The organism is Stackebrandtia soli (assembly GCF_965137155.1).
In the GTDB taxonomy this organism is placed as follows: Bacteria; Actinomycetota; Actinomycetes; order Mycobacteriales; family Micromonosporaceae; genus Stackebrandtia; species Stackebrandtia soli.
Window position 1 is genome coordinate 1 of record NZ_CBCRZX010000018.1, and the last position, 46,872, is coordinate 46,872.

51 protein-coding genes and 3 pseudogenes are annotated in these 46,872 nt (G+C 68.1%); 19 read left to right on the plus strand and 35 right to left on the minus strand.

Features of this window, described 5'->3' with window-relative positions; all coding sequences use genetic code 11:
• Positions 1 to 495: 495 nt before the first annotated feature.
• From ACM9NP_RS12305 to ACM9NP_RS12370, 14 genes are all read right to left on the minus strand, one after another.
• Positions 496 to 885 (minus strand): RusA family crossover junction endodeoxyribonuclease, encoded by a 390-nt coding sequence (locus ACM9NP_RS12305; RefSeq protein WP_415646793.1) that lies wholly within the window; start codon positions 883 to 885, stop codon positions 496 to 498.
• Positions 878 to 1,237, minus strand: coding sequence for a hypothetical protein (locus tag ACM9NP_RS12310; RefSeq protein WP_415646794.1), 360 nt, complete (start codon positions 1,235 to 1,237; stop codon positions 878 to 880). The genes ACM9NP_RS12305 and ACM9NP_RS12310 overlap by 8 nt, the downstream gene beginning before the upstream one ends.
• Positions 1,234 to 1,419 carry a hypothetical protein gene (locus ACM9NP_RS12315; RefSeq protein ID WP_415646795.1) on the minus strand — a complete coding sequence of 62 codons (186 nt, stop codon included), beginning with the start codon at positions 1,417 to 1,419 and terminating at the stop codon, positions 1,234 to 1,236. The genes ACM9NP_RS12310 and ACM9NP_RS12315 overlap by 4 nt, the downstream gene beginning before the upstream one ends.
• The gene (locus ACM9NP_RS12320; RefSeq protein ID WP_415646796.1) at positions 1,416 to 1,604 is read right to left on the minus strand and encodes a hypothetical protein; all 189 of its coding nucleotides are present in this window, start codon (positions 1,602 to 1,604) and stop codon (positions 1,416 to 1,418) included. Before ACM9NP_RS12320 ends, ACM9NP_RS12315 begins: the two co-directional genes overlap by 4 nt.
• Entirely contained in the window at positions 1,601 to 1,912 is a 312-nt protein-coding gene (locus tag ACM9NP_RS12325; protein WP_415646797.1) for a hypothetical protein, read from the minus strand. Before ACM9NP_RS12325 ends, ACM9NP_RS12320 begins: the two co-directional genes overlap by 4 nt.
• Positions 1,905 to 2,273 carry an HNH endonuclease gene (locus ACM9NP_RS12330; protein WP_415646798.1) on the minus strand — a complete coding sequence of 123 codons (369 nt, stop codon included), beginning with the start codon at positions 2,271 to 2,273 and terminating at the stop codon, positions 1,905 to 1,907. Before ACM9NP_RS12330 ends, ACM9NP_RS12325 begins: the two co-directional genes overlap by 8 nt.
• Positions 2,270 to 2,629, minus strand: a complete 360-nt coding sequence (locus ACM9NP_RS12335; protein ID WP_415646799.1) for a hypothetical protein — start codon at positions 2,627 to 2,629, stop codon at positions 2,270 to 2,272. The genes ACM9NP_RS12330 and ACM9NP_RS12335 overlap by 4 nt, the downstream gene beginning before the upstream one ends.
• Positions 2,622 to 3,092 carry a hypothetical protein gene (locus ACM9NP_RS12340; protein ID WP_415646800.1) on the minus strand — a complete coding sequence of 157 codons (471 nt, stop codon included), beginning with the start codon at positions 3,090 to 3,092 and terminating at the stop codon, positions 2,622 to 2,624. The genes ACM9NP_RS12335 and ACM9NP_RS12340 overlap by 8 nt, the downstream gene beginning before the upstream one ends.
• Positions 3,089 to 3,577, minus strand: a complete 489-nt coding sequence (locus ACM9NP_RS12345; RefSeq protein WP_415646801.1) for a Rad52/Rad22 family DNA repair protein — start codon at positions 3,575 to 3,577, stop codon at positions 3,089 to 3,091. The genes ACM9NP_RS12340 and ACM9NP_RS12345 overlap by 4 nt, the downstream gene beginning before the upstream one ends.
• Before the next feature lie 203 nt (positions 3,578 to 3,780).
• Positions 3,781 to 4,158 (minus strand): hypothetical protein, encoded by a 378-nt coding sequence (locus tag ACM9NP_RS12350; RefSeq protein WP_415646802.1) that lies wholly within the window; start codon positions 4,156 to 4,158, stop codon positions 3,781 to 3,783.
• Complete coding sequence (locus ACM9NP_RS12355) at positions 4,155 to 4,565, minus strand: hypothetical protein (RefSeq protein ID WP_415646803.1); 411 nt, start codon at positions 4,563 to 4,565, stop codon at positions 4,155 to 4,157. Before ACM9NP_RS12355 ends, ACM9NP_RS12350 begins: the two co-directional genes overlap by 4 nt.
• A complete protein-coding gene (locus ACM9NP_RS12360) occupies positions 4,562 to 4,762 on the minus strand; it encodes a hypothetical protein (RefSeq protein ID WP_415646804.1) in 201 nt (66 codons plus the stop codon). Before ACM9NP_RS12360 ends, ACM9NP_RS12355 begins: the two co-directional genes overlap by 4 nt.
• 2 nt (positions 4,763 to 4,764) lie before the next feature.
• Positions 4,765 to 5,058: a hypothetical protein gene (locus tag ACM9NP_RS12365; protein ID WP_415646805.1), complete on the minus strand. Its 294-nt coding sequence runs from the start codon at positions 5,056 to 5,058 to the stop codon at positions 4,765 to 4,767.
• A 395-nt stretch (positions 5,059 to 5,453) separates the two neighbouring features.
• Complete coding sequence (locus ACM9NP_RS12370; protein ID WP_415646806.1) at positions 5,454 to 5,675, minus strand: MerR family transcriptional regulator; 222 nt, start codon at positions 5,673 to 5,675, stop codon at positions 5,454 to 5,456.
• Positions 5,676 to 5,891: 216 nt separating this feature from the next.
• Here ACM9NP_RS12370 and ACM9NP_RS12375 point away from each other — a divergent pair, with 216 nt between their 5' ends.
• From ACM9NP_RS12375 to mycP, 6 genes are all read left to right on the plus strand, one after another.
• Positions 5,892 to 6,323 carry a helix-turn-helix domain-containing protein gene (locus ACM9NP_RS12375; protein ID WP_415646807.1) on the plus strand — a complete coding sequence of 144 codons (432 nt, stop codon included), beginning with the start codon at positions 5,892 to 5,894 and terminating at the stop codon, positions 6,321 to 6,323.
• A gap of 97 nt (positions 6,324 to 6,420) precedes the next feature.
• The gene (locus ACM9NP_RS12380; protein ID WP_415646808.1) at positions 6,421 to 6,777 is read left to right on the plus strand and encodes a hypothetical protein; all 357 of its coding nucleotides are present in this window, start codon (positions 6,421 to 6,423) and stop codon (positions 6,775 to 6,777) included.
• A gap of 90 nt (positions 6,778 to 6,867) precedes the next feature.
• Entirely contained in the window at positions 6,868 to 7,530 is a 663-nt protein-coding gene (locus ACM9NP_RS12385) for a DUF981 family protein (RefSeq protein WP_415646809.1), read from the plus strand.
• 318 nt (positions 7,531 to 7,848) lie between these two features.
• Positions 7,849 to 8,154: a hypothetical protein gene (locus tag ACM9NP_RS12390; RefSeq protein WP_415646810.1), complete on the plus strand. Its 306-nt coding sequence runs from the start codon at positions 7,849 to 7,851 to the stop codon at positions 8,152 to 8,154.
• Positions 8,155 to 8,157: 3 nt separating this feature from the next.
• Positions 8,158 to 9,795 carry an alpha/beta hydrolase gene (locus tag ACM9NP_RS12395; protein ID WP_415646811.1) on the plus strand — a complete coding sequence of 546 codons (1,638 nt, stop codon included), beginning with the start codon at positions 8,158 to 8,160 and terminating at the stop codon, positions 9,793 to 9,795.
• 293 nt (positions 9,796 to 10,088) lie between these two features.
• Complete coding sequence (gene mycP, locus ACM9NP_RS12400) at positions 10,089 to 11,252, plus strand: type VII secretion-associated serine protease mycosin (protein WP_415646812.1); 1,164 nt, start codon at positions 10,089 to 10,091, stop codon at positions 11,250 to 11,252.
• Positions 11,253 to 11,257: 5 nt separating this feature from the next.
• Here mycP and ACM9NP_RS12405 read toward each other — a convergent pair whose 3' ends face one another.
• The 3 genes and pseudogenes from ACM9NP_RS12405 to ACM9NP_RS12415 all read right to left on the minus strand — a co-directional run.
• Positions 11,258 to 11,671: a hypothetical protein gene (locus ACM9NP_RS12405; RefSeq protein WP_415646813.1), complete on the minus strand. Its 414-nt coding sequence runs from the start codon at positions 11,669 to 11,671 to the stop codon at positions 11,258 to 11,260.
• A pseudogene (locus tag ACM9NP_RS12410) lies at positions 11,659 to 12,287 on the minus strand (ADP-ribosyltransferase). Before ACM9NP_RS12410 ends, ACM9NP_RS12405 begins: the two are co-directional and overlap by 13 nt.
• Positions 12,288 to 12,502: 215 nt before the next feature.
• Positions 12,503 to 12,754 (minus strand): annotated as a pseudogene (locus tag ACM9NP_RS12415) (ABC transporter ATP-binding protein); the annotation flags it as partial.
• Between the two features lie 520 nt (positions 12,755 to 13,274).
• Between ACM9NP_RS12415 and ACM9NP_RS12420 the strand changes: the two are divergent.
• Positions 13,275 to 15,383 (plus strand): MMPL family transporter, encoded by a 2,109-nt coding sequence (locus ACM9NP_RS12420; protein ID WP_415646814.1) that lies wholly within the window; start codon positions 13,275 to 13,277, stop codon positions 15,381 to 15,383.
• Positions 15,384 to 15,493: 110 nt separating this feature from the next.
• Here ACM9NP_RS12420 and ACM9NP_RS12425 read toward each other — a convergent pair whose 3' ends face one another.
• Positions 15,494 to 16,885 carry an amidase gene (locus ACM9NP_RS12425; protein WP_415646815.1) on the minus strand — a complete coding sequence of 464 codons (1,392 nt, stop codon included), beginning with the start codon at positions 16,883 to 16,885 and terminating at the stop codon, positions 15,494 to 15,496.
• Positions 16,886 to 16,892: 7 nt separating this feature from the next.
• Positions 16,893 to 18,050 carry a cystathionine gamma-synthase gene (locus ACM9NP_RS12430; protein ID WP_415646816.1) on the minus strand — a complete coding sequence of 386 codons (1,158 nt, stop codon included), beginning with the start codon at positions 18,048 to 18,050 and terminating at the stop codon, positions 16,893 to 16,895.
• Positions 18,051 to 18,231: 181 nt separating this feature from the next.
• Here ACM9NP_RS12430 and ACM9NP_RS12435 point away from each other — a divergent pair, with 181 nt between their 5' ends.
• Positions 18,232 to 18,564 carry a hypothetical protein gene (locus ACM9NP_RS12435; protein WP_415646817.1) on the plus strand — a complete coding sequence of 111 codons (333 nt, stop codon included), beginning with the start codon at positions 18,232 to 18,234 and terminating at the stop codon, positions 18,562 to 18,564.
• A 137-nt stretch (positions 18,565 to 18,701) separates the two neighbouring features.
• On the plus strand, positions 18,702 to 19,088 hold the full coding sequence (locus ACM9NP_RS12440) for a DUF6980 family protein (RefSeq protein ID WP_415646818.1): 387 nt from the start codon (positions 18,702 to 18,704) through the stop codon (positions 19,086 to 19,088).
• Positions 19,089 to 19,154: 66 nt separating this feature from the next.
• On the opposite strand, the gene ACM9NP_RS12445 is transcribed toward ACM9NP_RS12440, so the two are convergent.
• From ACM9NP_RS12445 to ACM9NP_RS12455, 3 genes are read right to left on the minus strand one after another with little or no spacing between them, the layout of a single operon-like run.
• On the minus strand, positions 19,155 to 19,454 hold the full coding sequence (locus ACM9NP_RS12445) for a hypothetical protein (RefSeq protein ID WP_415646819.1): 300 nt from the start codon (positions 19,452 to 19,454) through the stop codon (positions 19,155 to 19,157).
• Complete coding sequence (locus tag ACM9NP_RS12450) at positions 19,454 to 20,293, minus strand: sulfite exporter TauE/SafE family protein (protein WP_415646820.1); 840 nt, start codon at positions 20,291 to 20,293, stop codon at positions 19,454 to 19,456. Before ACM9NP_RS12450 ends, ACM9NP_RS12445 begins: the two co-directional genes overlap by 1 nt.
• The gene (locus ACM9NP_RS12455) at positions 20,290 to 21,021 is read right to left on the minus strand and encodes a GntR family transcriptional regulator (RefSeq protein ID WP_415646821.1); all 732 of its coding nucleotides are present in this window, start codon (positions 21,019 to 21,021) and stop codon (positions 20,290 to 20,292) included. Before ACM9NP_RS12455 ends, ACM9NP_RS12450 begins: the two co-directional genes overlap by 4 nt.
• A gap of 131 nt (positions 21,022 to 21,152) precedes the next feature.
• Between ACM9NP_RS12455 and msrA the strand changes: the two genes are divergently transcribed.
• Both msrA and ACM9NP_RS12465 read left to right on the plus strand, forming a co-directional pair.
• Complete coding sequence (msrA, locus tag ACM9NP_RS12460) at positions 21,153 to 21,767, plus strand: peptide-methionine (S)-S-oxide reductase MsrA (protein ID WP_415646822.1); 615 nt, start codon at positions 21,153 to 21,155, stop codon at positions 21,765 to 21,767.
• 113 nt (positions 21,768 to 21,880) lie between these two features.
• Positions 21,881 to 22,390, plus strand: coding sequence for a DUF4395 domain-containing protein (locus ACM9NP_RS12465; RefSeq protein WP_415646823.1), 510 nt, complete (start codon positions 21,881 to 21,883; stop codon positions 22,388 to 22,390).
• 107 nt (positions 22,391 to 22,497) lie between these two features.
• Here the strand turns inward: ACM9NP_RS12465 and rplL are convergent, their stop codons facing one another.
• From rplL to ACM9NP_RS12505, 8 genes are all read right to left on the minus strand, one after another.
• Positions 22,498 to 22,881: a 50S ribosomal protein L7/L12 gene (gene rplL / locus ACM9NP_RS12470; protein WP_415646824.1), complete on the minus strand. Its 384-nt coding sequence runs from the start codon at positions 22,879 to 22,881 to the stop codon at positions 22,498 to 22,500.
• Positions 22,882 to 22,929: 48 nt separating this feature from the next.
• On the minus strand, positions 22,930 to 23,466 hold the full coding sequence (rplJ, locus tag ACM9NP_RS12475; RefSeq protein WP_415646825.1) for a 50S ribosomal protein L10: 537 nt from the start codon (positions 23,464 to 23,466) through the stop codon (positions 22,930 to 22,932).
• Positions 23,467 to 23,686: 220 nt separating this feature from the next.
• Complete coding sequence (locus ACM9NP_RS12480; RefSeq protein ID WP_415646826.1) at positions 23,687 to 24,892, minus strand: S8 family serine peptidase; 1,206 nt, start codon at positions 24,890 to 24,892, stop codon at positions 23,687 to 23,689.
• Between the two features lie 192 nt (positions 24,893 to 25,084).
• On the minus strand, positions 25,085 to 25,789 hold the full coding sequence (rplA, locus tag ACM9NP_RS12485) for a 50S ribosomal protein L1 (protein WP_415646827.1): 705 nt from the start codon (positions 25,787 to 25,789) through the stop codon (positions 25,085 to 25,087).
• 207 nt (positions 25,790 to 25,996) lie between these two features.
• Entirely contained in the window at positions 25,997 to 26,428 is a 432-nt protein-coding gene (gene rplK / locus ACM9NP_RS12490) for a 50S ribosomal protein L11 (RefSeq protein WP_415646828.1), read from the minus strand.
• Positions 26,429 to 26,568: 140 nt separating this feature from the next.
• Positions 26,569 to 27,264: a transcription termination/antitermination protein NusG gene (nusG, locus tag ACM9NP_RS12495; protein ID WP_415646870.1), complete on the minus strand. Its 696-nt coding sequence runs from the start codon at positions 27,262 to 27,264 to the stop codon at positions 26,569 to 26,571.
• 205 nt (positions 27,265 to 27,469) lie between these two features.
• Positions 27,470 to 27,880 carry a preprotein translocase subunit SecE gene (gene secE / locus ACM9NP_RS12500; RefSeq protein WP_415646829.1) on the minus strand — a complete coding sequence of 137 codons (411 nt, stop codon included), beginning with the start codon at positions 27,878 to 27,880 and terminating at the stop codon, positions 27,470 to 27,472.
• A gap of 133 nt (positions 27,881 to 28,013) precedes the next feature.
• Complete coding sequence (locus tag ACM9NP_RS12505; protein ID WP_415646830.1) at positions 28,014 to 28,772, minus strand: SDR family NAD(P)-dependent oxidoreductase; 759 nt, start codon at positions 28,770 to 28,772, stop codon at positions 28,014 to 28,016.
• A gap of 218 nt (positions 28,773 to 28,990) precedes the next feature.
• Between ACM9NP_RS12505 and mshA the strand changes: the two genes are divergently transcribed.
• Together mshA and ACM9NP_RS12515 are read left to right on the plus strand one after the other, a co-directional pair.
• A complete protein-coding gene (gene mshA, locus ACM9NP_RS12510; RefSeq protein ID WP_415646831.1) occupies positions 28,991 to 30,406 on the plus strand; it encodes a D-inositol-3-phosphate glycosyltransferase in 1,416 nt (471 codons plus the stop codon).
• Positions 30,340 to 30,801 (plus strand): type III secretion system chaperone family protein, encoded by a 462-nt coding sequence (locus ACM9NP_RS12515; RefSeq protein WP_415646832.1) that lies wholly within the window; start codon positions 30,340 to 30,342, stop codon positions 30,799 to 30,801. The genes mshA and ACM9NP_RS12515 overlap by 67 nt, the downstream gene beginning before the upstream one ends.
• Before the next feature lie 280 nt (positions 30,802 to 31,081).
• Here ACM9NP_RS12515 and ACM9NP_RS12520 read toward each other — a convergent pair whose 3' ends face one another.
• The gene (locus tag ACM9NP_RS12520; RefSeq protein ID WP_415646833.1) at positions 31,082 to 32,284 is read right to left on the minus strand and encodes an amino acid deaminase/aldolase; all 1,203 of its coding nucleotides are present in this window, start codon (positions 32,282 to 32,284) and stop codon (positions 31,082 to 31,084) included.
• 336 nt (positions 32,285 to 32,620) lie between these two features.
• On the opposite strand from ACM9NP_RS12520, the pseudogene tmk reads away from it, so the two are divergent.
• Both tmk and ACM9NP_RS12530 read left to right on the plus strand, forming a co-directional pair.
• A pseudogene (gene tmk, locus ACM9NP_RS12525) lies at positions 32,621 to 34,747 on the plus strand (dTMP kinase); the annotation flags it as partial.
• 338 nt (positions 34,748 to 35,085) lie between these two features.
• The gene (locus tag ACM9NP_RS12530; RefSeq protein ID WP_415646834.1) at positions 35,086 to 36,255 is read left to right on the plus strand and encodes a DNA polymerase III subunit delta'; all 1,170 of its coding nucleotides are present in this window, start codon (positions 35,086 to 35,088) and stop codon (positions 36,253 to 36,255) included.
• A gap of 16 nt (positions 36,256 to 36,271) precedes the next feature.
• Here ACM9NP_RS12530 and ACM9NP_RS12535 read toward each other — a convergent pair whose 3' ends face one another.
• Together ACM9NP_RS12535 and ACM9NP_RS12540 are read right to left on the minus strand one after the other, a co-directional pair.
• A complete protein-coding gene (locus ACM9NP_RS12535) occupies positions 36,272 to 38,245 on the minus strand; it encodes an ABC1 kinase family protein (RefSeq protein ID WP_415646835.1) in 1,974 nt (657 codons plus the stop codon).
• A gap of 325 nt (positions 38,246 to 38,570) precedes the next feature.
• Positions 38,571 to 39,962: a class II fumarate hydratase gene (locus ACM9NP_RS12540; protein WP_415646836.1), complete on the minus strand. Its 1,392-nt coding sequence runs from the start codon at positions 39,960 to 39,962 to the stop codon at positions 38,571 to 38,573.
• Positions 39,963 to 40,203: 241 nt separating this feature from the next.
• Between ACM9NP_RS12540 and ACM9NP_RS12545 the strand changes: the two genes are divergently transcribed.
• The 3 genes from ACM9NP_RS12545 (at position 40,204) to ACM9NP_RS12555 (ending at position 43,206) form a co-directional block, all read left to right on the plus strand.
• Positions 40,204 to 41,796, plus strand: coding sequence for a peptide chain release factor 3 (locus ACM9NP_RS12545; protein WP_415646837.1), 1,593 nt, complete (start codon positions 40,204 to 40,206; stop codon positions 41,794 to 41,796).
• A gap of 116 nt (positions 41,797 to 41,912) precedes the next feature.
• On the plus strand, positions 41,913 to 42,503 hold the full coding sequence (locus ACM9NP_RS12550; protein ID WP_415646838.1) for a hypothetical protein: 591 nt from the start codon (positions 41,913 to 41,915) through the stop codon (positions 42,501 to 42,503).
• Between the two features lie 337 nt (positions 42,504 to 42,840).
• The gene (locus ACM9NP_RS12555) at positions 42,841 to 43,206 is read left to right on the plus strand and encodes an MmcQ/YjbR family DNA-binding protein (protein ID WP_415646839.1); all 366 of its coding nucleotides are present in this window, start codon (positions 42,841 to 42,843) and stop codon (positions 43,204 to 43,206) included.
• A gap of 77 nt (positions 43,207 to 43,283) precedes the next feature.
• Here ACM9NP_RS12555 and folE read toward each other — a convergent pair whose 3' ends face one another.
• Together folE and ftsH are read right to left on the minus strand one after the other, a co-directional pair.
• On the minus strand, positions 43,284 to 43,919 hold the full coding sequence (gene folE / locus ACM9NP_RS12560; RefSeq protein ID WP_415646871.1) for a GTP cyclohydrolase I FolE: 636 nt from the start codon (positions 43,917 to 43,919) through the stop codon (positions 43,284 to 43,286).
• A 121-nt stretch (positions 43,920 to 44,040) separates the two neighbouring features.
• The gene (gene ftsH, locus ACM9NP_RS12565) at positions 44,041 to 45,987 is read right to left on the minus strand and encodes an ATP-dependent zinc metalloprotease FtsH (protein WP_415646840.1); all 1,947 of its coding nucleotides are present in this window, start codon (positions 45,985 to 45,987) and stop codon (positions 44,041 to 44,043) included.
• A gap of 249 nt (positions 45,988 to 46,236) precedes the next feature.
• Between ftsH and hpt the strand changes: the two genes are divergently transcribed.
• Positions 46,237 to 46,818: a hypoxanthine phosphoribosyltransferase gene (gene hpt, locus ACM9NP_RS12570; RefSeq protein WP_415646841.1), complete on the plus strand. Its 582-nt coding sequence runs from the start codon at positions 46,237 to 46,239 to the stop codon at positions 46,816 to 46,818.
• The last annotated feature ends 54 nt before the right edge of the window (positions 46,819 to 46,872 follow it).

Here is a 46,872-nt window from a genome sequence, read left to right on the forward strand (position 1 = left end):
GTGGGGGGATAGTGTCCACCTCCTGGACNAGNNCTNGTCCAGGAGGTGGACTAGCCTGGTCCACCTCCTGGACTAGCTCTGGTCCATGTCCTGGACTAGTGCTACCGGTATCTGGTCCATGTCCTGGACTAGCGGACTGGTCCATGTCCTGGACTAGTCCACCTCCTGGACTAGCCTTCCGAGGCGTCTTCTCCTTCGGCTCCGGGGCGGCCCCGGCGGCCAATGTGTACTTCGTGCGCTCCTTCTTCGCCCGCGCGGCGGCGACGGTCGGGCGCGAACGCTTCACCCATCCCAGGGCCTCCAAGAGGTTCAACTGTTGCGCGACCGACGCACGAGACAGCCCCGTCCAGCCCGCGAGTTGCGTCAGGCTCGGCGTCCACTCGTCAGGGATGCGGGACGTGTCCGCGTCGGCGGCGTCGAGCAGCATCACCATCACCAGCCGAGCCGGAGGCGGCAGCGCCGAGCCCTTCACCGCCGCGAACACGTCCCACTTCGTCACTCGGTCACCTCCCGGATGGTCAGGACGAGGCGTCCGCCGACCGTGGTGGTGGTCGGGCCAGCGACCATCTTCAGCGACGTCACGTACCGGTCGGAGTCGTCGACGAGCACCCCGGCGTCAACGAGGCCGTCCACGACCGCCTTAACGGTCGGGTACCTGTTCGCGGCGTCGGAACGGCCGCGCGCGGTGTCGCGGCGGACGGCGGCGACGATCTCGACGGGGCCGGTGATCCGCGCGAGGTCGCCGCGTCGGAGCGCAGCGAGCGCCCATGTCTGGCCAGCGTGGCGCCACGTCCGCGTCAGGCGGTGGCGCGGCTGCCACTTCATCCGGTCGTTGGAGTTCAGCCACGTGTCGGGTGCGGGCATGTCCAGGGTGTACTCAGCCATCGGTGCCTACTTCCTGCGCGCTGCGCAGGGTCTGGGCGATCCGCTGGAGCTGGCCGTGGAGCACGCCCGGAACGATCGGCCGCCCGTGCCGTTCGGCGGTGTCGACGCGGGTCGCCGCGACGTCCACTCGCGAGGCGGCGTATGCCACGGTGGCGGAGCGCTCGGCCGACTGCTGCTCCAGGGCGACGGCACAACGTCGCGCGATGTCGCGCTCGACGATGGTCTGGCGCAGCGCCGACCGGAGGCGCTCCTCGGTGATCCGCAGGGCTTCGCGGGCTCGGTCGCGGTCGTCGTAGAGCCGCGCGAGGTCGTCGTCGGTGATGGTGGATGCGGTGTGGCGCAACTCGTTCATGCCGTCACCTCCGTCCACTTTGTCGCGGGAACGGTGCGGGTGACGACGACGATCCACGACCACGGGTCGGCGATGCTGTCGGCGTTGCGGCGGGCATGCTCCAGGGTCGACCCTGCGGGGAGGGTGACGATCTGACAGGCCTTGGTGTCGATGTCGGTGATGCGGATGGCGTACTCGGTCATGGGGTGGCTCCCTTGTGGCCCAGATGGTGTGTGTGGCAGTGGGGGCAGCGGTACGCGGCCCACATGGCGGGGTCCTCAGCGAGCGCCTGAGCGAGCGCGGGGAGCGCCCGCTGCGCGTCCCGCTTGCGCGGGTACCGACGTTTCCGCCCGCACCCGCGCTCACGCAGCCATTCCTGGTAGGTCATGGCAGATCCATTGAGGCGTCGTAGGTGTGCTCTCGGGGGCCTGTCGCGGCGGCGCGGCACAGGCCGCCACAGAACGTCTGCGTCCCGCACCGGGGCGAGTACCGGCGCCCACACCGCTGACACGTGCGCGTCGCGGGCTGGTCGGCCAGTCGCGCCGGATCCACCTCGGCCAGGAGAATGAGCGTCAGGTCGACGATCTCTTCGAGCGGCAGCCGCATGATGTCGGCCCGCATCGCGGGCGCCTTGCGCTCGGCCAGGTCACGGGCGAAACGGCGGAGCGCTCGGGGGCGTTCACGAAGACTAGACATTGGACTCTCCTGTCTGGATGAAGAGGGGTTCGGTCTCGGATACCTCGCCGTCGTCGAGGAGGTAGACCCACACGCCGCGCCGCAAGATCGGCTCGTGCGAGGGGATGTAAGGCCGCCGCACGATCCACCCGTGCGCCTCAGCGTCCGCGCGATGCGACTCGACCCGGCGATGACAGTCACCACACAGGACGATCAAGTTCGACGGGCTGTTGATCGCGGGGTCCTTCGTGCCGCCCATCTGCCGGGGCTGCCGATGGTGGATCTGGCACCCCCGCTGCTGCGAACAGAGGATGCACCCGCCGTCGCGCTCCATGACGGCATCGACAGTCGCGGCGTCGGGGCCGGTGCTGCGGCGGCTCATGACTCCCCCCGACCAGCGACGGAGTACATCGCGCGGACACTGGCGCCGACGGACTGAAGCGCGCGGAGCTCCGACTCCAGGGCTCGCGCGAGCCGGTCGGCGTGCCGGTAGGCGACGTCCGCGACGTCGCGCGCGGTCCGATCCTCGGTGGTGGCGACTTCGGCGGAGTAGCGCCGTTCGTGCGCGGGGCCGTCGGCGTCGAGGTACGCCCGTGCGTACGCCAGGTCGTAGGCACGATCGGCGGTCAGGTACGCCTTGTACGCGTCGCTGCACACCGTGACGCCGGCCGCGATCCGGCCAGACACGTTGCGAATAGACTCCTCGATCGCGACCGGGTTCATGGGTTCGTCATTCACTGGTGCCTCCGGGGAGTCCGAGTAGGCCGGTGTCGGCCAGGAGCGCGGCCATGCGGTCGCGGGCGGCGTCGGTCGGGCGGACGCTGATCGAGGGCGCGCCCTCGGCCAGTTCGACACCGGGGATGACCTCGCCGGTTTCGGAGTCCACGGGGTCGCCGAGGGCGCGGACGGCAACGAGGAGCCGGTCACGCCATGCGGGGTCAACGGTCGTGACGATCGCCTCGGGGTGCGCCTGAGCGACCCACGCGGCGAAAGCCTCGGCGTCGACGACGCGGGCCGTGACGCGGCCCTTCGTGCGGGACACGGTGCCGAGGGCGGTGCCGTCGTCGTCGGTGACGCGCACCCGATCAGCGCCAGTGAGGTCGAAGGCGTCGGCAATCTCGCGCTTGGCATCGTCGCCAGCCGCTTTCACGGTGTCGGCGACGAGACGGGCCGCGACAGCGCGGCGTGCGTGTTCCTTCATGGCGCCTCACCCAGCCCGATCACGGTGTCGCCGTTTTCGTCGGTGTTCCGGGCCTTCGGCGGACCGGCGAGCGTTTGCAGGACCACCGGATCGGTGCTGCCGTTGTTGTACAGCGACAGCCCGAATTGGTCGCCCAGGTTCACGGCACAGCGCTTGAGCGCCTGCGAGACGGCGGTTTTCAACGCGAGGTCGTGCGCGTCGGCCAGGCTCGGCTGGTTGGGGCCGTCGCCGGTCGCGGCGTCGTCCCAGTGCGCCAGACGGAACCCATTCAGGTCGCGGACGACGAGACGCCCGGTGACCCGATAGATGACGGTGTGCGCAACGTACGACCCGCCGCCGCTCTTCTTCTGACGCTCCTCGGCGACGTGCGAGACCATGGCGGACTCGCGGATCTCGAAGTCCCACCCGCCGAAACCGAAGATCCTCGTGAGGTAGCGGCGGACGTCCCACGCCTCCAGGTGGGCCATGCCCTGTACCTGCTTCACGCGGTTGGGATGGAGAGGATTCAGGAGGACGTCCTCCTGTCGTGGAGTGAGTTGTCCCATTAGAACGGCGGCCTTTCTCCGATGGGGGTGAATCCGTCCGGGCCGTAAACCGGCGGAGTGTCCTGTGTGGTTTGCGTGTGGTTCATGTGGTGGTCCCGTTCGGGGTGCCCGGCCGCCACAGAGGACGGCCGGGCGAGGGGTGGCTAGAAGGGGTGCGCGTTGTCGGCGGCACGGAGCGCGGCGACCTGGCGGCGGAGCTGCTCGGCCTCGAACATCTCGTCGACCAGGCGGAGCGCGGTCTCTTTCGCGACGGAGCGCCATTCCGCCGTCGTGGCAGCGGCCTCGGCGTTCTCGCGCTCCAGCTCGTCGGCCCGGCGGGTGGACGTCGCCAGCTCCGTGCTGAGGCTGTCGGCGACGTCCTCCCACAGCTCCGCCTGATCTCGCCAGTGCGCGGCGTCGCGCTCCAGCTCGGCCAGGCGGTGCGCCGGGTCGTCCCGACCGGTGTCCGGCATGACGTCGATCTCGATGCCCAGGGCGCGGCCGACCTCGGCCACGGCGTCATGGATGTTGTTGTTGCTCACGGTGTCTCCTCAGTGGTGGTGGGGATGTCGAACCAGCCGGAGGCGGACGTCTCGTGCTGAACGATCTCGCTCCACACGCCCGCTTCGCGCTCGTCGAGTGGGCGGCCATCGCGCGGGAGTCCCTCGCGGCGGCGGTGGAACCCGCGGTGAGCCGTCGGGCGGGGCGGCAGCCACCCGCGGTCGAGTGGCTGTGTGTCCCCGGTTTCGTTGAGCGCGAGCGCTTCGGCGACGGCCCGGCCGTAGTGATCGCGGACCGCGCGGCGGTGACGTCGGATGCGGGCGGGTTCACGGCGGTGGTAGCGGGCGTCACCGACGCGGATGATCACCCACGCGAAGAAGGAGCAGGCGAGCGTGACCACTGTGGCCATGCCGCCGAAGAGGACGAAGAACGTGGCGAGGTTGCTCACGGCGCCACCTCGATCAGCTGGAGCCGGGCGCTATCGATAAACGCAGGCTCGGCAGCGAACACCCAGTCAGGGCCAGCGGCGCGGCGACCGTCGAGGAACGCCTCGACCTGAAGGCGGGCCTCGTCCTCGTGGACGTCCGGGATCGTGACCGTGACCGGGCGGAGGTAGCGGATCACATAGGACTGCTCGACAGTCATGGCTACTCCACCTCCGGCGCGCCGAGCGCGATCAGGACGGAGACGATGACGGCCGGGGAGACGCCGAGGAGACGGGTCGTGGCGCGGTCGCGCCCCAGCTCGTCATGGCGCACGATGACTTCAGGGCGGTCCACCTTCGCGGCGATCGTCCAGTCCTCGGCCGGGTCGACGAGCGTCCACATGCGAACGCTGTCGGAGCTGGAGTAGTCCCAGCCGGTGAGCGCATCGGCGAGCTGAGTGATCAGCGCTTCGGCGTCCTCGGCGAGGATCGCGGGTCGGGTATCGTAGTCCAACATCGGGACACTTCCTTTCAGTGGTTGTCCTGTGTGGCCGTTCGGTGTTCCTGCACCGGGCGGCCTTCTTTCTTGCTCCGTCGGCTAGGCAGCCGCGGAGGTTGTGCCCCGACCCGCTGCCGCTGGTGCGGCTGATCGAGATGGGATGCGGGTCGGGAGGCTGTGGAGTGACCCGCCGCCGCCGGGGGGGCGAGCGGCGGCGGTGACGCGGAGGGTGGTCACTGCCGCGAACGCGATCGCGACCGTGTGCTGCTGCTCGTCGTCCAGCGGAGGTGCATTGAGGACTAGGGGCGTCTGGGCGAGGCGGCGGATCTCGGCGAGTCGCTCCTCGCGAGGTGGTCCCCCGCCGGGGTTCGGCGCCCCTCCGGGCTTTGGGCCTCCGGGGCGTGGGCCGTCTTTCATGCCGCACCGCCCCGCGAGGCCATGAGGGACGCGACGTCCTCAGTCCTGAGACACGTGATCCCCGCGATCTTGACGGACCGCATCTCCCCCGCCGCGATACGGCGATCGATGTTCCGCCGCGACTCACCGATGAGACGGGCAGCCTCCCGGATGGGGGTGTACGCCCCAGGCGTCGTCCCCCCAGGAGGACGATAGCGAATCTCGATTGTCCCGATCATGGGACAATCGTAGCGGTTGTCCTGAGATAGAGACAGTCGCCCGAACGGTTGATTTCCTGTCCGAGATGTAGGACATAGCATCCACCTGTGACACAGATCCGAATCATCGACCGAGGGACCAAACGTCGACGCGAGCGCATGCCCATGCTGTCCCGAGATAGAGACAAACCACCCATCCGGGAACGCCGTCCCAGATTTAGGACATACCCTCGTCCCATGTCCAGGACACTGCCCGACCTCAGCGCGTTTCAGCGATGGGTGGACCGCGTCCTCACCCACTTCCGAGACACCCAGGGATGGAGCGTCAGCCGTGTAGCGAGGGAGTCCGGCACCCCCCGCTCCATGCTGTACCGCTGGACCAACGGCGAATGGGATGGAGGCATACCCACCCGGCCGGTCGTCGAGCGGTTCTGTGCCGGACTCGGCCTACCCACACAGGAGCCGTTCTCCATGTTCGGATGGGTCGCTGACCCACAGACCATGGCGCCACAGCCACTCCCGACAGTGGAGGATGACGACCTCCTCGCGATCCAGGAAATCCTGAAGCGACGCAGGATCACGCCCGAGGAGGCGCAGGAAATCCGCACAGTCCTACGGATGATGCGCCGTCAGTACGGATCTAATGAGGATGACGAAGCGGCTAGCTAACGATCATGGCCATTCGGCCCATGACAGGGAGTGATGCGAAAACATACGATCGTGATCCGGCTTGGGTGAGCACCACACCGGACACAGGGGACACCACATGACAACACCACCCGCCTCCCCGGCGCAAGACAGGGCGACGCTGACGGCCGCCGCAACCGTGGCCGCGCCTGGCCTCGGTTGCGTCATCGCACTGGCGCTATACCTGGGCGGCGACCCCGACCCACAGACCGTGGCAATCACGGGCGCGGTCATCCTCGCAGTCATCGCAACCGGCGTCGCGTGCATCCAGTCGCAGCGCCGCAGTCGAGCACACGTCACGGCGCTCCGCGAAGAAGTCGCGGCACTCCGGGAGGAAATGAGCGCGGCGAGAATGGACGCGGCCGTCTCCGACATCGCGTCGCTGGCATGGCCGTCCAATGTGACATCGCTACGGAGTCGGCAACCTGCGAAATGACAACCCAGATACGCAAAACGGCGTACGGTCACTCTCAAGTGGCCGTACGCTGCTTTTGTGGGGGATGAACTAATAATCGACTGGGCCGCGATGCCTACGTACAACACGATCATGGCGGTCGCGGCCGGTGCCGGGCTCATGTCGGTCGTCGGCTTCGGTCGTCGGCTGTGGATGAACCGGGAGTACTCGGCGGAGGGATACGCGCTGTCGTTCGCGATCCTCGGCTTCATCCTGACGACGACCGGCCTGCACATGACGTTGACGTGGCCGCTGGCGGCGGGCGGGTTCCCGTTCGACAACATCATCTTCGGCGAGCCCGCGCTCGCGTTCGGGGTGCTGTTGCTCGGCGCGTCGGTGTTCCTGTGGAGGCGCGGAAGCACCATCACGGGGACCGACCGGATGGCCGCCATCACGGTCACGGGCGGCCCCGTGTCGATCTTCGTCTGCGGCATGGGGCTCGCGTGCTTCGGCATCGCCGCGGCGGGCATCGACAATCAGCTGTTCGCGGCACCGCCGGAGGAACCGATCTCGGGACAGTTCGCCGACTATCCACTGGTCGAGGCGATCTTCATCTCCGGCCTGTACGCGCTCGTCGGGATCGGCGCGGTGCTCGCCCCGTTGGGACTGCGCCACCGCAACAAGCTGGTCCTGACGATCATCGGAGTCGTGTGGTGGCTCGCCGGTTTGGCGTTCTTCCTGTTCGGGGCGCTGAACTACTTCACCCACATCGGACTGATCGTCAACACGATGTAGTGCTCGAACCATTCGACGGCGGCGATCGCGAAACACTCGCGATCGCCGCCGTCGTTCGCGGGTACGCCGGTGCCGCAACGAAAGCGCATTCCACTCCCACCACCGCCGCGAAGAGCGAAGACGACCCAAACGGCCAAGTCAAAGGTCTCAATTTGTCTCTTCCCTTGAGCCCCGATCGGCCTTAAGGTGTCCACATGTCGTCAATCGGGTGCCCTCAGCGGTTGCCCCGTTACCGGTCGAGTCAGACCCCTGCGGCCGTACGGCGCAGTGACGGGACACCCCCTCATCGCCCCCGTCGTGAGTACGAAAGGACGCCGCGTGTTCATCGATAAAACCCAGGTTCGAGGGGTGGGAGGCAAGATCAGCGTCATCGGCGACGACGCCGAGTCCTACCTCAACCGGGTATCCAGCCAGATGCAGGGAAGCCTGCAAGGAAACGAGGGCTTCGCAACGGTCGCAACGCTGCGCGAAGTCGTCAGTCGCCTGAGCCAGCACACATCCCGGCTGGCCGAGACGTCCCGAACCGTCGGATCCAATGTGGTGACCGCCGCCGACAACCACTCGGAGACCGACCGTGCCCAGGCGAACAACTTCCAGTCCATCGACCTGTCGGAGGTGTTCTAGCCCATGGTTACCTTCGCTCAACTGCGTCAATCGACGCCGGAGCCACTCATCGAGTTCGCAGACCTGGCACGCAAACTCGCCCGCGAACTCGACCAGTTCGGCGCGGACACGACCGGACATCGACGTTCACTGTCGGCGTCGTGGGAGGGCACCGACGCGTCGGCAGCGGTCCAGTCGCTGACCCGGCACGCCACCGACTACCACGAGACGGCCTCCGCCTACGGTCGCGTCGACACCATCATCACGACCTTCGCCAACCAGGTCAACCAGGCGAAGCAGACGCTGGAATCCGCCATCAGCATGGCGCCGTCCATCCCCGGCAGCATCGACGCCAACGGCACCGTCCACATCAACGTGGCGGCGCTCGGCCCGAGCCCGTCGCCCGCCGCCGTCGCGATGGCGCAGGCGCGAGCGCAGCAGGTCCACGGTTACCTGTCCCAGGCGATCATGCAGGCCAGCCAGGCCGACCAGCAGGCGCAGGCCGCGCTCGTCCAGGTCGCCGGTCTCACGCCCGTACGGCAAGCGTCTCCCGGTACGGCGCTTCAGGTCCCCGAACGCGGCACCGACCCGAAGGCCGTCAACGACTGGTGGAACGGTCTGTCGGGCGCCGAGCAACAAGGCCTCATCAACTCCCACTCGAAGCAGATCGGCAGTCTCGACGGGGTCCCGATCACGGCCCGCGATCAGGCGAACCGTCTCGCCGTCGACAAGGAGATCGGCGACCTCGATCCCCGCATCGACGAGATGAAGGCCCGCCGCGACGAGCTGGCCCGCCAGGAGGTCTACAACCGGGGTCCGAGCCACGAACTGGCCCAGGCGAACCGGGAACTCCGCGGGCTCAACGAGCGCATGGAGAACCTGGAGATGATCCGGGAGCAGGCCAACCGCACCGACCTGCACGGGTCGACGGAGAAGCTGCACCTCATCCACTACGACTCGGCCGACGACGGCAAGGTCGTCATCTCGGCGGGCAACCCCGACACGGCCAACAACATCGTCACCTACGTGCCCGGCATGGGCACCGAGGTCGGCAACATCGGCAAGGACGTCGACCGGGCACTGTGGATGCAGGCGGACGCCACGGCGGCCGACCCGAGCCAGCGCACGGCCGCCGTCACCTGGCTCGGCTACGACGCTCCGAACCAGGTGTTCGCCGCGATGCGTGAGAAGTACTTCGAGGAAGGCGCCGCCGACCTCACGAACTTCGAACAGGGTCTGCGCGCCACCCACCAGGGCGAGCTCTCCAACAACACCCTGCTTGGCCACTCCTACGGCTCGTCGACGGTCGGTCACGTCGCGTCGCAGGCGAACCTGGGCATCGACAACCTGGTGCTCGTGGCCAGCCCCGGTGGAAGCGTCGACAACGTCGGCCAGTACCTGGGCATGGAGAACGGCATCGTCTGGGCGACGCGCGCCGAGGGCGACATCATCGAATGGGCCACCCAGACCCACGGCAACGACCCCCTCGACACCGACTTCGGCGCGCGGGTCTTCCCGTCCGACAACGCGACGGAGTCCTGGTTCGGCGGCGTCGAGAACCACTCGGGCTACTGGATCGAAGGAAACCAGGCGCGCGAGCACTTCGCCAACATCGTCACCGGTCACCACGACCGGGTGCCGATCGCCCCGCACGACGACTAGCGTTCGCGCGTCGTCTCGGATCGAGCGAGGCGCGACGGTGGGCTTCGGGATCGCCCGCATACGACCAGTGTGCGGGCGATTCCCGCCCTCTCCCCAATCGCGACCGATCCACCGGACGACGCGACGAACAGCACGTGCATCCATGATGGATGCGCCCCCGAGGGCGAACGTCGCGCCTGCACGGCGTCCGCCCAGACCCGATACGATCCCGAAGTGGTCGGCGTCGACCACCACCCGCTCCGCATCGACGACGTCGACGACCCCCTCCACCGGTACGGCCGAAAAGGTTCGCCATGACTACGTTGCCGCAGCGTTTCGCCTCCGCCCTCGCGTGTCTGGCGGTTGCCCTCGCGACGATCGTCGCCTTCTCCCCAGCCGCGCTCGCGGAGGAGTGCGACGCCGAATCCCGAGACGACAAGCTCGGCCAGACACCGTGGCCGCTGCTTCGCCTGCAGCCCGAACGGGTGTGGTCGCTGACCCGGGGCGCCGGGGTGAAGGTCGCCGTCATCGACTCGGGAGTGGGCGAGCATCCCGTCCTCGACGGGCAGGTCACGGCGTACGACCTGGCGGCCGACGAGCGCGGCGCGCGTTGCGACATGGCCAGCCATGGAACGCTCGTCGCGGGCATCATCGCCGGTCGTGAGACCGAGGAGTCCCCGTTCCACGGCCTCGCGCCGCACGCGAAGATCCTGTCGTACCGGGTCATCGAGAACATGGAGAGCTCGACCAGCAAGGACTCGACTCTCCCGGTCGTCAACGCGGTCCGGCAGGCGATCGAGGACGGCGCCGACGTCATCAACCTGTCCCTCACCGCGATTCACACCGTCGCGCTCGAGGACGCGATCGAGGACGCCCACAAGGCCGGCATCGTCATCGTCGCGGCCGCCGGAAACCGTGGCGCGAACGGAAAGCTCGAGTACCCCGCCGCCTATGACAACGTCATCGCGGTCGCCGGTATCGGCAAGGACGGAGCCCACGTCGACTCGTCGAGCATCGGCGACTACGTGGACATCGCCGCCCCCGGCGAGGAGATCGACGGCCCGGCTCCGGCCGGCGACGGGTACGGGCGTCGAGAGGAGGGCGGCACGAGCTTCGCGGCCCCGTACGTGTCGGCCGCCGCCGCCCTGATCAAGAGCTACTATCCTAAAGCGACACCGGACGAGATCGCGGCCCGGCTCATGGCGACCGCGGATCACCCCGCGGAGGGCTGGAACCCGATCGTCGGTTACGGCGAGCTGAACCTCTACCGTGCGATGACGACGGTCCTGCCCGACAAGATCGTCGAACCCGACCGGCTGCTGCCGGTCGCCGCGCCGGAGATCGCCACCGACGACGAGGCCGCGGCGCGCGCCTGGGCCTTGCGGTTCACCATGTTCGCCATGATCGGCGTGGCGCTGGCGTTGCTGGCGAAGGTCGTCGTCCCGCGAGGACGCGCTCGTCGCTGGAGGGGCCGCTGAGCGGCTCACGAGGCCAGCCAGTCCTCGTGGTATCTGAGTTGATCCGCCACTGACGCGAGTGTGGACGCGTCGGGTTCCGGTTCGAGGGTGTCGACGAGGTCGGCGGTCTCGGCCGCCCGCCCCATCCTGTTGATGTAGACGCGTTCGCCGCCGCCCATCTCGCGAGCCATGCCGCTCGGGTAGGCGTCCAGTCTGCCCCCGCGAACCGCAGGCAGCCAGCCGTCGGCGTCGAGGCATCGACGCAGCTCCACGAGCGCCGCGAAGAGGTCCGGGCCGGTGCCGACGCAGCGGCCCGTACCGTCGTCGAGTTCGACGCGATAAGGATCGCCGCGCCACCACAGGAGCGTGGCGGGGCGGGTCTCGATGCCGCGTCGAAGCGACACCGAGACCGTTCCCGTCGGGCCGGTCAGCGACGCCACGGCCGGTAGTTCGGGTTCGCCTCACATTCGGACTCGTCGATGGTCAGTGTCTCCCGGTCGACGGGGCAGCCCATGACGATGAATCGGGTGTCGATGCCGCCCGGGAAGGCGACCTCGGCCTGGTCGGCGTACTTGTGGTCGTCGCCGATGGTCTCGTTGACGTCGATCCCGCCCGGAGCGTCCACGTAGTAGTAATAGGGCGACTTCCAGGCCTTGTACAGGTCGTCGCGGTAGGTGGTGCTGACGAACGGCGAGGGCTGGTTCTTCAGGACGTACTGCTTGACGTCGTACTGGCCGTCCTTGGTGTCCTTGGGCGCGAAGCCTTCGGCGAAGATGACCTCGGGAGCGCGGCCGTCGGCGCGGTACACCGTGTCGCAGTTGTCGCGGTAGGCCGGCTCGGGGGTGATGCGCTCGACGTCGACGTCGCGGTCGAGGGCAGCGAACAACGGGTCGGGGCCGCTGGGGATCGAGTCGAAGACACGCTTGGGCAGGACGGTGACCCGGCCCGTGCCGCAGCCGCTCTCCTGGGCGGCGTCGACACTGTCGAAGTCGAGTCGCTGGCCGCCGATGAGGACGGCGGCGGGGCCGTCCTCGGTGGCGCGGGCGACGATCTCACCGTTGACGATCATGTCGATCGGTTCCGGGAGGCGCTGGTCGNGGGCGGTTCCGCCCCACGCCACCGCCCCGGCCACTAGGGCTGCGGCGAACAGGCGGCCACGTAGGTGACGTACACGCATTGGGTTCTCCTGTGTCGAATGTGGTGCTGACGCGGGTGAACCTATCCGCCCGAAGGCGCCGAACCGCGCATTTGGACGTCGAAAGCCGCTCGTGTCAGGGAATCTCGGCGGCGTCGCCGATTCTCAGCGCCTCCGCAAGCTCGCGACACAGGCCGTCGGAGGCGAGCAGTTCGGAGTGGATTCCCCGGGCACGGACGCGGCCCTCGGCCATGACGACGATCGGGTCGGCGTCGATCCCGGTGGACGGTCGGTGCGCGATCGTGACGACGACGCCGGTCGTTCCGAGTCGGCGCAGGAAATCGGCGATCGCGGCTTCGGTGATCCCGTCGACCTGCGCGGTGGCCTCGCGGTCAAGCGACCTCGACGACGGTGAAGCGCACCCACTCGCCCACCGAGCTGTTGGATCCATGCGACGTCCTGGCGTTGGCGCTCGCAGAATCCGCAGCCATCCCGAACCGGGTTGGGACGAGGAGACCGATTCGGCCGGCACGACGGTTCGGCTCATCGGCCCAGGCCAACGCCGGGCCGCATCGGCTCCCGACCTCGACCCCGCGCGGTTCCAACGGGTGCCGTGGGCAGTCCTCTGCTCCGGTCGGGAGCACGTCCGACGCGACGAAAGTTCCCGACACGACACCCGGATCGAGTGCTCGACGCGATCGCGGCGTCGCGACGGACGCTCGGCGCCGAACACAGCGCCCAAGTGGTAGCGGCTACGTCGTTCGACGTAGCCGCTACGCGTATTCGCGCACCTTGAAAGCCGTCCGCGGGCCGACGACGGCGAGGCCGAAAACGGACAGGCTGAGGAAGTCTCGGAAACGGGACAGTCCTGGCACCGTCCACACATTCGGTTCGAGAGGCCCCCACCAATGTCCACATGGCAACGCGTCACAGCGGCGCCCGGCGGCAAGATCGGCCGCTTCGTCGTATTCATCGCCTGGATCGGAGCGATGCTCGCCGCGGGCGTCCTCGGCGGCGACACCGACGAACTCGCCGACGACTCCCCCGCCGGGCGCCTCCCCGCGAGCGCCGAATCGGTGTTCGCCGATCAACTGGCCGAGGAGCGCTTCGCCGACGACGGCACCGAACCGCTGTTCGTCGTCTACCAACGCGACGGCGGGCTGACCGCCGACGACCTCACCGCCGCCGAGACCGCCGACACGGCGCTGCAGGAACACGCCGCGCCCGGCTCGCACACCCCGGATCCGATGCCGTCCACCGACGGCGAGGCCGTCCTCCTGGTCGTCTCGCTGCCGGTCTCCGATCTCGGCGAGAGCGGGCTCGAGGACACCCTTGACGCGATCCAGCCGATCCTCGACGACCACCCCGACGGCCTGACCGTCGCCAAGACCGGACCCATAGCCGCCCAGAACGACATGGAATCGGCGTTCTCCGGCCTCGACGAGACGCTGCTCGTCGTCACCGCCGTCATCGTCGCCGTGCTGCTGCTCATCACGTACCGCAGCCCGCTCCTGCTGCTCCTGCCGCTGGTGTCGGTGGCGTTCGCGATCCAGGCGACGAAGGGTCTCGTGTACCTGCTGGCGAAGTACGGCGGGCTCGTCGCCGACAGCCAGTCCACCGGCATCCTCACCGTTCTCGTCTTCGGCGTCGGCACCGACTACGCGCTCCTGCTCATCGCGCGATACCGCGAGGAACTGCACCGACACCCCGACCGATACGCCGCGATGCGCGTCGCGCTCCCCCGCACCATCCCCGCCGTCCTCGCCTCCGCGGGAACGGTCATCCTCGCGATGCTGACCCTGCTCGTCGCCGATCTCGGACCGACGGCCGCGCTCGGCCCCGTCGCGGCCATCGGGATCGGCACCGCGTTCCTGACGATGACGACGCTCCTCCCCGCGCTCCTCGTCACCTGTGGACGCTTCGTGTTCTGGCCGGCGATACCTCGCGTCGACGAAGCCGCGCCCACCCGGCACCACCGACTGTGGGCCGCGGTCGCCCGGCTCGTCGCCCGCCGCACCCGGACGGTGTGGCTCGGCAGCACCGCCGTCCTCCTCGCTCTCATCGTCGGCGTCTCGACGCTGTCGACCGGTCTGACGCTCGCCGACGGATTCACGACGAAGCCGGAATCCGTTGTCGGGCAAGAGCTCATGGCCGAGCATTACGAGGCGGGGCGCTCCGCGCCTGTCGACATCTTCACCCGGGCCGACACCGCCGACGCGGTGGCCGCGATCGCCGACGACACCGACGGCGTCGACCACCTTCTGCCCGCCACCGATTCGATCGACGGCGACTACGTCAACATTCGCGTCGTCCTCTCCGACGACCCCGCCGGAAGCGCCGCCGAGGACACGGTGCGACGTCTGCGCGCCGCTCTGGACGCCGCCGATCCGGACGCGGTCGTCGGTGGCAGCACCGCGACCACCGTCGACCTCAATGCGACAATGGACAGTGACCTGCGGACGATCGTTCCGCTCATCCTGGTCGTCGTCTTCGCGGTGCTGCTCGTGCTCCTGCGTTCGCTCGTGGCACCGATCCTGCTGCTCGTCGCCAACGTCCTGTCGTTCCTCGCGGCGCTCGGCGCGGGGGCGCTCATCCTCAACCTGATCGGGCACGCCACGATCGACGACAACCTGCTGCTGTACAGCTTCCTGTTCCTCGTCGCGCTCGGCGTGGACTACACGATCTTCCTCATGACGCGCGCTCGCGAGGAGGTCGTCGACAAAGGACATCGAGACGGCGTGACGCACGCGCTCACCGTTACCGGCGGCGTCATCACCTCCGCCGGGATCGTGCTCGCGGCGACCTTCGCGGCACTGATCGTGATGCCGCTCGTGTTCATGCTCCAGATCGGCGTCGTCGTCGCGGTCGGAGTCCTGCTGGACACGCTCATCGTCCGCTCGCTACTGGTACCGGCGTTGTCCCTCGACATCGGACGACGCACGTGGTGGCCGGGCGCCCCGAGCCGGACGGGCACGACCACCGCGCCGAACGACGCCGAGCGTCAGCCCGTCGCCTGAGCCCGCGACTCTTCGGCACTGGATCGACCCCGTGGCCCCGCGTTCCCACCAGACGCGGGGCCATCGGGTCGCACCAAAGTCCACATCAGATCATGCCGTGGTGGAACGGATCAGAGGTTCAACCCCGGCGCGTACCGACGCGGCTTCAAGTGATCCACCAGCTGCGCGGCGAGATCGAACAACAACGCGGCACCACCGGAAGGCGCCACGAGTTGCACCGCCGACGGCAGCCCGTCGCCGCGCACACCGACGGGGATCACGATGGACGGGAAACCGATCAGGCCCCACGGAGCGGTGAACACGGCGGCCTTCGCGCTCGCGCGAACGTTGTCCCGCAGACCTCGGGCCGCCCATTGGCCCGCCGACGGCGGTGGACCGGCGAGGGCCGGCGTCACGAGCACGTCGAAACCGCGCTCGCCGAACCAATCCCGGGCGTGATTGCGGGTGCGCACGCCGTCGCCGAGCAGCCCTCCGTAGAGGCGCCCCTGCACGGTCTTCTCGCCGATGGCGACGAGCCGCCTCGTCCGACGCTGCAATCGACGGCGGTCGAAGCGCACCGAGCGCAGATACGCCGCCGCCGACCACGCTCCGGCTGACGCGGAAGCCGCGCGCGGTCCGAGATTCGGTGTCGCGCGGTGCGTGTCATGACCGACGTCGGTCAACGTCCGCACCACTTCCAGCAGTGCCTTCACCGTGTCGGCGTCGCAGGTGACCAGGGGATGCCGGAGTCCCGGAACCCCGGGCATGATCGGGCGGTCGGTCGCCGCGATCCGAAGCCGGGGTGGGGCTCCAAGGCGCGACGGCAGCGCCCGCGACACCGCCGCGTATCCCTCGGCGGCGTCGCCGACGGTCGTCGCGAGAATGCCGGTCGTTCCCGCCAGCCACGCCGCCGCGTCGTCGTCGTGCGCGGCCGGGTCGTGCTCGGGACTGAAACCGACAATGCCGTTGGCGGCGGCGGTCGTGCGGACGCCACCGGCCGTCCCGGGGCCGTCCAGCCCGAGCGCGAGCGGAACCGCGCCGGACGCGACGGCCAGCGCGGCGCCACCGGATGGGCCGGCGATGCCCCGGTCGGCGCGGAACGTGTTGACGGGCGGGTCGAAACCGTCGTCGGTGGTCGCCCACAATCCCAGTTCGCTCGATCGAGTGGTGGCGATGACGACGGCCCCGGCGCCGCGCAGGCGGCGCACGGGTTCGTCGTCGGTGGCGGCGATGGGCCGCCGGGTCGCCTCCGACCCGAAGCGGGCGGCCTGCCCCGCGACCGCGAGATGCTCGCAGACCGCGACGGGGACGCCCGCAAGGGTCAGACTGCCGAGATCGGGGAGCTCGTCGACGATCGCGGCCTCGGCGAGCGCCACACCGTCCCGGGTCTCGTGGATCGCGCCGTGCAGCGCGGCGTTGGTGCCGGCGTCGGCCAGGTGTTCGGCCACGACGACGGACGCGGTGGCGTCACCGCGTCGTACCGCTTTGGCGATCTGTCTGGCTGTCGCACCTGGCCAGCTCATCGTGGTGTCAGGCTTTCGCCGTGAACGCGGCGTCGAGGTCGGCGAGGAGGTCCTCGACGTCCTCGATGCCGACGGAGATCCGCACGAGATCGGCCGGGACTTCCAGGGGCGACCCGGCCGCGGAGGCGTGGGTCATCCGACCGGGGTGCTCGATGAGGGACTCGACGCCACCCAGCGATTCACCCAAAGTGAACAGTCGAGTGTGGTTGCAGACGCCGACGGCGGCGGCCTCCCCGTCGCGCATGCGGAACGAGATCATCCCGCCGAAACGACGCATCTGCTTGGCGGCGACCTCGTGACCGGGGTGGGAGTCGAGGCCCGGGTACAGGACCGCCGAGATCTCGTCGCGTCGGGTGAGCCACTCGACGATGCGCTCGGCGTTGTCGCAGTGGCGTTCCATGCGAACGGCCAGGGTCTTGGCGCCGCGCAGGGTGAGCCAGGAGTCGAAGGGCCCGGAGATCGCGCCGATGGAGTTCGAGTGGAACGCGAGCTGGTCGGCGAGCGCGTCGTCGTCACAGATCACCGCGCCACCGACCACATCGGAGTGACCACCGACGTACTTGGTGGTGGAGTGGACGACGACGTCGGCGCCGAGCGCGAGGGGCTGCTGTAGGTAGGGGGAGGCGAAGGTGTTGTCGACGACGAGGATCGCGCCGATGTTGTGCGCTTCCTGCGCGAGGGCGGCGATGTCCGCGATGTTGAGCAGGGGGTTGGTGGGGGTCTCGACCCAGATGATCTTCGTGTTCTCGGTGATCGCGGCGCGAACACTGTCGACGTCGGTGATCGCGGCGGGGGTGTAGGTCAGGCCCCATCGGGTCGCGACCTTGTCGAACAGGCGGAAGGTGCCGCCGTACGCGTCGTTCGGGATGACGATGTGGTCTCCGGGGCGGCAAACAGTCCGAATGAGAGTGTCCTCGGCGGCGAGCCCGGACGCGAACGCGAAGCCGTGCCGTCCGTTCTCCAACGCCGCAAGGCATTCCTCGAGCGCGCGCCGCGTCGGGTTCTTCGTCCTCGAATACTCGTAGCCGTTGCGCATCTCGCCGACGCCGTCCTGAAGGTACGTCGAGGTGGCGTAGATCGGCGGGACAACGGCGCCGGTGGTCGGGTCGGCCGGTTGTCCGGCATGGATGGCGCGGGTCGAAAACCCGTGGGACTGTGCTGTCATGGTGCATACGCTAACCGACGCGCCGACGGTGGTTGCGCTGGTGGCGGCCACCAATCGTGCCATAGCGGTGACGAAACGTCATGAATCGCCCTGGCACGAATCCATGATTCAACACTTGTCGATCGCGTCGTATGTTTTACGCGTTGGGCACACAACCTTTCGGGAACAGGAACAAAGGGCAATGACCGAATTCAGTGACAGCTACACCGACGACTTCGACGGCGACGGCCAGGACGACGACACCCTCTACGTCGAGAGCGACGGCACCGACACGTCGTACCTCGTCGACTACGACAACGACGGCGACATCGACGCCGAGGTGATCGACCTCAACAGTGACGGCACCGCCGACGAGGTTCACGTCGACACCGACGGTGACGGCATCTCGAACTACAGCGGCTACGACACCGACGGCGACGGCATGCTGGACACGTACGACGTCGACTCGGACGGCGACGGCCAGATCGACGCCACCCTGGTCGACAAGGACGGCGACGGCTACGCCGACGCGTAAAGACGTTCCATCCTGGAATCCTATGGGCGGGGTTCCTTGGGGCGCCCGTGACTCGCGTCGCGGGCGCCCCTTTCTCGTGTGTGGACGGAACCGCCCGATGAACGGATGACTTGCGCCGGTAGGCCACCATCGACGTTGTGACAGAGACGACGGACGTTCAGGCTGGCCGAATCTTCGATCCCCTCCCGGAAAGCCCGGGCCCCAAAGGGGTTCCGCACTGCTGCGCGATGATGATCGGCGAGATCGACCGCACCTGTTGGCACCACGACGACGTGTGGGATTGTCCCGACTTCCTGATCTACTACTCGGCCAAGTTCAACGAGTACGGCATCCCGATCCGCGACGGCGGCTCGTCTTACTGGGCCATCAGCCACTGTCCGTGGTGCGGCACGACCCTGCCGGCGTCACGTCGCCTCGACTGGTACGCCCGCGTCGAACACCTCGACATCGACGTGTGGTCCGAGGACGAGGCCCAGCTGCCCGACGAGTATCGCGACGCCCGCTGGTGGCGCGACGGCGTCTAGGACGAGGGTCCGTCGCGGCGCTCGGCGTGCGCACCACGACGACACGGGGCCCGCGCACGGCCGCCTTCACACCACGACCGCCACGACCGCCGTCAGCACGATGAGGAGCAGCACGGCGAACGTGACCACCGTGTAGTGACGGTCGCCCGCACGACGGAACGCGCCGAGCATGATCAGGAGTCGCCCCACCGGAAGCGCGACGAAGACGGCGAGGCTCGCCACGATCACGACGGCACCCGCCGCCCGCGTCGCCTCCCAGAACGCCAGCACCGAACCGAGGGCGAGACACCCGGCACCGAGCCCGGTTCCGTGACGCAGCAACGCCCCGATCGCCCGCCGGGACCGCTCCGCCTCGTCATCGCCCATCACGCCGCCACGAACGCGAACGCGGTCATCGGAACAGCGAGCACCGCCAGAACGACGACCATCGCGGTACGCAGGATCGAGGCCGGGACCCGAACGAGCAGTCGGGCACCGAACATCGAACCCACCACCGACCCGAGGACGGCCGACGCCGCCAGCAACGGCGTCACCGTGCCGCGCAACAGAAACGCCAGCGCCGTCCCGCACCCGGTCACACCGATCATGAGGTTCGCCGTCGCCGACGACACCTTGATCGGCAAACCGAGCGTCATGTCCATCGCGGGAATCTTGAGCACCCCGGAACCGATGCCGAGCAGGGCCGACAGGGTTCCCGCGCCGAACATGACGGTGAGACCCGTGGGCACCCGCCGAACGACGTAAGACCGGACGTCCCCGTCGTCCCGAAACGTCGAGTTGAGACGGAGTCGCGCTCCCCAGTCCCTGCCACGTGACGCGGTCTCCGTCCGGGCGTGCCGCCGTTTGAGCACCTGCACGGCGGACACGATCAGCACCGCGGCGAAGACCCCGTAGAGGATCCGCTCATGGACGAGACCCAGCAGCGCGATGCCGCCGAGCGAACCGAGGACGGTGGCGACTTCGAGTGTCACGGCGAGCCGCAGGTTCGGCAGACCGGCGGCGAGCGCGGCCGGAGCGGCGGCCGACGACGACGCGACGACCGAGAACAGGCTCACGGCGACGGCCGTCTCCCACGGGACGCCACCGACGATGGTCAGGACGGGCACCAGGAAGACCCCTCCGGCCATGCCGACGGCGCTGCCGAGGGCTCCGGACAGCGCGGCGAGGGCCAGGACGAGCGTGAAGGTGATGGGATCGATCGTCACGGCCGCTCCTCCCCGGTCGGTCTGGCCAGTCGGGTCGTGAACGTGACGGCGTCGCCCCGGTAGTGCAGCAGCTCGTAGTCGATGGGCCTTCCCCCGACGGTTCGGGTCGTTCGGGTGATGCGCAGGACGGGCGCTCCGACGGGGCAGTCGAGGGCGGCGGCGACCGTCTCGGACGCGGCGGCGGCCTGCAGCGTGTAGTCGGCGTCGACGAGCGGTATCCCGTACTTCTCCTCCAGCAGCGTGAAGATCGGCACCTCCGCCAAGTCGTCCTCGGCCAACTTCCGTCCGATGTCGACCGGAACGAAGGTGCGGTCGAAGGAGAGCGGTCGCCCTTCGGCCTTCCTGGTGCGTTCGATGCGGGTGACGGTCGCGCCCCACGGCAGCCGGAGGGCTTCCGCGACCTCCCGCTCCGCGTGTTCCTCCGTCAGGGAGACGAGCACCGCCGACGCCTCCAGGCCGATGGCCCGCATGTCCTCCACGAAGCCGGTCAGCGCGGTGAGCGGCTGGTCGACGACGGGCCGAGCGGCGAAGGCGCCCTTGCCCTGCACCACGATCGCGAGCTTCCGCGCGACGAGGTTGGCGATGGCCCGCCGTACCGTGATCCGACTGACCTGGAACTCCTCGATGATTCGGTCCTCGGTCGGCAATCGGTCGCCTGGGGCCATCTCTGCGATGATCCGCGCGGCGAGCGCCCGCTCGACCTGAGCGTAAAGGGGTTCCTTCGACATGGATTCATTATGACGACATGATGAATCTGCCCGGAGATCGGCCCATCGCGCGGCGGCTCGGGCGATTGTGACGCGTGAGGCGGGACGGTCGGCCGAGGCGGCTTCACAGCGAGGCGAGGCATACTGGCCGAATGCAGAAGACGCACTCGGTACTCGGCACCCCCTTGACCGGCCCCTGGCCGGACGGCCTGGAGACGGCCGTCTTCGGCATGGGCTGTTTCTGGGGCGCGGAACGGATTTTCTGGGAGCTGCCCGGCGTCTACTCGACCGCGGTCGGCTACTCCGGGGGCAGCACCGAGTCGCCGACGTACGAGGAGGTCTGCTCCGGGGGCACCGGGCACGCCGAAGTCGTGCTGGTCGTATTCGACCCGAAGGAGATCCCGTACGAGGCGCTGTTGAAGGCGTTCTGGGACAACCACAACCCGACCCAGGGCATGCGGCAGGGAAATGACGTCGGCTCCCAGTACAGGTCCGTCATCTACACCACGAACGACGCCCAGGCCGTCGCCGCGGAGCACAGCCGCGAGGTCTACGCGGGCGTCGTCGCCAACGCGGGGCTCGGCTCGATCACGACGACCATCGCGCCGCTGGGGACCTTCCACTACGCCGAGGACTACCACCAGCAGTACCTCCACAAGAACCCCGGCGGCTACTGCAACCACGGCCCGCAGGTCTACGCGGGCACCATGACGATCGCGGCGCTGACGAATCGATCGTCGTCGCTCCCCATCAACCTCGACCGGTAGTCCGACCTCCCCGTCGCGCGGTGATGCCCGTCGCGACGCCCGACCTAAAGTCGACTATTCCGATAGGTTAAACCGAATTAATCGACATCCCCGGATACTCCCCAAGGGACAACATGGCCCGTCTGTTCGATTTCCCCAACCCTGTCAACGAGGTGTCCGCCCGGCTGGTCGCCGGTGGCGTGGTGGTGCTGTGCGTCAGCGCCATCGTCTTCGACCAGCCGTGGCTGACGGCCGTCATCGCCTACGGTTTCGTGGCCAGGGTGCTCACCGGCCCGACGCTGAGTCCGCTGGGTCAGCTGGCCACCAGGGTCCTCACCCCGGCGCTGCGGCTGCCGGAACGACCGGTTCCCGGTCCGCCCAAGCGTTTCGCTCAAGGCATCGGCGCCGTCTTCTCCGTCACGGCGGCGGTCCTGGCGTTGGGCTTCGGTGCCACGACGGCCGCGTGGATCGTCCTCGGCGCCCTCACCGTGGCGGCGGCGCTCGAGGCCTTCCTCGGGGTCTGTCTCGGCTGCGCGATCTTCGCGGCACTGATGCGCGTCGGTGTCGTCCCCGACGACGTCTGCGAAGCCTGCGATGACATCTGGTCGCGAAGGGCCGCGCGGGAGCACGCGTCGAAGACGTGACGTCCCGGCGCGGATCTCGCGACCGAACACGAAAAAGGGCGCCCCACCAAGGTGGGGCGCCCTTTCAGGCGTACGAGGTGTCCGTCGAACGGACGACCCGGCCGGAACTACTTGAGGGAGATGGTCGCGCCCGCGCCCTCGAGCTGCGCCTTGGCCTTCTCCGCCGCGTCCTTGGCGACCTTCTCGAGGATGGCCTTCGGGGCGCTCTCGACGAGCTCCTTGGCTTCCTTCAGGCCGAGGCTGGTCAGCGCACGGACTTCCTTGATGACCTGGATCTTCTTGTCACCGGCGGCTTCGAGGACGACGTCGAACTCGTCCTTCTCGGCCTCGGCCTCGGCGACGGCGCCGCCGCCACCGACGGCCGCGATGGCGACCGGGGCGGCCGCGGTCACGTCGAAGGTCTCTTCGAACTGCTTGACGAAGTCGGACAGCTCAAGAAGGGTCATCTCCTTGAAAACGTCGAGCAGTTCATCGTTGCTGAGCTTAGCCATTGTGGTTCCTTTCGGTAAAAGATTGACGTCTTATTTGGAGCGACAGGACTAGGCGTCCGCCGCTTCCTTCTTGTCGCGCAGAGCGGCGGCGGCGCGCGCCACCTTCGACGCGGGGGCGACGAACAGGGCCGCGGCCTTGGACATGTTGCCCTTCATCGCGCCGGCCAGCTTGGCGAGCAGCACCTCGCGCGAGTCGAGGTCGGCGATCTTGGCGATCTCCGCGGCGTCGATGGCACGACCGTCCATCACGCCGCCCTTGATCACAAGGGCCTCGTTCTCCTTGGCGAAGTCGCGCAGCGCCTTGGCGGCATCAACCGGGTCGCCCGACACGAAGGTCAGGGCGGTCGGCCCGGTGAAGTACTCGTCCAGTCCGGACACGCCAGCGTTGTTGGCGGCCAGCTTGGCCAGGGTGTTCTTCGACACGCGGTACGACGCGCCGTCGCCGAGCGAGCGGCGAAGCGCGGCCAGCTGCGGCACGGTCAGGCCACGGTACTCGGTCAGCATCGTGGCGGTCGATTCGCGGAACTTCTCAGTCAGCTCCTCGACGGCGTCGACCTTGTCCTTGGCGATCACCTTGTCAGCCATGTCCCTCCTTCCTAAAGCCTTGGCCGAAGACAGCCATGGGGAGGGGCAAAAATGACGATCGCCCCGGCGCGGTGAGCGCGGGGCGAGAAGAAATCCACAATGGTGGTACTCGGCCGTACTCCCTACGCGGGTCGTGCCGTCACTTCCGGCACCTTCGATCACCCGCGAGCGGGCGATGACCGACGGTCTTCGGGTATCAGTTGAAAACTGGAGAAGCGTATCAGACCTGTTGTTCGACCGGAACGTCGGTGGCCACGAGTTGTCGGTCACGCGAGCGACGGAACAGCCAGGCGATCGCTGCGCCCCCGGCGAGGATCGCGACGAGCATCGGAGTTCCGAGCCACCAACCGCCGACGTCGTTCTCCGACGGCACCGCGACCGTGTCCTGAGTGACGTCGTCCGGCAGTTCCAGCGGGTAGTCGTCGGTGGGGGCGACGGCGGCGGTCAGCGCGCTGTAGGCGTCGACTGTGCCGTAACCGAAACCGGGATCGCGGCCGTCGCCGGTCTCATCGTGGGCGGTGTAAATCAGTCTGTTGATGATGTCGGCGGCGGACGCGTTCGGGTATTGCGAACGGATCAGCGCCGCAACGCCCGAGACGAGGGCGGCCGCGCCGGAGGTGCCGGAGGCGACCTGCGGCCGCGCGCCGGGCTGAATGTGCGGGAGCCCCTCGGCGGGGGCGCACACGACGACGGAGTCACCCGTGACGGAGCCCGACCACACGTACCCGGACTTGTTCATGCCGGACACGGCGACGACGCCGGGGATCGAGGCCGGTTCGCCGACACGGACGTCGTCCTCGGTCTTGTTGCCGACGGCGGCGACGAGGACCGCGTCGTGGTCGATCGCGTAGCGGAGCATTTCCCGCTTCCACCCGGTGTCGAGGGTCTGCTTACCGCGCAAGGAAAGGTTGATGATGCTGGCGCCGTTGTCGATCGCCCAGCGAACGCCTTCGTAGACGAGGTCCGGGTCGAGTCGGCCCTCGGTGTCGCGTTCGACCCGCACCGGCAGGATCCGGGCGTCGGGGGCGACCCCGAGCACTTCCGAACCGGTTCCGGCGATGAGTCCGGCCATCGCGGTGCCGTGACCGTCGACGTCGAGGTCACCGCCGCCGGGACGGGGGCCCTCGGGCGTCATGGTGACCCCTTCGAGGACCTTGCCGTCGAGGTCCGGGTGCAGGCGGTCGACACCGGTGTCGATGACCGCGACCGTCACACCCTCCCCTGTGGATAGCTCGTGGGCCTCTTCGATCTTCATCGCGTCGATGTACCAGTCGGAGCCGAGGACGGGCTCCACTTCGGTCGGAGTCTCGACGGGGGTCGGGTCCGGCTGCGGCTCAGGGGTCGCCGGGTCGGCGTCCGCGAGAGGGGCGATGAGGATGAGTGGCACGAGCGCCAACGCGGCCACAAGGGCGGTCCTGCGGCGCATGCGGAGCCTCCTGATTGCGTCTTTGTACGTCTTTGTGGTCTGTGTCAGGTCGTCCGGCGCCCGACTGGGCGCACAGGGCGACGGCTCAGGATGGGTCGGAAGGGTCGCGTCCCGTGTGTCGCCAACCGTTCTCGTGAAAGCGAAAGGCGCCCTGTCTTCTTACCAGAAGTCAGGACGCCCCATCAGACTACGTCAGGCCTCGACCGTCTCGCGGGTCTTCGTCGGGTCGAGCGGGATGCCCGGCCCCATCGTCGTGGACACGGTGACCTTCTTGAGGTACTTGCCCTTCGAGGACGACGGCTTCAACCGCAGGACCTCTTCCGCGACGGCGGCGTAGTTGTCGGCCAGCTGCTCAGGCGTGAAGTTCGCCTTGCCGATGATCAGGTGCAGGTTGGCGTGCTTGTCGATGCGGAAGGCGATCTTTCCGCCCTTGATGTCGGACACGGCCTTCGCCACGTCCATCGTGACCGTTCCGGTCTTCGGGTTCGGCATGAGACCGCGCGGGCCCAGGATCCGCGCGATCCGGCCGACCTTGGCCATCTGGTCGGGCGTGGCGATCGCGGCGTCGAAGTCGAGCCAACCGTCGGCGACCTTCTTGATCAGGTCTTCCGAGCCGACCTCGTCGGCGCCGGCCGCGACGGCGGCTTCGGCCTTCTCGCCGGCGGCGAACACGATGACGCGAGCGGTCTTACCGGTGCCATGCGGCAGGCTGACGGTGCCGCGCACCATCTGGTCGGCCTTGCGCGGGTCGACGCCCAGGCGCATGGCGACCTCGACGGTCGCGTCGAACTTCGCGGTGTTGGTCTGCTTCGCGAGCGTCACGGCCTCGAGCGGGCCGTACAGCTTGTCCTTGTCGATGAGGTCGAAGGACTTGCGATAGTTCTTGCTGCGTTTCATTTCGCACCCTATATCTACTTTGGATGTTGTGGTCTGGGCTGTACGCGCGCACCCCGCCACGTGGTTCTTTTATGCTATGTGGACCATCAGGTCGTCGGCCGCGCCGACCGGTGCCCTAGAACAGGACGGACCGGGCGGTACCGGCGATGCCGTTTCACCTCCGCGAGAGGGCGTACACCCTCGCGCTCCCCGCGAACGGGCGAGGCTTCAGCCGGAGACGGTGATCCCCATCGACCGGGCGGTGCCGGCGATGATCTTGTCGGCGGCGTCGAGGTCGTTGGCGTTGAGGTCGGCCATCTTCTTCTCGGCGATGTCACGGACCTGCGCGGCGGTGACGGTTCCGACCTTCTCGCGGTGCGGTTCGCCGGAACCCTTGGCGACACCGGCGGCCTTCAGCAGCAGCTTCGCCGCCGGAGGCGTCTTCAACACGAAGGTGAAGGAGCGGTCCTCGTACACCGAGATCTCGGCCGGGACGATCTCGCCCCGCTGGCTTTCGGTCGCGGCGTTGTAGGCCTTGCAGAACTCCATGATGTTCACGCCGTGCTGACCGAGCGCGGGACCAACCGGCGGTGCCGGGGTCGCCTGGCCTGCGGTCAACTCCAGCTTGAACGTCACCTGAAGTTTTTTCTTGGGAGCCATTGTTTTCTTCCTGGACTTTCGATTGTCGGCCCGGCGCGGGCCGGTCATGGCACCGGCGCGCGGAATTCCTGCGCGCCGGACAACTTACCGATACTAACCGCCGTCACAGCACCACCTTCAGCGGTGGGCGGTGACAACCGCTACAGCGGAGTGACCTGATTGAAGTTGACCTCGACCGGCGTCTCCCGACCGAAGATCGACACCAGGACCTTGAGCTTCTGCTGGTCGGCGTTGATTTCGGAGATGGTCGCCGGCTGAGCGGCGAAGACACCGTCGGTGACGGTCACGGAGTCGCCGATCTCGAAGTCGAGAACCTTGACGTCGGAGGTCAATCCGCCGTCGGATGACGTCGCGGCGGAGGATTCCTCGGACTTCATGGCCGGCGCGAGCCACTTGAGGACCTCTTCGAGAGGCAGCGGCGACGGCCGGTCCGTGCGGTCGGTGGCGCCGACGAAACCCGTCACGCCGGGCGTGTTCCGGACGACCGAGTAGGACTCCGGGGTCAACTCCATGCGCACGAGCACATAACTGGGGAAGACCTTCGCCTGGACCTTGGACCGCTTGCCGTTCTTGATCTCGACCTGCGTGTGCGTCGGAACCTCGATCTGGAAGATGTAGTCCTCCATGTCGAAGCTGACGATGCGACCCTCGAGGTTGGTCTTCACCCGGTTCTCAAAGCCCGCGTATGAATGCACGACATACCATTCGCCGGGAGCGAACCGGAGTGCCTGACGAAGCTCTTCAACCGGGTCGACGACCTGCTCGGTCTCCTCGCCGTCCGCCTCGACCGGATTGGTCGGCTGCACTGCGGTCTCGTCGTTCTCGGACACGCTGATAGCTCACATTCTCTCGGGTTTTTCCGCTTTGGGGCGGCAATCGCGACGCTGTGCACTGGCAGTTTACCGGTTGGCACGGCTCGCCCCTCGCGCGATGCAGCGCGCACGAGCCCCTCGCGCGTCTGTCTTGCCTGCAAGACTAACGCGGTCGCCGCGCGGGGCGACGACCGTCCACCCGGAGCCGAGGCGCCGGACGAGGTGATGACTAGGCGGATTCGTTTCCGAAGACCAGCTCGACGACGCGGTTGAAGCCGAGGTCGAAACCGGTGATGACCGCGATCATGATCGCGACGAAGACCAGCACGACGAGCGTGTAGGTCAGCAGCTCCTTGCGGGTGGGGTAGACCACCTTGCGCAGCTGCTCGACGACCTCGCGGAAGAACAGGAACAACCGACCGATGGGGCCACGGCGGGCGTCGGGGTTCTTCGCTTCCTTCTTGTCGTCGGACTTCTTCGAGTCCGTCTTCGTCTTCGACGCGGACTTGTCGTCGGACTTCTTGTCGGACTTGTCCGACTTACCGCCCTTGGCCTTGGGCTCGGCCTTGGAATCGTCCTTTTTGGAGGACTTGCCGGAACGCTTCGGGGCGTCCTCGTTGCGGCTGTCGTCGTCGGCCACGGCGGCTTTCCTCCATGCGATGGGGCGGGTTGTGACGCGTACGTCTCATTTGTTGATACCGCCTGGCACGGGCGGCGCGCCGACAGCATACCTCAGGGTCGGCTACGCCACCATCTCGCGGCCACCGTGATCGTCACGCGTCCGCGACACGGTGAACCTTGTGCTGGGCGGCCTGCGCGAGCGGACGCACCACCAGCCTGTCCACATTGACATGCTGCGGCCTGGTCGCGACGAACGCGACGCAATCGGCTATGTCGTCCGCCACCAGCGGCTCGGCGACACCGGCGTACACCTTCGCGGCGGCCCCGGCGTCGCCACGGTTGCGGACCAGCGAGAACTCCTCGGTCTTGACCATGCCCGGATCGATCTCGACGACCCGCACCGGCTCACCGCACAACTCGAGCCGCAGCGTCTCCGTCAACGCCGTCTCCGCGTGCTTCGCCGCCGTGTACCCGCCGCCACCCTCGTACGTCACGAGGCCCGCCGTCGACGAGACGACGACGATCGTCCCCGCACCCGAGGCGATCAACAGCGGCAGCAGCGCCTTCGTCACCCGCGCCGTCCCGAGCACGTTGACGTCGTACATGTGCTGCCAATCCGACAGGTTCGCGTCGGCGACCGTCTCGAAACCGAGCGCCCCGCCCGCGTTGTTGACGAGCAGCCGCAGCTCACCCGGAACGTCCGCGACGGCCGCCGCCAAAGCGGTGACGTCCGCGTCGACCGTGATGTCACACGCGAACGGGGTCCCGTCGATCTCGGCCGCGAGTTCCCGCAACCGGTCGAAACGACGCGCGCACACGACCACGTGGAAACCTTCGGCGGCCAACCGGCGGGCCGTGGCGGCACCGATACCGGACGACGCGCCCGTGACAACAGCGAGAGGACGGCTCATGGGCGCCATCCTGCCATGCGACGACCGCGCACCGCACGCGCGAGCGACCACCGAAACCGCGTCGAAACACACCCGACATCGCCGCGTCGACTGTATGACTGGTCACGATCCGCCGTCGGAAACTGGCGATCACCCCAGCGGACGGGGAAGATGCCGGATAGGCACGAGGGCCCTCAACCGAGCGGCCACACCGGGAACAGGGAAGACGAGTGGCATAGATGTCGGCAGCCAGACGCCGTGAACTCGACCGCGCGATCACGCCGTGCCGGGGCCGGGGCGGCCCCATCCGCGTCGCCATGATCTCCATGCACACCTCCCCGCTCGCACAACCGGGCGTCGGTGACGCCGGGGGCATGAACGTCTACGTCCGCAAGACGGCGGCGGAGTTGGCGGCGCTCGGAGTCGGCGTCGAGGTCTTCACCCGCGCCACCGCCAGCACCCAACCGCCCGTGACGACCCTGAGCGACGGGGTGACGGTGCACCACGTCCCCGCCGGGCCGTTCGAGGGAATCGCCAAGAACGAGCTGTCCTCACAACTGTGCGCGTTCACCTCGGGCCTCCTGCGAACGGAGGCGGCCCGCCCGTCCGGCTACTTCGACGTCGTCCATAGCCACTACTGGCTGTCCGGCCAGTCCGGCTGGCTCGCCGCCGACCGCTGGGGCGTGCCGCTCGTCCACACCGCGCACACCCTCGCGAAGGTCAAGAACCTGCACCTCGCGGCGACGGACACCCCGGAGCCGCTGTCCCGCGTCGTCGGCGAGGAACAGGTCGTCACCGAGTCGGACGCGCTCGTGACGAACACCGCCGCCGAGGCCAGCGAACTCGTCGACCTGTACGACGCGGACCCGGGCAAGGTCGTCGTGACACCGCCGGGCGTCGACACCGACGTCTTCGCTCCCGGGGATCGCGCCGCGGCCCGCCGGGCACTCGGCATCGCCGGAGACGAACTCGTCATAGGATTCGCCGGCCGCATCCAACCGTTGAAGGCCCCCGACGTGCTGCTGCGCGCCGTCGCGGATCTGCGCCGGACACACCCCGGCGTGGCCCGCCGGGTTCGCGTCGTCATCGTCGGAGGGCCGTCCGGGAACGGCACCGAACACCCGCACTGGCTGCCCGAGCTGGCCCGCGACCTCGGCATCGCGCCGTCGGTGATGTTCCTTCCGCCGCGCGCCGACGCCGCGCTCGCCGCCGTGTTCCGCGCGTGCGACGTCGTTTGCGTACCGAGCCACAACGAGACCTTCGGTCTCGTCGCCTTGGAGGCTCAGGCCTGCGGGACGCCGGTCGTCGCCGCCGCCGTCGGCGGGCTCACGACCGCCGTAGCCGACGGCCACAGTGGAGTTCTTGTGGACGGTCACGATCCTCGCGCGTGGGCGCACGCCCTCGGTGAGCTCCTCGGCGATCCCCGTCGGCGCGCGGTTCTCTCCGCCGGCGCCAGGGAGCACGCCGCCGCGTTCACGTGGGCGCAGACCGCGCGCAACCTGCTTCGCGTCTACCGCGACGCGATCACCGCGAATCGGTCGGTGTCGCGGCGGGCCGTCGTGCCCGGCAGGGCGTTACGGTCTACCGCATGGAGGAGCTGCTGGCGGGGCTGGACGTCGAATGGGAGCGGTCGGGCCCGCGTTCCTGGGTCGTGACGCTGCCGGGAACCCGCAAATTGAAGACCCTGTGCAACATCATCGAAGAGGACCACGCGGTCCGCTTGGAGGCGTTCGTCGTCCGGGCTCCAGAGGAGAACCACGCCGAACTGTGGCGCCTACTGTTGCGGCGCAACGCCCAGATGTACGGGGTCGCGTTCGCGATCGACGAACACGGCGACGTCTACCTGATGGGGCGGGTGTCCGCCGCCGCGATCGACGCCGCCGAACTGGACCGGCTGCTCGGCTGCGTCCTGCGCTACTCCGACGACGTGTTCAACACGGCGCTCGAGATCGGTTTCGCGTCGTCGATCACGCGCGAATGGCGTTGGCGGGTCGAACGGGGCGAGCCGACCGGCAACCTCGCGGCCTTCGAGCACCTGCGACCGGAGTGACGCCCGCTCGTCGAGCGTCGACCGGGGTTACGACGGGACGCGCCGGTTCGGGCTTCGCGTTGCGTCGGTCTGGGCGTCGCGGCGAGTAGACCACCATCGATTCCGCATCAGTAGCGCTTTGGCCTGAGGGACAACGAATGCCCCCATGATTCATCCTTTGTGGTGCATCTCGGGGGCCTCCGGCCTCCTCCCCACGGTCGACGCTACTCCCCGAAGCTGAAGCCAGGCTAAAGCCGCCTGAAATCGCTTCAGGCGCGACCGGTCGACGCCGAGCCGTGCCCTACAGGAACGCGTGTCCCTCCCCGCGGTACGTGGGCACGACCCCCGTCACCCGATCCCCCTCGACCAGGTGCAGTTCGTTGACGCGCTCGCACAGTTCTCCGGCCTTCGCGTGCCTGAACCACACGCGGTCGCCGACGGCGAGCGCCGACGCCCCGGGGCCGGTGAGCGGCGTCTGAACCTCGCCGGCCCCCTCGAGTTTGGTCAGTTTCAGTCCGGCCGGGAGCCATGGCGACGGCAGACGCGAGAAGGAACCGTCGCCGGAGGCGACCCATCCGCCGCCGTGGACGGTCGCGAGATCCGGGGTCGGTTTGCGGACGACGGGCAGGCAGAACGCCGCGGCGGGGCGCGGGTCGAAGTCATCGTAGCCATCGAAGAGGGACGGAGCGTAGAAGCCGCTGCCCGCCGTCAGTTCGGTGACGGAACGGTCCGAGGCGGTCAGCCGAAGGCTTCCGGTGCCGCCGCCGTTGACGAACGCGAGGTCGGCGAGTTCGCGGACGGCGTCGACGGCGCCTTGGCGGCGCTCGGCGAGTTCGGTGAACGATCGGCGTTGCATGAAGCGCACGGCGGAGGCGGCGAGGCCATTGCCGGGCGCGATCCCGGCGATCTGCGCCTCGTAGCCCATCATGCCGACGAGGGTGAAACCGTCGCGGGCGACGACGCGTCGGGCGAGCGCGACGGCGTCGGCGGGTTCGTGGACGGGTGAGCGGCGTACGCCGATGTGGCCGAGTCCCATTGGGCGCCATGAGACGTCGAGGTCGATGCAGACGCGGATGGCGTGTCGGGTGTTCGGGGGCGCGATCGCGTCGATGAGGTCGAGTTGGGCCGTGTCGTCGATCATGAGGGTGATGACGGCGGCGGCCTCGGGGTCGGCGAGGAGTTCGGCGAGGGCGGGGCGGTCGGCGCTGGGGTAGCCGATGACGATGTCGTCGCTGACGTGCTCGGAGTGAAGCCAGAGGGCTTCGCGGAGGCTGAACGCGAGGATTCCGGCGAAGCCGTCGTAGCGGAGGGCGCGGTCGAGGAGGGCTCGGCAGCGGAGCGACTTGCTGGCGATTCGGATGGGAAGGCCACCGCGTCGGTCGGCGAGCACGGTCGCGTTAAAGTCAAAGGCGTCGATGTCCACGATTGCCAGTGGGGTGGCGATGTCCGCCGTGGCGGTGTCATAGCGTTTCCGGGTCCCCGCCAAGTCGTGAATATCATTCATCTTTTGAGTCTAGCCCCCGTTCACGCCAGCACAAGGCCGCGCGACGGACGCGGCTCACACGATCGACCGGGGCTGCCGTGACGGCAGTCGCGACGTCGATACGCTGTCCTACGGATCGCAACTTAACCCGGACCGTCCACGGCGACGCGACGCGACGCGCTCGGCGGCTTCCGGAGATAGAGGCACGGGGCCGCCTCTAGAGTTGAGCGATCGCGGGCCGTGAGCCCGCATACGGCCAGCAGAAGCGCGAACGGTAGAGAAGGCGGACATCACATGTCGGGTGTTTCGGATCTGAAGGCCACCCTGCGGATCCGCCCGTTCCGGCGGTTGTGGGCCGTGCTCGGTTTGTCGGCCATCGGCGACTGGCTCGGGCTCCTCGCGTCGGCGATCTTCGCCGCCGCCCAGTTCAACAACAGCACCGCCCAAGGCGCGGCGTTCAGCTCCGTCGTCGTCGTGCGGTTGCTTCCGTCGATCGTGCTCGGTCCGCTGTCGGGCATCTTCGCCGACCGGTGGGACCGGCGCATCACGATGGCGGTGTGCGACCTGCTGCGGTTCGGCCTGTTCCTGTCGATGCCGCTGGTCGCGTTGTGGGCGGGAACCGGGCTCGGCGCGGCCACCTGGATCGTCGTCGCCCAGTTCCTCGTCGAAGCGGTCGGCATGATGTGGATGCCCGCCAAGGAGGCGGCCGTCCCCAACCTGCTGCCCAAGGCCCGACTGGAGGCCGCGAACCAGCTCACCCTCATCACGACCTACGGGCTCGCCCCCGTCGCCGCCTCCGGACTGCTCGCGTTCCTGGAGTCCCCACTCATCGCGCGACCGCTCGGAGACCTCGGCGACTGGGCCGCGCCCTCGGCGATCGGGTTGTACGTCAACGCGTTCACGTTCCTCGCGTCCGCCGCCGTCGTCTACTTCGGGATCCCCGAGGTGAGCATCCGAAAGATCACCCCCGGCTCCGAGCTGACGACGGCGAAGCACACCGGCATGGTCAGGGAGTTCGCCGACGGCTGGCGCTACGTCGCCCGCACGACGATGGTCCGCGGGCTCGTCATCGGCATCATGGGGGCGTTCGCGGGCGCGGGCGTCATCATCGGCACCGGAAACTTCTACGCGCGGACCCTCGGCGGCGGTCAGGCGACGTTCAACCTGCTGTTCGCGACGATCTTCGTCGGCATCGGCATCGGCGTCGCGCTCGGACCGGTCATCGTCAAAGACCTGTCCCGTAAGCGCCTGTTCGGCATGAGCATCGTGCTCGCCGGCATCGGCCTGTTCGTCAACGCGATCGCTCCGCACGTGTCCATCGCCTTGATCGGCACGGCCGTCGTCGGCGCCGGAGCCGGCATGGCCTTCCTGGCCGGCATCACCCTTCTCGGCCGCGAAGTCGACGACACCGTGCGCGGGCGCATCTTCGCGTTCATCTCGACCGGCGCGCGAGTCGTCCTCATGGTCAGCGTCGCGGGCGCCGGACTCATCGCCGGTTTCGGCAGCTCCCGCCAAGTCGACCTTGGCCTGTTCACGTACGACCTGTCGTTCAGCCGTCTGCTGCTGCTCATCGCCGCCGTCCTCGCCGTCGCCGTCGGCATCGCGTCCTTCCGACAGATGGACGACAAGCCCGGTGTGCCGATCCTCGCCGACCTGTGGGGATCCATCCGCGGACGGCCGTTGTCGCCCGGCACCCCCGCCGAGCGCGGCTTCTTCGTCGTCTTCGAAGGCGGTGAGGGCAGCGGCAAGTCGACACAGTCCGTCAAGCTCGCCGCCCGGTTGCGGCTGCGCGGACACGAAGTGGTCCTCACCCGCGAACCCGGCGCGACCGAACTCGGCACCCGCATCCGCACGCTCGTGCTCGACCCCGAGTCGGGAATGTGGCCGTCGCCGCGAGCGGAGGCCCTGCTGTACGCCGCCGACCGCGCCCAACACGTCGCGAAGGTCGTCCGACCGGCGCTCGACGCGAGCAGCGTCGTCATCTCCGACCGGTACATCGACTCCTCGCTCGCCTACCAGGGCGGCGGACGGGCGATGCCGTCCGAGGAGATCGCCTGGTTGTCGAACTGGGCCACCGGCGGGCTCCGGCCGAACCTCGTCGTCCTGCTCGACATCGACCCCGCCGAGGGGCTGCGCCGCGCCACGTCCGGCGGCGCCGACCGGCTCGAACGCGAATCGCTCGCCTTCCACGAGAAGGTCCGGTACAAGTTCCAGGACCTCGCGTCGGAGGACCCGTCGCGGTACCTCGTCATCGACGGGTCGCTCCCGCCCGACGAGATCGCCGCGAAGGTCAACGAACGCGTCGAACAACTGCTCGCCGCGCCGGACGCGCCGCACAACGCGTCGGGCTGGCCGCTGTACGACGGCAGTGACGACCGACCCGCGCCCACCGACCCGGACGCGACCGTCGTCATGCCCAAGGCCACCGACCCCGGAGCCAGACCCGATCCCTCGCCCGCTCAGGACGAACCCGAGGCCGAACCGGCGCCCGACACGGCCGACGAGGAACCCCCGGCACCCGAACCCGAACCCCCGGCAACGCTCTCGGCCCCGCCGCCCGATACGACCCCGATCAGCGACCCCCGCGACGAAGGAACACCCTCCGACAACGGCTCGACGACACCCGACCGACCCCGGCGAGTCCCCGGACTCGATGAGACGGCGCTGTTCCCACGCGTCAACGGGACGATCCCCATCGACCCGCCCGACGCGACCGCGATCATGCCGACAGTCGACGACCCGCGCGCCGGCACGATCGCCGGGACCGAGTTCGACGAACCTCCCACCGATCACATCCACTTCAGGCAAGGCCGGGTGTCGCCATGACCGCGCCGGTTTTCCAGGCGCTCGTCGGTCAGGACGCGGTCGTCGAAGAACTGACCGCCGCCGCCGAGGCCGCCGCCACGGGCGGCGGCGGCATGACCCACGCGTGGCTCTTCACCGGGCCGCCCGGCTCGGGCCGGTCCGTCGCGGCGCGCGCCTTCGCGGCCGCGCTGCAATGCCCACGTCGCGGCTGCGGGGACTGCGCCACCTGCCACACGACCCTGTCCGGTAGCCACGGCGACGTCACCCACGTCGTCCCCGACGGACTCACCATCGGCGTCGCCACCATGCGCGACCTCATCGCCGCCGCCAGCCGCTCCCCCAGCACCGGCAATCGACAGATCCTCCTCGTCGAGGACGCCGACCGGCTCACCGAAGCCGCCGGAAACGCCCTCCTCAAATCCATCGAGGAACCACCCGCGCGCACCGTGTTCCTCCTGTGCGCGCCATCGGCGAACCCCGCCGAAATCTCCGTCACGATCCGGTCCCGGTGCCGCCTCGTCGCGCTCGTCCAACCGTCCGTCGACGCCGTCGCGGAACTGCTGACCCGCACCGACAACGCCGACCCCGCGACCGCGGCCCTGTACGCGGCCGCCGCGCAAGGCCACATCGGACGCGCACGGCGCCTCGTCACCGACGTCGAGGCGCGCCAACGACGCGAGTCGATCCTCGCGATCCCCCGGCAACTGTCGAGCGTCAGCGCCTGCTTCGTCGCCGCCGACCAGCTCATCGCCGCCGCCGAATCCGAGGCCGCCGCCGCCAACGACGGCATCGCCGAACGCGAACGCGCCGAACTGGAGATGGCGCTCGGCAAGGGCGGCACCGGAAAGGGCGCCACGAAGGCGACCAGGGGAAGCGCCGGCGTCATCAAGGACCTCGAACGACGCCAGAAGATGCGCCTGACCCGCGCCCAACGCGACACCCTCGACAGGGCGCTCATCGACCTCGCCGCTTTCTACCGGGACGTCCTGCTCATCGGCCTCGGCTCGACCGTCTCCCCGATCCACCCCGACGTCGGCGACATCGCCCGCAGCGCGTCCCAGAAGTGGACCGCCGAAAGCGTCCTGCGACGCATCGACGCGATCCTGCACTGCCGCGAGTCGATCGACGCCAACGTCCGCCCCCGAATCGCGGTCGAATCGATGATGCTCAAACTCTGGAAGGGTTGAGGCACGGCGTCGGTCGTCAGTCGCGCGGCCGGAACACGCCGACCAGCACCCGCACCATGAGCATCAGCGAACACACCAACAGGACGTAACCGAACACCTGATACAGCCGGATCTCCGCCGACACCATTGGCCCGGACTGACTGTCCAGCAACAACACCGCCATGATCCCCGTCGTCGCGGCGAGCACCGTCGACAACGCCTGACCGAGGAAGCCGGACACGACGGCGCGATCCCGCGGGTCGGCGAACAACCGGATGTTCGCGCTCAACCGGCCGTGCTCCATCGCCGCGCTGATCCGTTCGATCCGGCGCGGGATTCGACGCAGCGTCGGCAGCATCGCCCGCAGCTCGTCCTCGGCAGCGGCCCGCAGCGACGGCGGGGCCAGCAGCGACGCGAACTCCTCCGCCGCGTACGCCTTCGCCTCGTCCACGATCCGAAACGACGGCACGAGCTCCGTCAACGTCCCCTCGATCGTCGCGAGCGCCCGGAACACGGCGGCGATCTCGCGTGGCAGGGCGACGCCGTACCGCGACACGAGCCGGAACAGGTCGGTGAACATCTCAGAATCGGGTGTCGAGCCGAGCGACAGGTGCCGCGCCATGAACCGGCCGAGAGCGCGCTCGAGGCCGTCGGTGTCGACGTCGTCGGTGCGCTCCATGATCTCAAGAAGTCCATCATGGAGTGCGGCTGGGTCGCGCTGGTCGATCGCGATGAGCAGCTGCCGCAGCGACGCCTGCAGGCCCGCGTCGATGCGTCCGACGGAACCGTAGTCGATGAACGCGACCCGACCGTCGGCGAGCAGCAGGATGTTGCCGGGGTGCGGGTCGGCGTGGAACACGCCGTCGACGAGGATCTGACGCAGCAGGCACCGTAGCAGCGATCTGGCGACCCGGTCGGCGTCGAGGCCTCTGGCGTCGAACGCGGCGCCGCCCGCGAGGGGTTCGCCGTCCAGGTACTGCATGACGAGGACGCGTTCGGTGCTGTGGTCGCGGTGCACCGTCGGCAGCAACACGTCATCCATGGTGGAGGGTTCGGGTGCGCCGGCGGCGGCGACCGCGGCGATGTTGCGGGCTTCGACCCGGAAGTCGAGTTCTTCGCGCAGCGCGATCGCGAAGCCTTCCACGAGGTCGCGGACGCCGATGCGGGACGCCCATTCGGTGCGTTTGTGGACGGTGGCGGCGAGCCGGGAGAGGATCTCCAGGTCGCGTTCGACCTGTCCGACGGCGCCGGGGCGGCGGACCTTCACGACGACGTCCTCGCCGGTGCGCAGGCGGGCCCGATAGACCTGGGCGATCGAGGCGGCGGCGATCGGTGTCGTCTCGAAGTCGATGAAGGTGTCGGCGATGGGGGCACCGAGGTCGTGGATCAACAGGGGCTCGATGCGTTCCCACGGTTCGGGGGCGACGTCGTCCTGCAGGCGGGAGAGTTCCGCGATGACGTCGGGCCCGAACAGGTCTCGTCGCGTCGACAGGACCTGTCCGAGTTTCACGAAGGTGACGCCGGCCTGTTCCATCGCCAGGCGGAACGACTTGGCGAGCATCACGGACTGGCGGCCGGTGTCGGCGCGTCCCGCGAGGTAGCCGCCGAGGCCGTGGCGGACGAGGATCGTCGTTATCCGCGTGTATCGCGTGCCCCGGCGGAAGCGCCCGTGGAGGGCGCGGATTCGGCCGATCGCTCCCCCGCCACCGGGAGTGAGGGCTTCGCTGATCGCGAGCGTCAGGAGGATCGAGATGAAGGTGACGCCGAGGAAGATCGCGAACGCGGAGCCGGTGGAGGCGCCCCGGGACAGGACCGGGTTGACGGTGACGACGCCGACGACGATGCCGACGAGAGCCGACAGGCCCGCCCGGATGACACCGACGCGGAGGCCCATGAGGCGTGCGGCGGACTTGATGAGCAGCACGACGACGCCGATGAGACCGACGAACATCAGCACGCCTATGAACAGCTCCACCAGCGACAACGACTGATATTCCTGAGTGATCAACACGGCGCCACGCTACCCGCCGCCGGTGTCGGCTCCCTGGAGGGTTTCCGCCCCGTTCCCTTGTGGGGGCGGGTTCCTGAAGCGCGTTTCAGGCGGCTTTAGGTCCCATTCAGCTCTCCATGGGTAGTCTCCGACTTAGGGGAGGAGGCTGGAGGCCCCCGAGACTCACCACAAGGGATTATAATCGGCGATTATGCCTGCGCCCCAATGCGTCTGAAGATCGTCAATTCCGTCGACCCCTGGGGACACTCCTCCCGATCCGATGCCGACCATCATCGGTGACGACGTATCGCCAGGAGCCACCCCGGGCGCCCCCGGGCCGCGCCGGTCAGGATCCCGTCATGCGGCGCACGTCGAGCGCCTCGTCGAGTTGTTCCACCGTGATCCGGCCGTCGTCGACGTGACCGCGTTCGAGCACGACCTCCCGAATGGCCTTGCGTTCCGCGAGCGCCTGTTTGGCGATGGCGGCGGCCTCCTCGTATCCGAGGTGTCGATTCAACGGCGTCACGATGGAGGGTGACCCTTCGGCGTATTCGCGGCAGCGGTCGACGTCGGCGCTGAGTCCGGCGACGGTGCGTTCGGCGAACTGGACGCAGATAGTCGACAGGATCCGGATGCTCTCGAGCAGGTTGCGGGCCATGACCGGCATCATCACGTTCAGTTCGAAGTCACCGACGCCGGACGCGGCGACGGCCGCGTCGTTGCCGATGACCTGCGCGGCGACCATCCGCATCGCCTCGCACAGCACCGGGTTGACCTTTCCCGGCATGATCGACGACCCGGGTTGCAGGTCCGGCAGTCGCAGCTCGGCGAGTCCGGCGCGCGGCCCCGAGCCCAGCCACCTGATGTCGTTGGCGATCTTGGACAGTCCGATGGCGATGGTGCGGAGTTGACCGGACAGTTCGACGAGCGCGTCCCTGGCACCTTGGGCCTCGAAGTGGTTGCGGGCCTCGGTCAGTGGCAGGCCCGTGAGACGGCCGAGGCCGGCGATGACGGCGGGCGCGAAACCGTCGGGGGTGTTGATGCCGGTGCCGACGGCGGTGCCGCCGAGCGGGAGTTCCGCGACGCGAGGCAGTGTCGATTCGAGGCGTTCGATGCCGTACTGGATTTGCGCGGCGTACCCGTCGAACTCCTGCCCGAGCGTGACGGGTGTGGCGTCCATGAGGTGGGTTCGTCCGGCCTTCACGACGTCGGCGAACTCGGTGGCCTTGTCGGTGAGCGCGTCGGCGAGGCGCCGCAGGGCGGGCGACAGGTCGTTGACGAGGCCGTCGACGGCGGCGATGTGGATCGACGACGGGAACACGTCGTTGGACGACTGTGAGGCATTGACGTGGTCGTTCGGGTGCACCGGTTCATCGCTTGTGGAGGAGGCGATGGTCGCGATGACCTCGTTCATGTTCATGTTGGACGACGTCCCGGAGCCGGTTTGGAACACGTCGACGGGGAAGTGTTCGTCGTAGGTGCCGGCGGCGACGTCGAGGGCGGCCTCGGTGATCGCGGCGGCGCGTTCGGCGGACAGCGCTCCGAGCTCGGCGTTCACGCCGGCGGCGACGGCTTTGATCTGGGCGAGCGCCTTGATGTGCGCCCGTTCCAAGGTGACCCCGGAGATGGGGAAGTTCTCGACGGCGCGTTGCGTTTGCGCTCGCCACGCGGCCCACGCGGGAACCCGGACTTCGCCCATCGTGTCGTGTTCAATGCGTACGTCGTCGGTTTGGCTCATGCGGCCCATCATGCCGCAGTGGCGGGATTCGCCGACGCCGAAAACGGCCACACCGTGGGCGATCTGGGCCACGTCCGGTCGCGTTGGTGGGCCGTCGGCGGGCGTCTTTCGCCTGGTTCGGGCGGCGGGTGCGCCGGTGTCGGCCGGTGGGGGGTCCACTGGCCGCCGTAGCCGCGTCGCTGGGTGTCGGGGCAGCCTCTAGGGTGATGGCGTCTGACATGGGGACCCAGGAGAGGCAACGATGGCGAGTACTTCCGTGGCGGCCGAGGCCGCGCGACGGCGAACGTTCGCGGTGATTTCGCACCCGGACGCCGGTAAGTCCACGATCACGGAGGCGTTGGCGTTGCACGCGCACGTCATCGGTGAGGCGGGCGCCGTGCACGGTAAGGGCGGGCGGAAGGCCGTCGTCTCCGACTGGATGGCGATGGAGCAGCAGCGCGGTATCTCGATCACGTCGGCCGTGCTCCAGTTCTCCTACCGCGACTGTGTAGTGAACCTGCTCGACACTCCGGGGCACGCGGACTTCTCGGAGGACACGTATCGCGTGTTGACGGCCGTCGACTGCGCCGTCATGCTGCTCGACGCCGCGAAGGGTCTGGAGCCGCAGACGTTGAAGCTGTTCGAGGTGTGTCGGCATCGGCGGATTCCGGTCATCACGTTCATCAACAAGTGGGACCGGCCCGGGTTGGACGCGTTGGAGCTGCTCGACGAGATCGAGACGCGGATCGGGATGAAGCCGACGCCGTTGACGTGGCCTGTGGGCGTCGCGGGCGAGTTCCATGGTGTGATCGACCGCCGGGACGACCACATGGTCCACTTCGAGCGGACGCCGGGGGGGACGCGTGCGGCGATCGAGGAGCACCTGGACGTGGACGAGGCGCGTCGGCGCTACGGCGCGGACTTCGACCGGGCCGCCGAGGAGGTCGAGCTGCTCGCCGCGTCGGACGCGACCCATGACCAGAAGCTGTTCGTCGACGCCGTGACGACGCCGGTCCTGTTCGGGGCGGCGGTGGCGAACTTCGGGGTGCGGCAGTTGTTGGACGTGTTGATCGATCACGCCCCGCCGCCGTCGCCGCAGCCCGACGAGGCCGATGAGCCTCGGTCTCTGGAGGCGCCGTTCTCGGGTTTCGTGTTCAAGATCCAGGCGAACATGAACCCGGCGCATCGCGATCAGGTGGCGTTCCTGCGTGTCTGCTCGGGACGGTTCGAACGCGGCATGGTCGTCACGCACGCCACGAGCGGGCGTCCGTTCACGACGAAGTACGCCCAGTCGATGTTCGGGGCGTCCCGAGACACGATCGACGAGGCGTTCCCCGGTGACGTGATCGGTCTCGTCAACGCGACGAACCTGGGCATCGGGGACTCGTTGTATCTGGAGCGTCCGGTCCGGTTCCCGGCGTTGCCGTCGTACGCGCCGGAGCATTTCGCGACGATCCGCACCGACGACACGTCGAAGGCGAAACGGTTCCGGCGTGGCATCACCCAGCTGGACGCGGAGGGCGTCGTGCAGGTCCTGCACTCGCAGGCGCGTGGCGAGCATTCGCCGGTGTTGGCGGCCGTCGGCCCGATGCAGTTCGAGGTCGCCGCGCACCGGTTGCGCACCGAGTTCAACGTGCCGGTGACTGTGGACAATCTGCCGTACACGCTGGCGCGGCGCACCGACGCCGATGGGGCGAAGTCGCTCGTGTCGGCTCCGGGCGTCGAGGTGTTCACCCGGTTGCGCGATGACGCGATCCTCGCGGCGTTCCCGAACCGTTGGCGTCTCCAGACGATCACGTCCGATCTCCCGAATGTGCTGCTCGAGCCGCTGTTGGCGGACGCGAGCGATCGGTGATCACGGACGGCGTTGGCGCCCAAGGTAATCTGGGGTCCCTTCACGAGAGGGGCGAGGCCGCCACCGCCCATGACGGCCGATGACAACGTGGTCCACTCAAGACTTCGGGAGACGCTGTGACGGCACCCCATGAACCCCGATACGAGTTCCCTGATCCGCCTCCGGCCATCGCGCCGGTCCCGGCGATCAAGTGCTTCGACATGCGTGGCGCACGGGTCGTCATCGGCGAGGCGGGGCACGGGTGGCGAGGCGACCTTCGGGCCGACGATCCGCTCATGCGCGGAGGGAAGCTCATGGTGCCGGTGCTGTCCGAGAGCGACTTCTACCGCTCCGAGGACGAGGGCACCGAGGCGATGGCGGCGCTGCATCCGGCCGAGCAGGTGTGGGTGGAGAAACCCGACGAGTCGGTGCCGCGTCGCACGGCCGCACGCCACCTGTTCGAGCGGCTCGTCGACGGCGACGAACCGCCGTTGCGGTTTCCCGCCCCGGCCAGCGAGGTACCCGGCCTGACGGGAAGACGCGTGTGGCATTGGAGGTCGGGGGCGTTCGCCTACGACCTGCGGTGCGTGTCGGAGGCGTTCGAGAACACCGACGGGGACATCGCGATCAAGGTGTGCGCGGAACGCGACTGGTACCGATGGTCCCGCACCGGCAAGATACCCACAATGGATGAGGCGCTGATTCACATGGCGTGGGTGGAAGGCTGAACTGCGAAAAGAAGTACCGGGGCGGGGCGCCTCGCGACCATTCGTCCACAAGAACGTGACGCAATGGACACTCATTGACTCATTACGCATTGACGGCACGGCAACATTCACGATGCGCGAATGTCCTTTTGACTTAGTCGGATGAACGTTCGGGCAGGTCATTCGACATTGACCAAAACCACTCGGATTCATCGCAACATTTCGCTGAATCGTTGCGTGTCTTCAATACCGCATCCGACCAATGGTCACTATACGAATAGGATTCATATTTCCCGTGACACGGGCACTTCAAACGGTGTTCACATCCATACACCCAGAGGGGTACACTGGACGCCTTATGTACGCAGCATCCCTCGCTCACCTACGGGCCCTGTGCCTGGCTCTGCCCCATACGACGCAGACTGGTGCCAGAGACGATCCGATCTTCAGCGTCAAGGGACAGACCTTCGCGACGGGCCATCGTGTCGGCGAGCGTGAATCAGTATGGTTCAAGGCAACAGAAGACACCCGACAGAGGCTGTTGTCGCGGCACGGCCAACGCTTCTTCACACCTCGCTACCTCGACAAGCACGGCTGGATCGGCGCCTGGCTGGACGGCTCCTGCGATTGGTCTGAAATAGACAAACTGCTGCGCGACTCGTACGCCATGACCGCCCCAGCAAGCACGAACCAGGACGCGGACGCCGCGACGACCAGATCCTGAAGACGCTGAGGCGATACCCGACACCCGGGTATCGCACCGGCGCCCCTCCCACCGATCACCGGCTCGACAGTGGAACCTCAGCGGGACGTGCTCGTGTTGATCAAACTCATCGCCTCGGCCCGCGACTTCGCGTCGACCTGCATGATGCCGCGCACCGCCGATGTCAACGTCCGAGCCCCCGGCTTGCGGATGCCCCGCATCGACATGCACATGTGTTCGCACTCGACGACGATGATGACCCCGCGCGGCTCCAACGCCTCCATCAACTGGTCGGCGATCTGCGACGTCAAACGCTCCTGCACCTGAGGACGCCGCGAGTACGCCTCGACGAGGCGCGCCAGCTTCGACAGACCCGTGATCCGTCCGCTCTCGCCCGGGATGTAGCCGATGTGCGCGACGCCCACGAACGGCAGGAGATGGTGCTCGCAGAAACTCGCGACCTCGATGTCACGCACCACCACCATCTCGTCGTGGTCCTCGGCGAACGTCGTCGTCAAGATCTCGGCGGGGTCGACCCGCAGACCCGCGAACAACTCCGCGTAGGAGCGCGCGACCCGGGCGGGCGTACGCAGCAGCCCCTCCCGGTCGGGATCCTCGCCGACGGCGATGAGGATCTCCCGCACGGCCTCCTCGATCCGTTTCAGATCGAGCCTGTCCTCGACGGGTCCACCGCCGAGTCGCCCATTGACGATGCGGGCCGCCTCATGATCCATCTGCGCTCCAGTCACGCCCCAAGCCTATGCACGCCAGGGCGTTCCGCTCCACCCAACGGCTGCGATCCACGTCACGACGGCCCCACCCGGGTTCGGGTGGGGGCCGTCGTGACGTGTGCGGTTATTCGGGCGCCGGGCCGGTGCCGTTGCTACCCGCGACCTCGCCGGGGATCGTGACCGGCGGGCGGTCCGACGGGCGGCGCTTGCCGGTCCCGTTGAACGGCGACATCGGCGGACGCTTCACGACGTCCTTCGCGATCCGTTCCAGGTCCTCCCTGGTGAGGGTCTCCCGGTCCAAGAGTTCGACGACCATCTCGTCGAGCACGTCCCGGTAGTGATCCAGGATCTCGTACGCCTCGTCGTGCGCGAGCTCGATGAGACCGCGGATCTCCGCGTCGATCGTCGCCGCGACCTCGTCCGAGTAGTCCCGCTGGTGGCCCATGTCGCGGCCGAGGAACGGTTCGGAACTGGACGTGCCGTACTTGATGGCGCCGAGCTTGGCGCTCATGCCGTACTCGGTGACCATCGCGCGGGCCAGGGCCGTCGCCTTCTGGATGTCGTCCTGCGCGCCCGTGCCCGGGTCGTGGAAGACGAGCTCCTCGGCGGCGCGGCCACCGAGCGCGTACGCGAGTGTGTCGATCATCTCCGAGCGCGTCTGCGAGTACTTGTCCTCCGTCGGGAGGACGAGCGTGTGCCCGAGGGACCGACCGCGCGGCATGATCGTCAACTTGTGCACCGGAGCGGCGTGCGGCAACGCCAACGCCACGAGCGCGTGGCCGCCCTCGTGGTAGGCGGTGACCTTCTTCTCCTTGTCGCTCATCACCCGGGTCTTGCGTTCCGGGCCGGCGATGACGCGGTCGATCGACTCCTCCAACGCCCAACCGCTGATCGCGCGGTCGCCCGCGCGGGCGGTGAGCAGCGCTGCCTCGTTGATGACGTTGGCGAGGTCGGCACCCGAGAAACCGGGCGTGCGACGCGCGATCGTCTCCAGGTCGACGTCCGGCTCGAACGGCTTGCCCTTCGCGTGGACCTGCAGGATCGCCTTGCGACCCTCCATGTCGGGAGCGTCGACGGGGATCTGCCGGTCGAAACGGCCCGGGCGCAGCAGCGCCGGGTCGAGGATGTCGGGACGGTTCGTCGCGGCGATCAGGATGACGCCGCCCTTGTTGTCGAAGCCGTCCATCTCGACGAGAAGCTGGTTGAGGGTCTGTTCGCGCTCGTCGTGACCGCCACCGAGACCTGCGCCACGGTGACGCCCGACGGCGTCGATCTCGTCGACGAAGACGATCGCGGGGGCGTTCTCCTTCGCCTGCTGGAAGAGGTCGCGAACACGGGAGGCGCCGACACCGACGAACATCTCCACGAAGTCGGAACCGCTGATCGAGTAGAACGGGACGCCCGCTTCGCCCGCGACGGCGCGCGCGAGAAGTGTCTTACCGGTACCGGGCGGGCCGAAGAGCAGGACGCCCTTCGGGATCTTCGCGCCGAGTGCCTGGTACTTGGCGGGGTTCTCGAGGAAGTCCTTGATCTCCTTGAGTTCCTCGATGGCCTCGTCGGAACCGGCGACGTCCTCGAAGGTCGTCTTGGGGGTGTCCTTGGTGATCTGCTTCGCCTTGGACTTGCCGAAGTTGAGGACGCGGGACCCGCCGCCCTGCATCTGCGACATGAACAGCACCAGCAGGATCACGATGATGGCGATCGGCAGGAGGTTGATCAGGAGCGCGACGAGCATGTTCTCCTGCGTCACCTCCACCGTGTAGTCGGTGCTGTGTTCCTTGATGTCGTCGAACACGGCACCCACGGCGTCGGCGGGGTAGTACGCCTGAATCCGGTCGGTCTTGGTGTCGTCGACGTCGATGGGTTGCTTGAGGATCAGCTCGACGATCTGCTCTCGATCCTTGATCAAGGCGGATTCGACGTTGCCTTTGGCAATCTGCTCGTCAGCGACGGAGGTGTCGGCTTCGGCGTATTCGCTGCCGCCGGTGACCAGGCTGCCGACGATGACCGCGCCGAGGATGATGAGGATGATCCAGACCAGTGGCCTGCGGAACAAACGCGTACGCTCCATACTGTTGCGGGCGCGTGCGTGGCGCCCGTCCCCTCCTGCACTCGACGTGATGTGGAACCAAGGAAGTGGCCACGAAAAGGCCACCCCGGATTTGGTGTCATTCGAAGGTACACCGTACCGACGCCCGCACCGGTAATGTGGTGGGCTTTACTCTCAGCCTGATCTCAGCATCATGTCACGAACGTCACGTGTCCCCATGCAGGCGGGGCGCCGGTTCGAGACGCCGCAATAGCTGGCAGGCTTGGAGGCATGACTCCTTCACCCGAGCATCAGCAAGGCGAAGCCTGGTACTCCCCCGATATCGACCGGGTCATTCTGTCCGCCGACGACATCACCTCGAAGACCGCCGAAATCGCGAAGCGGATCGACGCCGACTACGCGGACGTCGGTGGTCTGCTCATGGTGGGGCTGTTCAAGGGCGCGATCATGTTCATGGCGGACTTGGCGCGGGCCGTCAACATTCCAGTCGAAATGGAATTCATGGCCTTGTCGTCGTACGGACAGCGTGCGACGTCGTCGGGTGTGGTGCGGGTCCTGAAGGACCTCGACACCGACATCCGGGATCGACACGTGCTCGTGGTGGAGGACATCGTCGACTCCGGGCTGACGCTGTCGTGGTTGCTGAAGTACCTGCCGAGCCGTGGGCCGAAGTCGGTGCAGGTCGCGTCGATGTTGCGTAAACCGAAGGCCTTGGAGTCGAGTTTGGACGTCAAGTACGTCGGTTTCGACGTGCCGGACGAGTTCGTCGTCGGATACGGGCTCGACTACGCGGAGCGGTATCGCGAGCTTCCGTTCGTCGGCGTTTTGAAGCCGTCCGTCTACGGAGGCTGAACCCTCCCCGTCCTGTCTCCCGTCGTCCTCCCGGCCGGGCCTGATGGCCCGGCC

What these genes read in the sequence shown, in the direction of transcription:
- ACM9NP_RS12305 (WP_415646793.1), bottom strand. Translation starts at nt 885, where the DNA reads ATGGCTGAGTACACCCTGGACATGCCCGCACCCGACACGTGGCTGAAC.
- ACM9NP_RS12310 (WP_415646794.1), bottom strand. Translation starts at nt 1,237, where the DNA reads ATGAACGAGTTGCGCCACACCGCATCCACCATCACCGACGACGACCTC.
- ACM9NP_RS12315 (WP_415646795.1), bottom strand. Translation starts at nt 1,419, where the DNA reads ATGACCGAGTACGCCATCCGCATCACCGACATCGACACCAAGGCCTGT.
- ACM9NP_RS12320 (WP_415646796.1), bottom strand. Translation starts at nt 1,604, where the DNA reads ATGACCTACCAGGAATGGCTGCGTGAGCGCGGGTGCGGGCGGAAACGT.
- ACM9NP_RS12325 (WP_415646797.1), bottom strand. Translation starts at nt 1,912, where the DNA reads ATGTCTAGTCTTCGTGAACGCCCCCGAGCGCTCCGCCGTTTCGCCCGT.
- ACM9NP_RS12330 (WP_415646798.1), bottom strand. Translation starts at nt 2,273, where the DNA reads ATGAGCCGCCGCAGCACCGGCCCCGACGCCGCGACTGTCGATGCCGTC.
- ACM9NP_RS12340 (WP_415646800.1), bottom strand. Translation starts at nt 3,092, where the DNA reads ATGAAGGAACACGCACGCCGCGCTGTCGCGGCCCGTCTCGTCGCCGAC.
- ACM9NP_RS12360 (WP_415646804.1), bottom strand. Translation starts at nt 4,762, where the DNA reads ATGACTGTCGAGCAGTCCTATGTGATCCGCTACCTCCGCCCGGTCACG.
- ACM9NP_RS12365 (WP_415646805.1), bottom strand. Translation starts at nt 5,058, where the DNA reads ATGTTGGACTACGATACCCGACCCGCGATCCTCGCCGAGGACGCCGAA.
- ACM9NP_RS12370 (WP_415646806.1), bottom strand. Translation starts at nt 5,675, where the DNA reads ATGATCGGGACAATCGAGATTCGCTATCGTCCTCCTGGGGGGACGACG.
- ACM9NP_RS12375 (WP_415646807.1), top strand. Translation starts at nt 5,892, where the DNA reads ATGTCCAGGACACTGCCCGACCTCAGCGCGTTTCAGCGATGGGTGGAC.
- ACM9NP_RS12380 (WP_415646808.1), top strand. Translation starts at nt 6,421, where the DNA reads ATGACAACACCACCCGCCTCCCCGGCGCAAGACAGGGCGACGCTGACG.
- ACM9NP_RS12385 (WP_415646809.1), top strand. Translation starts at nt 6,868, where the DNA reads ATGCCTACGTACAACACGATCATGGCGGTCGCGGCCGGTGCCGGGCTC.
- ACM9NP_RS12395 (WP_415646811.1), top strand. Translation starts at nt 8,158, where the DNA reads ATGGTTACCTTCGCTCAACTGCGTCAATCGACGCCGGAGCCACTCATC.
- mycP (WP_415646812.1), top strand. Translation starts at nt 10,089, where the DNA reads ATGACTACGTTGCCGCAGCGTTTCGCCTCCGCCCTCGCGTGTCTGGCG.
- ACM9NP_RS12420 (WP_415646814.1), top strand. Translation starts at nt 13,275, where the DNA reads ATGTCCACATGGCAACGCGTCACAGCGGCGCCCGGCGGCAAGATCGGC.
- ACM9NP_RS12425 (WP_415646815.1), bottom strand. Translation starts at nt 16,885, where the DNA reads ATGAGCTGGCCAGGTGCGACAGCCAGACAGATCGCCAAAGCGGTACGA.
- ACM9NP_RS12430 (WP_415646816.1), bottom strand. Translation starts at nt 18,050, where the DNA reads ATGACAGCACAGTCCCACGGGTTTTCGACCCGCGCCATCCATGCCGGA.
- ACM9NP_RS12435 (WP_415646817.1), top strand. Translation starts at nt 18,232, where the DNA reads ATGACCGAATTCAGTGACAGCTACACCGACGACTTCGACGGCGACGGC.
- ACM9NP_RS12445 (WP_415646819.1), bottom strand. Translation starts at nt 19,454, where the DNA reads ATGGGCGATGACGAGGCGGAGCGGTCCCGGCGGGCGATCGGGGCGTTG.
- ACM9NP_RS12455 (WP_415646821.1), bottom strand. Translation starts at nt 21,021, where the DNA reads ATGTCGAAGGAACCCCTTTACGCTCAGGTCGAGCGGGCGCTCGCCGCG.
- msrA (WP_415646822.1), top strand. Translation starts at nt 21,153, where the DNA reads ATGCAGAAGACGCACTCGGTACTCGGCACCCCCTTGACCGGCCCCTGG.
- ACM9NP_RS12465 (WP_415646823.1), top strand. Translation starts at nt 21,881, where the DNA reads ATGGCCCGTCTGTTCGATTTCCCCAACCCTGTCAACGAGGTGTCCGCC.
- rplL (WP_415646824.1), bottom strand. Translation starts at nt 22,881, where the DNA reads ATGGCTAAGCTCAGCAACGATGAACTGCTCGACGTTTTCAAGGAGATG.
- rplJ (WP_415646825.1), bottom strand. Translation starts at nt 23,466, where the DNA reads ATGGCTGACAAGGTGATCGCCAAGGACAAGGTCGACGCCGTCGAGGAG.
- ACM9NP_RS12480 (WP_415646826.1), bottom strand. Translation starts at nt 24,892, where the DNA reads ATGCGCCGCAGGACCGCCCTTGTGGCCGCGTTGGCGCTCGTGCCACTC.
- rplA (WP_415646827.1), bottom strand. Translation starts at nt 25,789, where the DNA reads ATGAAACGCAGCAAGAACTATCGCAAGTCCTTCGACCTCATCGACAAG.
- rplK (WP_415646828.1), bottom strand. Translation starts at nt 26,428, where the DNA reads ATGGCTCCCAAGAAAAAACTTCAGGTGACGTTCAAGCTGGAGTTGACC.
- ACM9NP_RS12505 (WP_415646830.1), bottom strand. Translation starts at nt 28,772, where the DNA reads ATGAGCCGTCCTCTCGCTGTTGTCACGGGCGCGTCGTCCGGTATCGGT.
- mshA (WP_415646831.1), top strand. Translation starts at nt 28,991, where the DNA reads ATGTCGGCAGCCAGACGCCGTGAACTCGACCGCGCGATCACGCCGTGC.
- ACM9NP_RS12515 (WP_415646832.1), top strand. Translation starts at nt 30,340, where the DNA reads ATGGAGGAGCTGCTGGCGGGGCTGGACGTCGAATGGGAGCGGTCGGGC.
- ACM9NP_RS12520 (WP_415646833.1), bottom strand. Translation starts at nt 32,284, where the DNA reads ATGAATGATATTCACGACTTGGCGGGGACCCGGAAACGCTATGACACC.
- ACM9NP_RS12530 (WP_415646834.1), top strand. Translation starts at nt 35,086, where the DNA reads ATGACCGCGCCGGTTTTCCAGGCGCTCGTCGGTCAGGACGCGGTCGTC.
- ACM9NP_RS12540 (WP_415646836.1), bottom strand. Translation starts at nt 39,962, where the DNA reads ATGAGCCAAACCGACGACGTACGCATTGAACACGACACGATGGGCGAA.
- ACM9NP_RS12545 (WP_415646837.1), top strand. Translation starts at nt 40,204, where the DNA reads ATGGCGAGTACTTCCGTGGCGGCCGAGGCCGCGCGACGGCGAACGTTC.
- ACM9NP_RS12555 (WP_415646839.1), top strand. Translation starts at nt 42,841, where the DNA reads ATGTACGCAGCATCCCTCGCTCACCTACGGGCCCTGTGCCTGGCTCTG.
- folE (WP_415646871.1), bottom strand. Translation starts at nt 43,919, where the DNA reads ATGGATCATGAGGCGGCCCGCATCGTCAATGGGCGACTCGGCGGTGGA.
- ftsH (WP_415646840.1), bottom strand. Translation starts at nt 45,987, where the DNA reads ATGGAGCGTACGCGTTTGTTCCGCAGGCCACTGGTCTGGATCATCCTC.
- hpt (WP_415646841.1), top strand. Translation starts at nt 46,237, where the DNA reads ATGACTCCTTCACCCGAGCATCAGCAAGGCGAAGCCTGGTACTCCCCC.